The following is a 50,177-nucleotide window of genomic DNA, read 5'->3' on the forward strand; positions in this document are numbered from 1 at the left end:
TGCTCAGCCTGGCCGGCGTCTACCTGCTGCACATGCCGCCCGGATTGGCGCTGCTGCTGGCCGCGATCCTGGCGCCGACCGATCCGGTGCTGGCCTCGGATGTGCAGATCAAGGATGTGGGCGACCACGACCGCACGCGCTTCAGCCTGTCCGGCGAGGGCGGCTTGAATGACGGCACGACCTACCCGTTCGCGATGCTCGGCTTGTGCCTGCTCGGCGTGCCGCAGGCGGCGGCATACGGCAGGCCGGAAGCGCTCTTGCTGGCGCTGTGGGGGATTTTCGCCGGCGCCCTCAGCGGCTGGCTCCTGGGGCGGCTGGTGGTGTCGCTGGCGCTGTACCTGCGCGAGCATTTCCGGCAGGCGCTTGGCATGGAAGAGTTCCTCACGCTCGGCTTGATCGCCCTGTGCTACGGGGTGGCCGATCTGATCCACGGCATCGGCTTTCTGTCGGTATTCGCGGCTGGCGTGGCGATGCGCCACATCGAGCACCATGCCACCGGGAGAGCGCGCCCGGCGCAGGTGATCGGCGCGGTGCCGGTCGGCGAAGAACATAAGATCGCCACCGACCCGTCCAAGGCGCCGGCGTATATGGCAGAAACCGTGCTCGGGTTCAACCAGCAGCTGGAGCATATCGTTGAATTCGTGATGGTCCTGCTGTTGGGAATCATGTTGTCGGGCAGTGGTTTTTCCTGGGAAGGCGCGCTGGTCGCGCTCTTGCTGCTGCTGGTGATCCGGCCGCTGTCGTCCCTGCTGGCACTGGCAGGCGCCCCCGATGTGACGCGCCTGCAATGCGGCTTGATGGCTTGGTTCGGCATTCGCGGCATCGGCTCGCTGTATTACCTGATGTTCGCGCTGCAATACGCATTGCCGCCGCAAATGACGCAGCGCTTGGTGCCGATGGTGCTGACGGTGGTCGCGATTTCCGTGCTGGTGCACGGCATTTCGGCCACACCCATCATGAACCTCTACTACAAGCGACGTTAGAGACGATGCTCACTGAATTGATCGGCTGGCTCAGCGCCGGTGTGTTGGTATTGACGATTTCTCGGCAGGTCTATTCGCAATGGCGCAGCCGCAGTGCGCAGGGCGTGTCCAAGTGGCTATTCATTGGGCAGCTGATGGCATCGCTCGGTTTCACCGTGTACAGCTATCTGGTCGAGAACTGGGTATTCGTGTTCGCCAACTTCTTCATTTTCCTGACCGCCGTGGCGGGGGAGTGCATTTATCTGCGCAACAGGCGCCTCGATGCCAGCAGGAACAACGCGGGCCAGCAGGCACGCCCGGCGAGGCGCTGACCGGCGAGGCGCTTTTTCAAATTTACACGCCGCTGTATTTGTTACCGCGTAAAAAAGGGCACGCGCGCAAGAAAGACCGCCGTGGCGCAAGCGGGTACGTCACTTGCTTGGGTTCCCGCCATCTGCGGGCCAAGGACTGGCCTGCGGCCGCCATCGCGTCATCCATCGTGCGGTCATCCCCGGAGGATTCTGTGTACACGCTCGGAATCAACGCTGCCTACCACGATTGTTCCGCCTGCCTGGTGCGCGACGGCGAAGTCATTGCCGCCGCCGAAGAGGAGCGCTTCACCCGCATCAAGCACGGCAAGCGGCCGGTGCCGTTCTCCACTTGGCAGCTGCCATACCATGCGATCGACTATTGCCTGCGCGAAGCCGGCATTGCGCTGGCCGATGTCGACCATGTCGCCTATTCCTACGACCCGTCGCTGTTGCTCGGCAAGTACAACGCGCAAGCCACCATCACGCTGCCGCTGGAGCCGTCGGCGCACGCGAGCACGGAGCACGAAGACGAATGGCTGTCGCCGTGGGACCCGCTGTTTCTGTCCTCCATCGTCAATGCGCCGCGCCAGCTCGCGTCGGGCGCGCCGCATCACTTGAAAAAGCGCTTTCGCGGGGTGCGCCACGACGGCCCGTACCAGTGGCATTTCGTCGAGCATCACCTGGCGCACGAAGCCAGCGCCTTTCTCGCCGCGCCATTCGACGATTGCGCCGTGCTGACCATGGATGGGCGCGGCGAGCGCGCCACGACCAGCTACGGCCTATACCGGGACCGGCGCTACCGGCGCCTCCGGCAGATCGACCTGCCGCATTCGCTCGGCCTGCTGTACGAATCGGTGACCGACTATCTTGGTTTTCTGCATTCGTCTGACGAATACAAGGTGATGGCGCTGGCGTCCTACGGCAAGCCCATCTATGCCGACCGCTTCCATGAAATCCTGCAATACCGTGGCGAGGGCGCCTATGAAGTCCAGCCGGCCGACTGGGCCGCGCTGTTCGGCCCGGCGCGCGAGCGCGGTGCGCCATTCGCGCAGCTGCACATGGATATCGCCTCCTCGCTGCAGGTAGCGCTGGAAGAGACGGTGCTGAAGATGGCGCACTGGTTGCACGAGGAAACCGGCGCGGCCAACCTGGCGCTGGCCGGCGGCGTTGCGCTCAACTGCGTGATGAATGCGCGCCTGCGCGACCGCGAGCCCTTTTCCCGGGTCTGGGTGCAGCCGGCGGCGGGCGACGCCGGCACGGCGCTGGGCGCGGCGCTGTGGATCGACAGCCGGCAGCGCGCCGGGTCGGCACGCCGCTGGCAGATGGCACACGCCTTCCTGGGGCCGGCCTATGGTGATGACGAGATCGAGCAGGTGCTGCAGCAATCCAAATGGCGCTACCGGCGCGCCGCCGACCTGTCGTCCGAGGTGGCGCAGCTGTTAATGGAAAACAAGGTGATCGGCTGGTTCCAGGGGCGTATGGAGTTCGGTCCGCGCGCGCTCGGCGCCCGTTCGATCCTGGCCTCGCCGCTCGATGCCTCGATGCAGCAGCGCCTGAACCAGATCAAGGACCGCGAGGATTTCCGGCCGGTCGCGCCGGTGGTGCTGGAAGAAGCGGCGGCCGACTGGTTTGTCGGCGGCGGCGTGTCGCCATTCATGGTGTTCGTCTACGACGTGCGGCCCGACCAGGCCGAGCGGATCCCGGCGGTGCGCCATGTCGACGGCACGGCGCGCATCCAGACCATCAACCGCGAGCAGAACGCGCCTTACTACGACCTGCTGCGCGCATTCGCGCAGCGTTCCGGGGTGCCGGTGCTGATTAATACCTCGTTCAACACGCGCGGCGAGCCGGTGGTGTGCACGCCGCGCGACGCGCTCGAATCGTTTTGCACGACCCCGCTCGATGCGCTGGCGATCGGGGATTTTATTGTGGAGAAGAACGGGTAACACGGCAGCGGACATCAGAGAGCACACAGGGCCCATCCATGAAAGAAACCGACAGCAAACGCATCCTGGTTACCGGCGGCGCCGGCTTTCTCGGCTCGCACCTGTGCGACTTCCTGCTGGCGCGGGGCCATGACGTCTTGTGCGTCGATAATTTCCATACCGGCAGCAAGCGCAACATCGCGCACCTGCTGGCCCACCCGCGTTTCGAGCTGCTGCGCCACGACGTGACCTTCCCGCTGTATGTCGAAGTCGACGAAATCTACAACCTGGCCTGTCCCGCCTCGCCCGTGCATTACCAGAACGACCCGGTGCAGACCACCAAGACCAGCGTGCACGGCGCGCTCAACATGCTGGGCCTGGCCAAGCGGCTCAAGGCGAAAATCCTGCAGGCATCCACCAGCGAAGTGTATGGCGATCCGCAGGTGCATCCGCAGGACGAATGCTACTGGGGCCATGTCAATCCGATCGGGGTGCGCTCCTGCTACGACGAGGGCAAGCGCTGCGCCGAAACCCTGTTCATGGATTACCGCCGCCAGCACAAGCTGCCGGTAAAAATTGCACGCATCTTCAATACCTACGGCCCGCGCATGCATCCCAACGATGGACGAGTGGTGTCGAACTTCATCATGCAGGCGCTGGCGGGCCAGCCGCTCACCGTCTATGGCGACGGTGCGCAAACCCGCTCGTTCTGCTACGTCGGCGACCTGATCGACGGTCTGTACCGCCTCATGCAGAGCCCGGATGGCTTTTGCGGGCCGGTCAATCTGGGCAACCCGGTCGAGCACACGATGGCGGAACTGGCCGAACGGGTGATCGCCATGTGTGGGTCCCGCTCGCACATCGTCTTCCAGCCGCTGCCCAGCGACGACCCGGCACGGCGCCGTCCCGACATCGCGCTGGCGCGCAGCGTGCTCGGGTGGGAACCGGCTGTCGCTCTGGCCGACGGGCTGGAGCGCACCATCGCCTATTTCCGCAGTTTGCAAGGCGGCATGCCGGAAGAGGAACTGGCGCTGTCGCCCTACCGCCCGCAAGGCAACTCCGTGCAGGAACACCGATTGCATAGTTGAGCGCACTCATCAACCATTCCAGGTGCCACCATGAACCGACCCAGATTGCCATTTGCCGCCGTACTGATCCTGCTCCTTGCCGCCTGCGGGCGCGAGGGCAACACGCCGAAGGGACCGCCGCGGCCGGCCACTTCGATGCATTACGGCGGCGGCCATGCCATAACGGCGCAGCTTGACCTGGCGGCCCGGCCGGTGCCGCCCCCGCCCGGGCCGATGTAACCCTATCGTTGCAGGAGGATCGCATGAATATTCCCTCCGGACATGCCAGCGGAGGCCTGTCGGGCTATGCCGCGAGCGGACCGCTGACACGGCGCTCGATCTGGAACCGGGCGTCGGACGAGCTGACTTTCGCGCCTCTGGCCGACGACCTGGAGGTGGATGTGGCAATCGTCGGCGGCGGCATCACCGGCATTACCACGGCCGCCCTGCTGGCGCGGGCCGGGCGGCGCGTCGCGGTGCTGGAGGCGGTGCGTGTGGGCTATGGCAGCAGCGGCTATTCAACCGGCAACCTGTATGCGACGGTCGACACCTACCTGCACCACGTGGCCGATAAGTGGGGCTGGGACCGGACGCGGCAGGTCGTGCAATCGCGCCGCATGGCGATCGATTTGATCGAGCAGAATATTTTCGATTACCACATCCGCTGCCAGTTCTTGCGCCAGCCCTGGGTGTTGTACAGCACCGATTCTTCGGCGCACGAGGACGACATGATCGAGCGCGAATACCAGGCGTGCTTGAAATGCGGGCTGGATGCGCGGGTGAGCAATGAGGCGCCGCTGCCGTACAGCATCAACAAGGCGCTGGTGGTGGCGCACCAGGCGCAGTTCCACCCACTGCATTACGTGCGCCAGCTGGCCGCGGCGATCCGCTCCGAGCGCTGCCATATCTACGAAGGCACGCCGGTGGTGGAGATCGACCAGAACCATGCGCTCGTGCGCACCGCGCAACACACCGTCCATGCGCAGCACGTGGTGATGGCGACCCATACGCCGAAAGGGTTCAACACGCTGCAGACCGAGCTGGCGCCGTACCGGGAATATGCGGTGGCGGCCGCGCTCGCCGAAAAGCAGCTGTCCGGCGGCATTTTCTGGAGCGCCGGTGCGGAAAGGACATCCACCCGGCTGGTCGAGATCGACGGCCGGCCGCATGTGCTGCTCATCGGCGAACGGCACAAGAGCGGACAGCGGGAAGACACGGACGCGGCCTGGCGCAAGCTCGAGCAACTCCTGCGCGCGCGCTTTGACGCGCAGGCGGTCGAGTACCGCTGGTCGGCGCAGCATTACCGGCCGGCCGACGGCTTGCCCTACATTGGGCCCAGCATCGGTTCCGGCCACCTGTACCTGGCGACCGGCTTTGCCACGGATGGCCTGACCTATGGCACGCTGGCCGCCATCCTGCTGTCGGAACAGATCGCCGGGCGCAGTACCGAATACGACGAACTGTATTCGCCGCGCCGCTTCACCCCGGTCAAGTCGGTCGGCAAGTTCCTGAAAGAAAACCTGAACGTGGCCGGCTACTACGTGAAGGATTACATCAAGGGCGGCGAAGCGAAGGCGCTGGCCGAGGTGCGCTGCGGCGAAGGCCGGGTGATCGAGATCGATGGCGACAAGCTGGCGGTTTATCGCGACGACGCCGGGGACTTGCATGCCGTATCGCCGGTCTGCACCCACCTGAAATGCATCGTCCACTGGAACCGCGCCGAGCGCAGCTGGGACTGCCCCTGCCATGGCAGCCGTTTCTCGCATGAAGGCGATGTGCTGGAAGGGCCGGCGCTGGCGCCGCTGGAAAGGCGCACCATCGCCGGGCTTGACGGCGCCGCGCCGAAGGCCGGGTAGCGCTGCCCCAGGCCGTGGCACGGAGCTTGCCTCAGCTTCGGCTACGGATTGGATTCTTCCACGATAAGAGATGCATATAGAACAAGTCACGATTGACGCCGATTCGATTGCCCTGGATGGCGCATTGTGGCTGCCGGAAAACCACATCGGCGTGGTCCTGTTTGCCAGCTGCGGTGGCGCCAATCGCGTCAAGCCGCCCAACGATTATGTTGCCAGCGTATTGCGCACGGCGCGCCTCGGCACCCTGTGGATGGAATTGCTCACGCCACAGGAACGGAGCGTGCGCGACCCGGTGGCCGATGTCGGCGTACTGGCCGGACGCATGCACGCCGCCTGCGAGTGGCTGCGGATGCATCAGCTGACCAGAGGTTCGCCGATCGGCCTGTGCGGTGCCGGCCACGCCGCCGCTGCCGCCATGCAGCTGGCCGCCGGGCAGGGCGTGCGCATTGCGGCCATCGTGGCGCGCAGCGGACGCACCGATCTCATGGAAGCGGCAACGCTGACCAGGATCAGCGCGCCGACGCTGCTGATCGTCGGCGGCCTCGACGACGGCGGCATTGCGCTGACCCGGGCGACCTATGCCGCGCTGCGCTGCAAGAAGCGCCTCGAGATCATTCCCGGCGGTACGCACTCCTTCGAGGAGCCGGGCAGCCTGGAAGTCGTCGCCCGCCTGACGCGCAGCTGGTTCCTGCGCTACGCCAGCACCGCCGAGCGCCGCCTGTAGGACGGAACGCCGCGCTTCATGCCGGCTATGCCGGCTGTACCTGCGGCGCGGCGCTGCGCAAGGCTTCGATGATGGCGTGGCGCACCGTGCGCCAGTGCGCCGCGCCGCTGGCGCGCACGTGCTTCTGGTTGATTTCGAGCTCGATGCCGAGGTAGCGCTCGGCGCCGAAACGCTGCCGCAGATAGACAGTGAAGCCGTCCGCGGTGCCGGCATACGGATAGTTCATGCGCGCCTTCAGGGCGGCCGCGTAGGCGTGCAGCGCGACGCGCCAGCGCCGGCACAGCTCGGCTTCCGCGCTGCGGTCGGGGTCGTACAGCAAGCCGATGTCGGCGTCGCGCACCGCACCGTTGAGTTCCGGCGTGAAGCTGTGGCAGGACACGTGGACCACGCGCGCGCCGGCGTCGATGGCTTGCGCGATCATGGTCTCGGCCTTGCGGCGGTAGGGCAGGTAGTAGCGGGTGGCGATCTCGTCGCGCAATTCCCCGGACAGGCCGCGCGTGACTTCCGAAAACGCCTCCGGATGGCCCAGCGAGCGGTTTAGGTCGACCAGCAGGCGGCTGATGGTCGACACCAGCAGCGGCGCGTCCAGCCGTGCCGACATCTCGCGCGCCACGCGCAGCGCCCCGAGGTCGTAGCCGCGATGGGTATGCAGCAGCGCTTGCCGGTCGCGGAAAAAATCGCGGTAGCGGGAAGGGATGCGGTTGCCGGCGTGTTCGCAGGTGATGATGAAATGGTCGGGGTGGCGCATGTCGGATCGGTGGAAACGCTGTCCTGCAACGGCTCTTTCAGCCGGTCTGGCGAGATGCCCGCCTACCCGTTTTCCATGAACATCCGCCCCTCCTGCAGGCAGGCGCACAGTTCGCGGTATGCCGACGCCATCCGCGCGCGCGAACCGGCTGGGCCGACGGCGCGCAGGATGCGCCGCGCCAGCGGCCCTTGCTGCAGCATGACCTGCAGCGGCGCATGCCACAGGCTTTCGTGCACCGGGTCGTCGAGCGCGATCTGCCCCACCAGGTGCGCCCACAATTGGCCGGCGGTGCAGCGCTTTTCGGGGACGCCCAGCAGTTCCAGGTATCCGGCGTGATCGATGACGGCTTGTTCGGCATCGCGGATGCAGGCTTGCAGGATGGCCGCCAGCGCATTGGTCGGGATTTCCTGCTGCGCGATTAAGCCGGCGTCGGAGGCGCGGTACAGCAGGCGCACGGCGGATACGGTGGCGGCGGCAACGGCCAGGTCCGCGCGCGGGCATTCCTGGGTGTCGACCACGCGGATCTCGATGGCGCTGCGGTCGAAGCGCGCAATCGCGCCGCGCGAGTTGAGCCATTCGTATTGCAGCACGCCGTGCGGGTCGTGCCGCTCGATGTCGCGGTACATCGGCGCCAGCAGCCGCTGCTCGTAGGCGCGGCGGCTGGTGATGGTTTCCGGGATCACCAGGCCGGCGATGGACGGGATTTCCCTGGCGTTGTCGCAGTACACGCGCATGCGGTAATCGGCAAAGCCGGTGAGGCGGCCATCGGCGACAGGGGAGCTGGCCGCCAGCGCCGGCAGGATCGGCAGCACCAGCCGCACCGCCGCGTGCAGCTTGGCGAATTCCTGGTCGTCGGCAAACGGCAGGTTGATATGCATGCTCTGCAGGTTGACCCAGCCGTGGCTTTTGGTGTCGAAGATGCGTTCGTAGGCGCGGTAGATTTCCTCGTTCTGGTGCGGCCACAGTGCCGCGTCGGTTGCCGGGTTCATCCACGGATGCATGGCGGTCGGCATCAGGCAGGCGTCAAACCGTTCCAGCCGTTCGTTGATTTCTTGTATCTCGCTCTGGAAGGCGTCCTGCAGCATCGACAGCATGATAATCGGGCGCAGGTTCTTCAGCTCGACGACATGCAGCGCCAGCTCGTTCGACCATCCCAGCAAGCCGCGCCGCACTTCGCCGGTGACGGCGCCGCTGTCGTCGCGCAGCAGGCGGTCGGCGAGCGGCCGCACCGACAGGGTGGTGCGGTCGACGATCATGTATTCCAGTTCGATGCCGTAGCCGGCAAAGGCGTGCAGCAGCGGTGGATCGTCGTCCGGTGTCATGTGACATTCCCCCTTCTCGCTTCGATGCGCTTGCGGAACACGCCCATCACTTCGCGGTACAGCGCATCGCCCAGCACCGCGTCTTCGTTGCCGGCGTCCACGTTCGGGTTGTCGTTGATCTCGATCACGCACACCTGGTTGCCGGTCTGCTTCAGGTCCACGCCGTAGAAGCCGTCGCCGATCAGGTTGGCGGCGGCCACCGCCGTGTTGATCACCTCGTCGGGCGCCTCGCCCACCGACAGCGCCTCGGTGCGTCCCTCGTAGCTGTGCTGCGACTCGTGCTTGATGATTTGCCAGTGGCCGGGCGCCATGTAGTACTTGCAGACGAACAGCGGGCGCCGGTCGAGCACCGCGATGCGCCAGTCGAATTCGGTCGGCAGGAATTCCTGCGCCAGCACCAGTTCCGATTCGCGCAGCAGCTCGCTGACCTTGGAGAGCAGCTGCTGCTCCGATTCGACCTTTACCACGCCCAGCGAAAACGCCGAATCGGGCTGCTTCAGGATGCACGGCAGGCCAAGCGTGGGCACGATCTGGTCGACGTTGCCCTGGTGGACCACCATCGTCTTCGGGATCGGGATGTGGTGGCGCGCCAGCAGTTCGGCCAGGTAAATCTTGTTGGTGCAGCGCAGGATCGAGTCCGGATCGTCGATCACCACCAAGCCGGAGTCGGCCGCCTGGCGCGACAGCTGGTAGGTGTAGTGGTTGACGTTGGTCGTTTCGCGGATGAACAGCGCATCGAAGTCGGCCAGGCGGCATGCATCCTTGCGCGCGATCAGTTCCGCGTGCATGTCGAGCACGCTGGCGGCGTCGACGAACTTGCGCATCGCTTCCGCATTGGACGGGCATTCGGAGCGCTCGGCATCGTACAGGATCGCCAGCGACGGCTTCTTGCTGGCCGGCGTGGTGGAGCGGATCTTTTGCTCGTGCAGGAAATCGATGGCCGCCTGCGCCGCGAATTCCCGGTCATGCTGGGCGATGTCGCGCACGCTGCCGGAATAGATGCCGCACAGGTGCCAGCGCTCGTTGGCGCGCTCGAAGCGGGCGTGCAGCACCGGCGTGCGCAGCATCTTGAACAGCGCGTCGGCCAGCGGCTGGTGGCGCTGGTCGGCATCGCGCCCGAAATAGATGTTCAGGTCGATGAAATCGACGCTGTCGCGCGCAAACGAACAGTCGATCAGGTTGCCGAGTTTTTCGGTGATGTCCTGCACCAGGCTTTCGGATTGCAGCGATTTCATCGCTTCCACGTCCGGCAGCGGCTGGTGGCCGCGCGCCTCCGCCAGCAGCGACACGTAGTAGCCGTCGCTCTGGTAGCGGTAGGTGCGGCAGAGGTTGAAGACTTTGGTGGAGTTGCTGTCCCCGTAGGCCGGGTCCATCAGGTAGGTTTGTGCAGGGATGACGGTGACGCCTGGGATGTCGCTGGGCCAATCTTGCTGCTGACTTACGACGAATAGGATATTCATGGTACTTCCTGTCGCCCCGGTCTGGGGGGGTGAATGATAAGCAGGTTCGCATCGTGCGTGACGATGCCGAGCAGTACCGCATTGACGACACGGTCGATACTCAGCCAGTACTCGTGCGCGCTGGCGTAGGGATTCTTGGCGTACGGGTCGACCACCAGCACCTTGCGGCGTTCGCGGTCATAGCCGGCGATCACCACGAAATGCCCGGACGGCAGGCCGCGCACGTCGTCGGGCTGGTCTTCCGGCCCATATTCGCGCGGCACCCGGTACAGATACGTTGAAGACAATCCGGTAATGATCGGCAAGCCGCGCCGCAGGATGCCGCGGATCAGATAGCGCGACAGGTCGAGCAGGCGCAGCCGGCCGCCGCGGGAAAGGAATTCCAGGTAGCCGGTGGTGGCATGTTGCAGCCGGTAATCCATCTTGATTTCGCGCTGCCGGCGCAGGCGGTCGGCGATGTCGACGCCAGGCGCAAACCAGGACGGGTCGAACACGGTCAGGTTGTAGGTGTAGATCGTGGCCTTGTAGCCCTTGGCGAGGGCGTCGCAGGCGAGGAATACCGCAAACGTGCCGCCATGCTCCAGCCGGCCGGCGCGCGCGATGACCTCGGCGAGTTCTTCGTCTTCGCCCCAGTAGCGGTAGACCGAGTGCAGGCAAGTCGGCCCGCAGGTGGTTTCATCCGGCTGGGGGAGAATTTTGACGGGAAGTTCCAGTACGGGATAGGTCACGGAAACGCTTTGGCAAAAATCGCAGTCATCAATAATTGGTGGCCAGAAAAATCTTCTTTCCTCCGCAGAACCCAGAGCATTTTTGATGCCAGTCGCTTCGGCCGTGCTGCGGGCGGAAACGGGCATGCATGATGTCGCTAATGACTTCACGTGCATGTAAAAGTTTCCAGCGGTTGCCACCTCCCGGTCGGCAGTTTGTCCAGTATTTACCGGTTGCATCTGTCTGCCTCGGGCCAGCCGCTGCCGGGCACGGATGCTGCATAGCCAATAGATTGGGCGGCTTTGCTGCCGCCAGCCGCAGACGATGGCGCGTGCGCTGCATATACGGCCCGCCACTGCGACTTTGCTCAGGAGATGTCATCCATGAAACGTCTATTGACCCTTGCTTTCGGGCTGAGCGCCCAGGCGGCGCTGGCCCAAATGCACCCGCCGCCACAGCCGATGCCGGACACGCCGGCGCAGTCGATTCCGATCTTGCCGGAATCCGGTTCCGATGCATCGGGTAATTCCACGCTTACCGCGCCCGGCTCTTCCGGCGGCGCCGATACGTCGGGCGCCTCCGGTTCCACGGGCGCTTCGTCATCCGGTCCCGGCGCCGACGCCCATGGCAGCAGTGCCGACACGCCCGGCAGCGTGCAGGATGCCAGCGGCTCGTCCGGCATGCAGTCCGAAGCCGGCGCCGAACTGCGCGCTGCGCCGCCGCCAGAGACGCGCCTGCAGCCGCAGACCCAGAACGACGTGACCTATCTGTGCGGCGGCGTGGGCGCCGAAGAAGCCGCCTACATGAAGCAGCAGGCGCGCGGCTACGACCTGATGCTGACCTTCGCCGCGCGCGACGGCTCGTATCTGGCCGATGTCAACGTCGATATCAAGGATGCGCAGGGCAATCCGGTATTGCAGGCCAAGTGCGACGCACCGATGCTGCTGGTGGACGTGCCAAAAAGCGGCACCTACCGCATCCACGCCGATGCCGCCGGCTATGCGCTGGACCGGACCGCGAAGGTGCGCGCCAAGCAAAAAACCGGGCCGCACGTCGCTTCGGTGGTGCTGACCTGGCCGCAGCAGGTGGCCGAGGGACCGGCCTCGCCCGGCACATCCAGCGGCAGCAGCGGCGGCAACAGTAACAGCAGCGGGGACCGCGACAGCGGCGTGCGCTGACGATGGCAGCCAGCGTCGATCCGCGTCCGGACGAGTTCAGCCGAGGCAATCCGGCGGCGGTGCCGCAGGGCGGACCCGCCGAGGGGCGCGCGCCTGCGCCGGCTGCGGCAGGCGAGCGCCCTGCGCGGCGCGGTGTGCAGGCCCGCTCGCCGTTTGCGCCGCGCCGCGCGCCGGAACCGCTGATGTTCAGCGACACACAGTTTTTCCGGCGCACCGTCTTTGTCAGCGGCATGACGATCGCCACGGCGCTCGTGCTGGCGCTGATCTGGAATGCGAGCGAAGTCTTCCTGGTGCTGTTCGCTTCCATCCTGGTGGCGGTGCTGGTGCGCTCGCCCATCAACTGGATTGTGCGGCACACCCGGCTGTCGCCCACCATGGCGCTGGCCTTGTCGGTGCTTACGCTGGGCGCGGTGCTGGGCACGCTGGTGTACATCTTCGCGGTGCCGATGGCCGAGCAGCTGGGGCAGCTGATGTCGCAGCTGCCGCGCGCCATGGCGCGCCTGCGGGAGTCGCTGCGCGAATACCAGTGGGCCAGGCCGCTGCTGCTTGAAATGTCCCACGCCAAACTGGACATGCGCACGCTCGGGCAGGCGCGCGGCCTGATCTCATCCACCGCCTCGGCGCTGATCGGCCTGCTGATCGTGATCTTCATCGGCGTCTATCTCGCCGCGCAGCCGCGCCTGTACCAGCGCGGCTTCATGCACCTGATGCCAAAGCACATGCGCCCGCGCGCCGCCGAAGTGCTCGATGAAATCGGCTCTGTGCTGCGCTGGTGGCTGCTCGGCAGGCTGATCGTCATGCTGCTGGTCGGCTTCGCCGCCGGGGTGGGACTGTGGTGGCTCAATATTCCGCTGGCGGCCACGCTGGGCGTGTTAAGCGGATTGCTCGAATTTATTCCCTATCTGGGACCGATCCTGTCGGCGGTCTCTCCCTTGCTGATTGCCTTCAATGTTGGCCCAGACGATGCGTTCTATGTGCTGATGCTGTATATCGCGATCCAGACGGCGGAGGGCTATCTGATCTCGCCGCTCATCGAGCAGCGCACGGTGTCGCTGCCGCCGGCGCTGGTCATTTTTGCCACCGTGCTGCTGGCGGCGCTGGCCGGGCCGCTGGGCGCGGTGCTGGCTTCGCCGCTGACGGCAGCCGGCATCGTCGCGGTCAGGCTGCTGTACGTGGAAGACGTGGTGGAGCAGGTGGAGAAGTTGAACGCGTGAGAAAGGAGCGGGGCGGAAAGGAGCGGCGGAGTCGGGTGCGCAATGCCGCCGGGCTGACTGCCGCATGGTGGATGCGTGAGGAGGAAGGTGTGACGAAAACTGCGTGACGAAAGCTGTGTGATAAAAACTGCGCGGCGAATGTCCGTTGGACGCGGTGCAGCGCACCGCGTCCGGGAGATGACTGGTCCGGTTACTTGTTCTTGTCTGCCGCGCCTTCGACTTTTTCACCGCCGCGCTGCACATCCTGCCCGAATCCCTTCATGGTGTTGCAGGCAGACAGCCCGTAGGCAGCGATCAGAATACTCAGGATGGAGACGATTTTTTTCATGATTCTTTCCTTTCAAGTTGACGATTAAACTAGCGCGGCGGGGCATGCGGCGGGACGCCGGGCTGCACGCGCGGCGGGATCATCGTCGCGAGATTGGCCACCGTGGTCAGGAGCCGCACGATCGCGTCGATATTCGAGGCGGTGCGCGGCAGCGGCCCGGCAGCTGGATTGCCGCTTTGCACCGTATTTTTCGCCGCGCTGCGCGCCACCCGGCTCGATACCAACGCCAGCACCGTGGCGGCGGCAGCGGCAGTCAGCAGCGGGTGCTCGGCTACCCAGTGCAAGGCCTTGTTGCGCGGGAAGCCGAGACTGGTCAGCGCATAGGAGGCGTGGTGGCCGGCCGGATGAGCGGGGTTGGCGTGCAGTTCCGGCTGGTTCAGCAGCATGCGCCGGTAGTGCTCCCTGCTCACCTGCATGCGCGCCAGAATGGATTGGCGTTCTTCTTCGAGTGAACTCATACGCTTTCCTTGATGACGTCAAGATCGCGCCGAAACTCCGTGCGCAGGGTATTGGCGATCGGCTGCGAGCGGAAATGCTTCAGCGCCAGGTTGAGGCATACGCCGGCGATCCCGCCATACAGCAAGACCACGAACCATGCCGCCAGCGCCCGGAACGGCGAGTCCCAGAAGCTGACGATGATCGCCAGCCCGAGGAAGACGATCGCCAGCAGGGAAAACAGTCCCGCGACCGCGAAGCCGGCGATGCGCAGCGCGATGTTGTGCTCGTGAATCTTCAGCTCGACCCGCAGCAGGTCGAAATAGTCGCTGACCCGGTCGAGCGTGATGAGATAGAGCTGTCTTGATTTGTGGAGTGCCGAAATCATCGCGTCTCCTGGTCCATGGAAAATCAACAGGCGGGCTGCCGCAGGGCCACGCGCAGCCGCGCGCCGCACAGGGGCGGCGACACGCATGCGCCGGGCGCTTGCAGCAGCCCGCCGACGGGCATCAGCGGCGCTTGAACAGCAGGCCGAGCAGCAAGCCGGTGCCGGCCGCCACGGCCAGCGACTGCATCGGCTTGTCCTTGACGTACTCGGTGGTGGTTTCCATGCCGCGGTTGAGCTGGCGGTTGGCTTCGCTTGCCAGCCCCTTGGCCGCATAGCGCATCGAGCTGAACTTCGACATCAGCTGCGTGTGCGCCTGGCTCAGCTCGTCGTCCGACAGGCTGGGCGCGCGCGTCATCAGCGCATCCAGGTCATTCTTCAGGCTCGACAGTTCGCTGCGCAGCGTCGCGCCCATGCGCTGGGCCGAGCCCTTCGCCTCGTTATACATGCCCTTGGCGGCGGTGCCGGTCGTGCTTGCGGTCGAAGAGATCTTGTCGCTGCCGTTGCCGGTAGAGAGATTGGTTGTTTCCATGAGTCGCTCCTGGGTTGAAGTGGACAAAACAAAAGAGAAGAACGATGAAAGAGAGAACAATCACCAGTTGCCATGGCAGCCCTCGCTGCAGCTGCCGCACAGGGACGCCGGGTGACTGCATCGGTCGTTGCAACCACGAAAACATGACGGCACATCATCACGGCGGCCCTCCGTCTGTGGCCTGCCTACAGTGCGCAGCAAGGGACATGCCAACGAACTTGCGGCAGGATTTGCGCGTGAAACGTCGCGTAATGCCTACACATTGGCCAAGTTGTATGTAAGGCGGTGAAAAGGGCGGGAATTCTTTGCAGGAGTTGCATGTAATTCTTGCAACTGGCGTGGCATATCTTCATGTTGGCCGGCGTCATGCTTCTTGCAAAATGTATCCATACGGAAACATAATTGTGCGATATCGCAGTACGCAGACGTCCCCATTTCCGCACGAAAGGCATTCATGTCCACCGGTTTCGGTCCCGAAGAAGCGCGCAATTACATGCATCAACTGCTCAAGGCCATGAATCAGGCCGGCGGCTCGGACTTGTTCATTTCCGCCGATTTTCCGCCCAGCATGAAAGTGCAGGGGGCGATGAAGGCGCTGAGCCAGCAAAAGCTCAACGGCGACATCACGAAGAAACTGGCGCAGGCGCTGATGAACGAGCGACAGCAAAAAGAGTTCGACGCCGAGCTGGAATGCAATTTCGCCATTTCTCTGCCGAATGTGTGCCGCTTCCGCGTCAACGTCTTCGTGCAGCAGCAACAAGTCGGCATGGTGATTCGCACCATCGCGTCCGAAATTCCCAACTTCGTCAAGCTCGGCTTGCCCGAGGTGTTGAAGGACGTGATCATGACCAAGCGCGGCCTGGTGCTGGTCGTCGGCGGCACCGGTTCCGGCAAGTCCACCACGCTGGCGGCGATGATCGACCACCGCAACGAACACTCGGCCGGTCACATCATCACCGTGGAAGACCCGGTCGAGTACGTGCATAAGAACAAGTCCTGCCTCATCACGCACCGCGAGGTCGGCGTCGATACCCACTCCTGGCATCACGCCCTGAAGAACACGCTGCGCCAGGCGCCCGACGTGATCCTGATCGGCGAGATCCGCGATACCGAAACCATGGAGCACGCCATCGCCTTCGCCGAAACCGGCCACCTGTGCCTGGGCACGCTGCACGCCAACAATGCCAACCAGACGCTCGACCGCATCATCAACTTCTTCCCCGAGGAGCGCCGCAACCAGCTGCTGGGCGACTTGTCGTCCAACCTGCGCGCCATCATCTCGCAGCGCCTGGTGCGCACCGAAGACGGCAAGGGCCGCAAGGCCGCCATCGAAATCCTGCTTAACACGCCCACCATCGCCGAGCAAATCCTCAAGAGCCAGTTCCACGCCATCAAGGAAACCATGGCCAAGTCCAAGGAGCTCGGCATGCGTACCTTCGACCAGGCCCTGTTCGAGCTGTACAACGCCGGCCACATCGGCTACGAGGAGGCAATCCGCAACGCCGACTCGGCCAACGAACTGCGGTTGCAGATCAAGCTGAAAGGCGAGCGCGGCCAGCCGGGCGACAAGGGCCATGGCGGATTCAATCTCGCCATCGACGAAGACAAGGGCGAGGAAGAAGAAGCGAAGGGCAAGTAAGGTCGGCACTGCGGATGCCGCACGCCGTGAAAGCGGCTGAACCGGCGAGCCCGCCACCCCTCGGCGTGGTCGGCACACACGCTGTCACGTTCATCCCGAACGTGACGTCGTTGCTGCTCCAGTACGTGGGCTATCTTGCTGGGGCGACAACGGGGGGTATAAACTGGCTGCCATCCGAATTTCCCCAGCCATCCGTCATGAGCCGACAAAAAGAGCTAATCGCTCATCTTCTTGATGCATTTCCTCCAAGAGCTTTCCCTGGAGAGGTAACTTCACACAATTGCGCTGAATGCACGGCGATCCGCGCCACGCTCGGCGGAGCAAGCTGGTGGTCAGTGCCTGGATCGTTCATTCGACAACACTCCAATCATCTTCCTCTGTTAACGCAAGAGGCCTATAAAGCATTCTTGCCTGCATGGATGTGCGAGGCAGTGTCAGATCCAACCGGGGAAACCGCCGCGCTGTTGATGGTAAATCTGAGGGAGGGGACCTTTGCGCCGGATTTTTCACAGCAAGAGTCTTATGCCGTGATTCAAGTCGCAAAGTGGATCGCGGAAAACAATGGCTTTGGCCCGGAAGATCCCGTAAACAGGGAATCCATGGCCAGGATCATGCAAAAGTGGGAAGGCCAGGATGCCTGACATGAAAATGGCCTCGGACGTATCGCGCCGGCCATTAAATCCATGACTTCCAAATTGCAGATCAATACCGACCGCTGCGCCGCCGGCTATCATCAGCGCTGAGCATTCCAGGTCGAGACGGAGGAAGCCGATGTACGAATCAAAGCGTCACCGTCCGATTCCGCGAGTACGTTTCATCCGCCGTCTATTGGGCCACTTTTTTGCAGCAATGTCGCTGCTCGCCATGTCTCTGTTTGTCGGCATGGCAGGTTACGAATATTTCGAACATCTTGCATGGCGTGACGCCTTCATTAACGCGGCCATGCTATTGGGAGGCATGGGGCCGGTGAATGCGCCTGAGTCGGATGGCGGGAAGATATTTGCCGGCCTGTACGCCCTATATGCAGGATTGGTCTTCCTGATTGTATTGGCCATCATCTTCACCCCGGTCATACATAGGGTGCTGCATACCTTCCATTGGGAAGAGAGCGAATAATCTGTTCGCGCCCGGCAACCCGCTACGGGCGCGATGGCCATGGCGTGCCGCACACTGAGCGCAAACGTTAGGACATCTGAAGAAGGAGAAACCGGTATGACGAAAAGCGAACCTCGGCAAGACAAGTCTCCATCCCAGCTCATCGAGGAGAGGATCAAGGAGCTGGCTGACTGGCGAGGCCAAATGCTCGGCCGACTCCGCGCCTTAGTCAAGGAAGCGGACCCGGAAGTCATCGAAGAGTGGAAGTGGCGAGGGGTTCCGGTGTGGTCGCACCACGGATTGATCTGCACGGGTGAAACCTACAAGGAAGTCGTGAAGATGACTTTCGCCAAAGGAGCGTCCCTGAACGATCCTTCTGGCCTCTTCAACGCCAGCCTTGAAGGGAACACAAGGCGTGCCATCGACTTCCGCGAGGGGCAGGAGATAGACGAGGCGGCGTTGAAAGCCTTGGTGCGCGCCGCTGTGGCGTTGAACAAGTCGAAAGCTCGAAACTAATTTCACACGCAATCCCACTGGAGGAAAACACGCATGGCGAGCAATCAAATCCGCTTCGACGACGGCGCAGCCTACGAACGATACATGGGACAGTGGAGCCAGCTGGCGGGTGAAGCCTTTCTCGACTGGCTTGCGCCAGAACCCGGATGGCGATGGCTTGATGTCGGTTGCGGCAATGGCGCCTTTACGGAAATGCTCGTTGAGCGGTGTGCGCCAGTCTCGGTGCAGGGTATAGACCCGTCCGAGGGGCAGCTTGCCTATGCGCGCGCACGACCTGCGTCGCGTGTCGCGCAATTTCATCAGGGCGACGCGATGGCACTGCCTTTTTCTGACGACACGTTCGACGCGGCGATCATGCCGCTGGTGATTTTCTTCGTTCCCGACCCGGGTAAAGGCGTTGCCGAAATGGCGCGCGTGGTCCGCCCGGGCGGCAGTGTCTCGGCCTATGCATGGGACATGTTTGGCGGCGGTTTCCCTTATGACGCGTTGCAGGGTGAAATGCGCGCACTGGGCGTCGCCGTTCCGGTGCCGCCCAGTCCCGACGCGTCGCGGGTAGAAGCCATGCGGGACTTATGGACAGGCGCGGGGCTGGAGGCGGTCGAAACGCGGGAAATCACGGTGCAGCGGACGTTCGCCGATTTCGACGACTACTGGACGACCGCTCTCGGGGGACCAAGCGTCGGTGCCAAGCTCGCAGCGATGACACCCGAGGACCTGACGGTGCTCAAAGCGCGGATGCGCGCGCGTCTGCCGGCAGATGCCAGCGGCCGGATTACCTGCAGTGCGCGCGCGAATGCCGTAAAGGGGCGCGTGCCTAAAGGATGATTCTCCTTGTGGCTCTGGAACATCGATTTACTTGTGAAGATGTTGAACTGCTGCAAAATCGAAGTCATCCGAAGCGGTATAACAACATATTGCAGCAGGCCGCCTGTGCCAGTAGACGACCGCGACCGGCGTGCGCATTGCCTATCCCTCTGCAAGATCAGCAATAACAAGACCCATTGAATTGAAAGGAGAGTTTGGTTATGTCTACAGGAACAGTCCGGCTTCATCGCGTGCTTCGGGCGAGCCCCGAGCGGGTATATCAAGCGTTCTTGAACGCCGAGGCCATGGCCAAGTGGCTCCCGCCATACGGGTTCACGTGCAAGGTCCTCCACATGGATGCCAGCGTGGGCGGCACCTACAGGATGACGTTCACGAATTTCACGACGGGCAAGGGACATTCGTTTGGCGGCGAGTACCGTGAACTCGTGCCGTTCGAGAAAATCCGCTACACGGACAAGTTCGACGACCCCAACCTTCCGGGGGAAATGCAGACGACGATAACCTTCAAGCAAGTGTTGTGCGGAACCGAGCTCAATGTCGTGCAGGAAGGGCTGCCGGAAGTCATTCCCCTCGAGATGTGCTATCTCGGCTGGCAAGAGTCTCTCGCGCAGCTGGCGCAACTGGTCGAGCCCGTAATTCCTGATTAACCCGTCCAGCGTGAGACGGCAAGCGCATCGGCAAGTAAAACACATCCATCGGAGATCCTGCATGAAATACAAAGCCAGCTGCCATTGCGGCAACGTGTCGTTCGAGTTCGACGGAGAGATTGCGGAGGCGCTGGCCTGCAACTGCTCGATCTGCCAGCGGAAAGGCTCGCTGCTCTGGTTTCTGCCGCGCTCCGGGATGAGGCTGCTGACGCCGGAAGACGCAGCGGCCACCTACACGTTCAACAAGCATGTGATCAGGCACCGGTTCTGCCCGACATGCGGCATCCATCCGTACGGCGAAGGCGTCGATGCGCAGGGAAACGAAATGGCGGCGATAAACATCCGGTGCGTTGAAGACATCGATCTTGCCTCGATCCCGGTGCGCCACTTCGACGGGCGCTCGGTCTGACGCCAGCCGGCTTCGCTTCCCTGGCCGCAGTTCATCACGACGACGGACAAAGCAGGTTCGACGCGGCGCTAACCACGTCGGTGACGAGCTGCGCAATCAGCTGGACCCGCGCCGAGCGCCGCACTTCCGGATGAATCACCAGCCACAGGTCGCGCCTGGGCGGCGGCGGGTCCGACGCAATCGGCGCAAGCCCTGCGCTGCCGGCGGCGAGGTAGTGCGGCAGCAGCGCAATGCCCAGGCCGCCCAGCGCCGCCTGGTGCAGCGTCAAGGCGCTGTTGCCCTTGACTGAGTACGGCCGCTGCGCCCGATAGCGGTCCAGCCACTGCTGCTCCGGCGCGTCGCGCAGGCTGTCGTCGAAGCCGATGAAGCGCCAGTCCTGCGGCGCATGCCGCGCCAGATAATCCTCATGGGCGAACAGGCCGTAGCCCAACGCGCCGAGCGGGCGCACCACCAGGCTCGGGTCTTGCGGGCGCCCCACGCGCAGCGCCAGGTCGGCTTCGCGCCGCGTCAGGCTGGCCATCCTGGTTTCTCCTATCAACTCCAGCGTGATCGGGGACCAGCGTTCCTGCAGTGCCGCCAGGCGCGGCGCCAGAAAGGCAGTCGAAAAAGCGGGCAGGGCCGAAATCCGCACCGTGCCCGACAATGCGGCGCCTTCGCTGGCGTCGCGCAGCAGGGCATGGGCGCATTCGTCCATCTGCTCGGCACGCGAAAACAGCTGCTCGCCTTCGACCGTGAGTTGCCAGCCGCGCGGCAGGCGGTCGAACAGCCGCAAGCCAAGCGCCTTTTCCAGTGCGTCCATGCGGCGCACCACCGTCGAGTGCTCCACGTTCAAGGCCCGCCCGGCGAGGCTGAGGCTGCCGGCGCGCACCAGCGCGACAAAGACACGGATATCGTCCCAGTTCATTTCGGCTATCAAATTTTGCACAGATTATGTGCTGATTTTTGGAATTTCTATCAAAAGATGCACATGCTACCTTTGCTTCCATGCTGCCACAACCGGCGGAAACCGTTGAAGGGAGTGAAATTATGGCAAATGCAGCTTCTCCATCCGCATGCATCGTAGTGCGCCCAGGCACGGCCCTCACCGTGCGCAGCGACAGAAACCAGACACTGACGGTAGCCGAGGCCGCCGGCAGGAGCCTGTGGATGACCCGCATGGGCGAGCGCATGGATTACCTGTTCAGGGCCGGAGACAGTGTGGTGCTGCGCCCGGGCGACGACATCACGCTCGGCGTGCACAAGTGGGATGGCGCGGCATGCGTCGTGTTGTGCGCGCTGGCGGAGCCGGCGCCGCGCTTGTCGCGCACGCGGGCGTGGCTGGCGGCCATCCGTGGCGCGCTGCGCCATGCTGCAGCGGGCGCCGCTGCATCCGACACGCCACGATAGCCCACCGAGCCGGAATAGAAATGGACAAGAAAAAATGGACAAGAAAGGGACAAGCATGAACGCCACCGCGATGACGCTGTACTACTCCCCGGGCGCCTGCTCACTCGCGCCGCACATCCTTCTGGAAGAAACGGACGCCGATTACCGCCTGGTGGAAGTGAGCGTGGCGAAAGGGCAGACGCAGGAAGAGGCATTCCTCAAGATGAATCCGAAGGGGCGGGTTCCGGTGCTTACAAGCGACGGCCACACGCTTACCGAAGTGCCGGCCATTTGCTGGTACATCGGCGCAACCGGCAAGGGGCTCATTCCGGAGGATGTGCTGTTGCGCGCGCGCGTGCTGGAATGGTTCAACTGGCTGTCGGGGACGCTGCATGCAGTCGCATTTGGCGGCAAATGGCGGCCGCAGCGTTTCGTCAAGGACGCCGCGCTGTTTGGCGAGGTGCAGGCGCGCGCCGACGACAACCTGCGTGACGGCTTCGCTTACATCGAAGCGCGCATGGCTGGGCGGCAGTGGGCGGTGGGAGAAGAGTACGGTGTGGTCGATCCGTATCTCTTTGTCTTTTACAACTGGGCCAGATCGATCGGCGCCGATGTGCCCCAGGCCTATCCTGCCTGGCACGCGCATGCCAGACGCATCGCTGCACGCGACGCGGTCAGGCGCGCCTGCGAGCAGGAAGGCCTGCGATAAACGAAATCCAGCGGATCCCGGCGCATACAAACGCGCCGGGCGGCTTGTCAGGCGCCGGCATTTTTGGGCGCCTGCGGATGGCCCGCGACCAGCCGCGCCGAATCCGGCGGCAGGCCGTCGCGCGACGCATCGGGCGGCACGGCGTCGAGCTCCGAGCCCACGCCGAGTTCGGGGATCGGGCCATGCGCCGGGCGCGCCTGCGGGTCGTGGTCATGCTCGTGCCCGGGCCGGATCGATGCCGCATTGAGCAGGTCGACCACTTCCTCGTCGCTGGTCTGGTCGAACTTGTCATAGTAGAGGCTGACGGCGCGGAACCAGTCGGGCACCAGCAGGCAGATGCCTTCGTCGACATGCGGCTCGCCGCGCAGGCTCGCCAGGCTGTCGGCCGGCGCTACCGGCACGGCGAAGATCAGGCGCGCGACGCCGGCTTGCGACAGCGCGACCAGCGCGGTCTTGAGGGTGGCGCCGGTGGCGATGCCGTCGTCGACCACGATGACGGTGCGGCCTTCGACTGGCACCGGCGCGCGCGCGCCGCAATAGAGCGCGCGGCGCCGCTCGATCTCGGCCAGCTGGCGTTGCTGCTCCGCCTCGATATAGCCCGGCGGCGGCTTGATCTGCTGCACGATGTCGTCGTTGAGGATGCATTGCGGATGCTGTCCATCCACCACCGCGCCCAGGCCCAGCTCGGCATGGCCGGGCGCGCCGATCTTGCGCACGATGAGCACATCGAGCGGCGCGTCCAGCGCGCGCGCCACTTCATAGCCGACCGGCACGCCGCCGCGCGGCAGGGCCAGCACGACCGGCTCTTCATCCTTCAGGTGCATCAGCGCTGCCGCCAAGTGGCGGCCCGCTTCGTGGCGGTCCCGGAATGTGGTGTAGTCATAGCTCATTTTCATCTTCCTTTCCTGTCTATGCGGCTGGCAGGTGGCGCACAAACCACCCGGCGGCCAGGGCCAGCACCTGCGCGAGCGTGCCCGCTTCTTCGAACAGATGGGTGGCGCCGGGAACGATCGTCAGCTCCTTGTCGCAGTTCAGCTGCGCGAACGCCTGCTTGTTGAGTTCGATCACCTGGGTATCGAGGCCGCCGACGATCAGCAGCGTCGGCGCGCGTACCCGGGCCAGTGCCGGGCCGGCCAAGTCGGGGCGGCCACCGCGCGAGACGACAGCGCCGACATTGACCGTGCGCTCGGCGGCCGCCACCAGCGCCGCGCCGGCACCGGTGCTGGCGCCAAAGTAGCCGATCGGCAGCTGTCCAATGTCGCGCTGCTGCCGCGCCCAGCGCGTGGCATCGAGCAGGCGCGACGCCAGCAGGGGAATGTCGAAGACCTTGGCGCGGTCGTCTTCTTCGTCCGGGCGCAGCAAATCGAGCAGCAGCGTGGCCAGCCCGGCTTGCCGCAGGCCGGAAGCCACATAATTGTTGCGGGGACTGTGGCGGCCGCTGCCGCTGCCGTGCGCAAACAGGACCAGGCCCTGCGGAGCGCCGTTCATGCCAAGCAAGCCTTCCAGGCCGATCGGTTCGATGCGAACCGCTTGCACGTCACCCATGGGAGAACTCATCATGCATACCTCGGCTTTCTCGCGCCAGCCCATCGGAAGCGAGTCCGCCAAGGGTGCTGCCGCGGTTCAACAAATTTCACGCATCACGTTTTCTTTTTGAGTTTTTAATACACGTTATATCCTGGGATTGGCGCTGGCAATGCACAATGGTTCTATCCATTTCGCGGCCGCGATAGCGAACATGAAAGCAAGCCCGGTTCTTGCCTGTAAGCTGGCTCGCGTCATCTGCGATGCCGAGCTGCCGGCGGCGGGGGGGCGACCTTTTTCGATTCCAGGCGAAAGGAATTTCTTCATGCAGATCGTCGACGAGAGGGGCCGCGCCGTATTGCGCCATCCGATGGCATTCGTGATCCGGTCGCTCAAGGCCTTCCGCGCCAACCAGGGCCTGCTGCTGGCCGGCGCCGTGGCCTACTATGCGCTGCTGTCGATCGTGCCGCTCTTGATCGTCACCGTCATCGCGCTATCCCACGTCATCGACCGCGCCGAACTGTTGCAGACGCTCGGCCGCTACCTGGAGTGGCTGATCCCGGGACAGTCGAAGGCCGTGGTGGCGGAACTCGATCATTTTCTTGCTTATCGCGAAGTGATCGGGCGGGTACTACTGGTGACATTGCTGTTCTTCAGTTCGCTGGCATTCACCGTGCTGGAAAACGCCATGTCGGTGATCTTCTTCCATCGCGTGGCGATCAGGCGCCGCCATTTCCTGGTGTCGGCCGTGCTGCCGTACTGCTACATCCTGTTCCTCGGCCTGGGCCTGCTGCTGGTCACGCTGGTGTCGGGCAGCTTGCAGGCGATTGGACAGGAAACTATCGATTTCCTCGGGCACCGCTGGTCGCTGCAGGGCGTCTCCGGCGCGCTGCTTTACCTGCTCGGGCTGGGTGGGGAAATCCTGGTGCTGACCTCGGTGTATGTGGTGATGCCGGTCGGCCGGCTGTCGGTGCGGCGCGCGCTGATCGGCGGCGTGACCGCGGCCCTGCTGTGGGAAGTGACGCGCCATGTGCTGGTGTGGTACTTCGCGACGCTGTCGCAAGTCAGCGTCGTCTACGGATCGCTCACGACCGCGATCGTGGTGCTGCTGACGCTGGAAGTGGCCGCGACCTTGCTCCTGTTCGGCGCCCAGGTCATCGCCGAATACGAGCGTGGCAGCGACGGCCAGCCGCCGCAGGAGGCGGAGCTATGATTCCTTTGTGCACATTTATTGTGGTTAATTCTGTGGATAAGCAGGGATAAGCTTGCCTATCTCCATGATCTGTAAGGAAATTTCCGGGTTGATGAAAATCAGGGCAGGCTTCAAATGATTATTGCGGCGGAAGGGCGGCAAAGTAGCGTGGTTTTACGTTTATTTCTAAAACAGGAATAATGTATTTCCTTTAATCATATTTCTCTCGTTCTCCGCAATAGTTAGACTGTGCTTCATCGATGAGCGCCCAGTGCACATCACCGAATCCGAAATAACCTATTTTGTGGAGAAAGAAAATGAATGCGAAAAATCTGATTGCCGCCCTTGCCGTGATGACCGCTGCCGGTTCCGCCTTTGCCGAAAGCACCTATCCGTATGTCGATTTCACCGGCTTTGTATCGACCAAGACCCGTGCCGAAGTCATCGCCGAGATGACCCCGCAGGCAGCCCAGCCGGTGGCGCAGACCGAATGGGTTGATTTCACCAAGGTTGCGACCGGCAAGACCCGCGCCGAAGTGCGCGCCGAACTGGCGCAAGCCAAGGCGGATGGCCAGCTCGCCCGCAACCAGGAATATGTCGACTTCACCCATGTCGCATCGACCAAGAGCCGGGCGCAGGTGCGCGAAGAAATGCAGGCCGCCAGCAATGGCGCCGCAGCGCGCGGCCTGTAATTGAAGCACCAGCCGCATGACATGCCAGCCGCTTGCTCCGGCTGGCATTTTTTATGGCGTAACTGACACAGTCCGTTCCGATTGTGTGATCGAAGTTCAATCCATCCTTTACCATTCAGCTTTATTTATTTACAGCAGGAAAGCACGAGATGAGGACCAGACCGGTTTCCGTGGCGCGCGCACTGTCGGCAGGCGTCTTCGCCGCGCTTGCGTGCGGCCATGCGCTGGCCGAGCCGATCAGCTTTGACGCCGCCTGGGAGCGCGTGCGTGTGGTATCGGACAAGCTCGGCGCAGCGCAGGCTGCCGTCGAGAGCAGCAACTTGAAAAGCAAGGCCGTGCAGGGCCTGGGCGGCCCGGTGATCAGCCTGTCGGCCGCCGCGCTGGCCTACAACGCCAACCTGTCGGTCGACCTCGATCCGGTCAACCGGCGCCTGACCCAGGTCGAGCAGCACTTGCCCGTGCCGCTGCAAAACCTGCCGATCCCCTTGCCCCTGCCGCAGCTGCCGTCGCGCTACACCTTCAACCAGCACGACACGCTGACCACCTCCACGGTGTCGGCGGTATGGCCGATTTATGCCGGCGGCATCGGCAATGCCACGCGCGGCTTCGTCAAGGCGCAAGGATACGAGGCGCAGGCCGAGCTGTCGCAGGCCGCGCACGAGCTGGCGTCGCAGCTGGCGCAGCGCTACTTCGGCGCCCAGCTCGCGCTCAAGGCCGCCGACCTGCGCCAGGCGGCGTTCAAGGATATCGAGCAGCATGACGCGGCGGCCGAGAAAATGCTCAAGGCCGGCGTCATCTCGCGCGTCGAGCGGCTGCAGGCGCGCACCGCGCTGGAAGAGGCGCGACGCAATGCGGCCAAGGCGAGAAGCGATGCCGACCTGACCTCGGCGGCGCTGGCGCGCATGCTGAAATCGGCCGCGCCAGTCACGCCGGGCACGCCTCTGTTTGCGATTACCCAGCCGCTGGATCCGGTCGACCATTACATCCAGATCGCCCTGCGCAACCATCCCGGGCTGGAGAAGGTCGCCGCCAGAAAGGCGCAGGCGCTGAGCCTGCACGAAGGCGACGAGGCGCTGCGCCGCCCGCAGGTGTTCGCCTTCGGCCAAAGCGAGCTCAAGACATCGGACGCCACCTGGGTGGCCGGCGTGGGCGTGCGCTGGACGCTGTTCGACTCGCTCGACCGCAAGGCGCTGTCGGCGGCCTCCCTGGAAAAGGTGCGGCAGGCCGAGCTGACCGATGCGCAGGCCAGGAGCGACATCGCGCTCCTGGTGGAAAAGAACTGGCGCGCGGCGGAACAGGCTCGCGTGAATTTCGTGTCGCTTGGGCCGTCGGCTGAACTGGCGCAGGAACTGCTCAAGCTGCGCAGCGCCGGCTCGCGCGAGGGCACCAGCACCATGCTGGAGCTGATCGACGCCGAAATCAACCTGTCCAAGGTGCAGACCGAGCGCGCGCAGTCGGCCTACGAATACGTCGTCGCGCTGGCGGGCCTGCTCGAATCCTGCGGCCTGTCCGACGAAATGCCCCAATACATCGCCCGTGCCGATGTCAGAATCGACTGAGGAATCCATGAAAAAAACAAGCGCACTCATTGCGGCTGTGGTTGCCGCCTTGCTCGCCGGCGGCGGCATCTGGTATGCCTCGCGCCCGGCCCCCGACGTGTTCCAGGGGCAGATGGAAGCGCGCGAAACCGACATCGCGCCTAAGGTCCCCGGGCGCATCGCGCAGGTGCTGGTCAAGGAGGGCGACAAGGTCGATGTCGGCACCCAGCTCATCGCCATCGACAGCCCGGAAGTGGCCGCCAAGCTGGAGCAGGCCACCGCGGCGCGCGACGCCGCCCGTGCGGTATCGGCCAAGGCGGAAGCGGGCGCGCGCGCTGAGGAAATCCGCATGGCGCAGGCCAACTGGCAACGTGCGCAAGCCGCCGCCGAGCTGGCGCAGAATTCGCTCAAGCGCGTCGAGGCGCTGGCCAAGGAAGGCTTGGTCGCCGACCAGAAGCGTGATGAAGCGCTGACCAATTACCGTGCCGCGCGCGACCTCGCCGCTGCCGCCCGGGCGCAGTACGACATGGCAAAGTCGGGTGCGCGCACCGAAGACAAGGCCGCCGCCGCCGCCCAGGCGCGCCAGGTGTCGGGCGTGGTGGCCGAAGTGGAAGCGGCCCGGGCCGAAACCGAACTGAAAAGCCCGGTTGCCGGCGAAGTGGTCAAGGTGTTCGCGCGCGCCGGCGAGCTCTCGCCGCAGGGCGTGGCGGTGGTCACCGTGGTCGACCTGAAGGACCAGTGGGCGGTGTTCAACGTACGCGAAGACAAGCTGCAGCGCTTCGCCGAAGGCCGGGAAATCGATGTAGTCATTCCCGCGCTGGGCAGCCGCAAGGCCAGAATGAAGGTCTACTACATCGCGGCCCTGCCGGATTTCGCCACCTGGCGCGCCACCCATGCGAACCAGGGCTTCGATGCGCGCACCTTCGAAGTGCGGGCGCGGCCTGCCGCGCCGATCGAGGGCGTGCGGCCGGGCATGAGCGTCATCGTCCAGTAAGCGCGATGCACGCGCATATTTTCCGGGCCAGCCTGCGGCGCGAGTGGCAGCTGCTGTGCCGCCGCCCCTGGGACATCGCCATGATTTCCTGGGTGCCGCTGCTGTCGGTCGCGCTGATCTGGTGGATATTTTCGGCGGGGATTCCGACCAGGCTGCCGATCGGCGTGTGGAATGCCGACCACTCGGCGCTGTCGCGCCAGCTGGTGCGCTTCCTCGACGCCGCACCCGGCCTGCAGGTGGTCGCCCAGTACGATGATGAATTGCAGGTCGAGCACGCCATGCGCGCCGGGAAGGTGTATGGCGTGGTCGAAATCCCGCGCGAGTTCGCGCGCGACGTCAAGCGCGGCCATGCGGCGCAGGTCACGCTGCTGCACAACGCGCAGTTCAGCTCGCATTCCGGCATCATCCAGCGCGACGTGCGCACTGCCGTCGGCACGCTGTCAGCCGGCATCGAGATCGCCGCCCGCAACAAGCGCGGCGAGCCGGTGCGCGCGGCGAAGCTGGCGGCCGAGCCGATCCGCACAAGCCTGGCCAACCTGTTCAATCCTTCGCTCGACTACCTGCAATTTCTTGGCATGGCGCTGATCCCGGCGCTGCTGCATATCTTTGCGATGACGGCCGGCGCATGGTCGGTCGGCGCCGAATTGCGCGACGCGACCATCGGCGACTGGCGCAACGCCAGCATGCAAGGGCAGGCGGGAACGTCGTTCTTTGCCGCTCTGCTCGGCAAGCTTTGCGTGCCTTTCCTTTCCCTGAGCCTGGTCGGCGTGTCCGGCCTGCTCGCCGTGATCATCGCCGGCGGCATGCATCCGGCCGGTTCGCTCGTTTTCACGCTGCTGGCGCTGCTGGCGATGCTGGCACTGTCGATCGCGCTCGGCGCTGCGGTGGCGGCGGCAACGCGCTCGCTGCGCACCGCCTTGTCGGTGACCGGCATCGTGACCGCGCCGGCCTTCGCCTTCAGCGGTGCGGCGTTCCCGCTTTCCGCGATGCCGGCCGGTGCCCGCCTGTGGGCCGACAGCCTGCCGTTCACCCACTATCTGCGGGTGCAGGTCGAACAGTTGCAGATGGGCGCGCCGCTGCGGTATTCGCTGCCGGTGCTGGTGTGGATGCCGGTGGTGGCGCTGGCGCTGCTGGCGCTGGCCGCCCGCGCACTGACGCGGGCGGCGCAGCAGCCGGATTCCTGGGGGGCGCGATGAACCGCGGCGTTTTCATCCGGGCATGGATCGATACCATGAAGGCGGTGGTGCGCGACAAGGGCGCGCTGCTGTTTCTGGTGGTGGCGCCCTTGTTCTACGGCTTCTTTTATCCATGGCCGTTTTCCACGCAAGTGGTCACGCGCGTGCCGGTGGCCATCGTCGATCTCGACCAGTCCGGCCTGTCGCGCCAGATCACGCGCTTCGCGCAAGCCAGTCCGCGCCTCGAGGTAGCGCTGGTGACAGGTGACGAGCGGGCGGCACAGCAGGCACTGTGGAAGGGCGAGATCGAAGGCTATGCGATCCTGCCCAAGGATTTGAAGCGCAACGTACTGCGCGGTGAGGCCGCGGTGGTGCCGGTCGAGGGCGATGGCGCTTACCTGCTGCTGAACAAGACGGTGCTGACCGGATTCGCCGAAGCGGTCGGCACCATCTCGGCCGGCATCGAAATCAGGAAGCTGCAAAGCAAGGGGCAGGGTACGCGCCAGGCAGCCAACAGCCGCAGTCCGCTCAATACGCAAATGGTGGCGCTGTTCAACCCGGATGAAGGCTATGGCAACTATGCAGTGCCAGCGGTGGCGATCATCATCATCCAGCAGACGCTGCTGATGGGCGTGGCGCTGCTGGTCGGCACCTGGGCCGAGACTGCCGCGCACCGCGCAGGCACGCGCGTCTGGCTCGGCCGTATCGCCGCCTTTTCCACCTTCGGCGTATTCATGGGATTGCTGTACCTTGGCTGGATTTTCGCCGTGCACGAGTATCCGCGCGCCGCCAATGTTTGGGGCGCGGTGCTGCTGCTGTTGCTGTTCATTCCCGCCGTGGCCGCGCTCGGCGCGCTGGCCGGCATCGTCTTCGCCAACCGCGAGCGCGCCATCCAGGTCTTGCTGTTCACTTCGATCCCGATGGCCTTTCTGTCCGGATTTTCCTGGCCGGGCGAGGCGTTGCCTTATCCACTGCAACTGCTGCGCTGGCTTATTCCAAGTACCGCCGGCATTCAGGCATCGCTGCGCCTGAACCAGATGGGCGCAAGCATTGCGGATGTATCCGGCTACCTGGCCCTGCTTGCCGCGCTCGGCGCACTGGGGGGCACCGTGCTGTGCATCAAGGGCAGGACGCGCTAATACGGCGGGAAATTCGGCCTACGGCCAGCGCTGTGATTTTTCGCGAAGATTATTTTTCTGACAATGGCTTTTGCCGGAAGCTGCCTATGCTTATCTAAAGGTCAGGCAGCGGCAGGCATCAGAAGGCGTAAGCGCAGATCCTGGATTATCTGCCGGTGCTGGTGACGAAAAACGTAAAGCAGATTTATCGGCAGCATTGAAGCAATGCCTTCCGGGTGCGTGTTATTCAAATGGTGAATGCCTGCCATTCGAAGAATAAAGCGGACTGAGCGCCGGCCCGGACGTATGATTACCCCTGTCTCCTCCAACTCTCCTTGAATTGGATTGAACCCGCTGCCGCAAGGACAGCGGGTTTTTTTTCGCCCGCGCCAGCCCTGCGCGACTGGTGATTCATTGTGTCGCATCAAACGCCGCCCGGTCAGAACCCGTACGTTAACAATCAGCCGGCGGCTTCGCCCATGACCATACCATTCCCTCGAACTGCCCCTCGGGCGGCAACCTGGAATCCCGCGATGGAACAGCCGAAACAAGCAAAGGAAAAAGTCAGAGAGTACCTGGAGCGACGCCAGAATGAACGTCGACAAAACACGCGTGCGCCGTTGCATGATCCTGAACAAATCCGCAAGGAAATTGGCTGGGATCTCGTAGAGCGCAGGCAACGCGACCGCAGGACGCGCTAGCGCGGATTTTGTTTCAGGAAAAGGCGCACGAAGTCGAGCGACGACACGATGCCCTGCATCGCTTCGTTTTCCATCACGATCACATGGTGAATCTTGTTCTCGATCATCAGCTCGGCGACTTCCGTGATCGGGGTGGCCGGCGTGACTTCCACCGGGCGGTACGTGCAGATTTCCCATGCCTTCACGGCTTTCGGATCCTTGCCCACCGCATGGAGCTTTACCAGGTCGGTGGCGGTGACGATGCCGAGAATGGCGCCGTCGCCATCGTACACAGGCGCCGAAGAGATATGCTTGGCCTTCATGAGGGTTTCAACCATTTCCACGGTGTCATCCATGCTGACCGGAATGACAATGGTGTGCATGATCGAGGAAATCGGTTCGTTCATGATGACGGCCTGTGCTGATTGAACGTTCAGGGAAAACATACGCGCCCTTCATCCTCGTGTCTTGATCTCGTTCAAACCGGCCAGGGCGTCTTCTACGGAACTGCTTGTATTCACGGGAGAAATTTCTCTCACTCACGAGTACGTTGCCCCGCCGGGTATTGATTTTCCTGCCTTGACGCATGTGGAAGCGACAGATGTAATAGCAGGCAGAATGCATGCAAGGAGGCAGCGACGCGCGCTTTCTGGACCAGCCGGAAAAATGATCCCTTGCCCCGCATTTGTTAGGAGCCCGCCATGCAAAGCAACTCGCCGCAGCCGGCACGCGATCCTTCGCTGTTCCTGCCGCGTGCGCGCCTGCAGGACTTGATCGATGCATTGCGCAGCGCCGGCTACTGCTGCGTCGGACCGACTCTCAAGGATGGTGCGATCGTGTTCGATACCTTGCACTCCGCGGCGCAGCTACCGGCCGGCGTGCAGGATGCGCAGGAGCCGGGCAGGTACCGCACCCGTGCCACTGGCGGCGCGCGGCAGTTTGCATGGGCGAACGGACCGCAGGCATTGAAGCCGCTGCTGTTTGCGCCGCGCGAGGTGCTGTGGCGGGCTAGGCGGCGCGCCGATGGCAGTCTCGCGTTCGACGCCGGGCTGCCACAGGAAAAGCCGCTGGCGGTATTCGGCGTGCGTTCCTGCGACCTTGCCGCGCTGGCGATCCAGGACCAGCACTTCCTGCAGCAGGCACACGGCGCTTGTGCCGATCCCTATTATGCGAAGCGCCGCGAGGGCTTGTTCCTGGTCGCGGTCCATTGCAGCCATCCGGCCTCGACCTGCTTTTGCGTCTCCACTGGCGACGGGCCGCGCGCCGCAGGCGGATTCGATCTCGCGCTCGACGAGCTCGATGACGGCTTCGTGCTGGAGTGCGGCACTGATCGGGCACGGGCGCTCATCGCCGGGATGCGGCTGGCGCCGGCGGCGGCCGGGCAGGTCGACGATGCGATGCGGCAGTCGCAGCGGGCGCAACAAGGCATGACGCGCAGCCTGCCTGGTCGCAATTTGCGCGACGCGCTCTTCGCGAATCTGGAGCACGCGCGATGGAACGAAGTCGCCGAGCGCTGCCTGTCCTGCGGCAATTGCACTTCGGTCTGCCCGACCTGCTTCTGTCATGGCGAGCGCGATCAGCAGCAGCTCGATGGCGCGCAGTCGGAGCATATGCGGGAATGGGATTCCTGTTTTACCAAGGGGCACAGCTACATCCACGGGCTGACCGTGCGCCCGGATACCAGGACCCGATACCGCCAGTGGCTGACCCACAAGCTCGGCAGCTGGCACGACCAGTTCGGACGCAGCGGCTGCGTCGGCTGCGGACGTTGCATTGCCTGGTGCCCGGTCGGGATCGACATCACCGAGGAAACGGCGGCCATCTGCGGAGGCCAGCCATGAATCCCTATTTGCCGCTGGAGGCGCAGATCATCGCGCGGGTGCAGGAATCGAAAAGCGTGTTCACGCTGCGCCTGCAGCTGACCGACGAGGCCGCGCGTCAAGGCTATCGTTTCGAGCCCGGCCAGTTCAACATGCTCTACCTGTATGGCGCGGGCGAGGTGCCGATCTCGATCGTGTCCGACCCGCAGGATGCGGCTGTGCTGGAGCATACCGTTCGCGTGGTGGGGCGTGTCACGCGCACCCTGGCCGAGCTGCAGCCGGGCGATCGCATCGGCTTGCGCGGCCCTTATGGGCGGGGCTGGCCGCTACTTCAGGCCGAGGGGCACGACGTACTGATCATCACTGGCGGCCTGGGCTGCGCGCCGGTGGTTTCGGTCATCAACTATGTGCTAAGACGCCGCAGGGCGTTCGGCCGGCTGACCATCATCCAGGGCGTCAAGCATGCGGAGGACCTGCTGTGGCGCGACCGCTATGCGTATTGGGCGACGTTGCCGGATACGCAGGTGCTGCTGGCGGCCGACCACGGCGGCCCGCTCTGGCCCTGGCATGTCGGCGTCGTCACCGAGGTGTTCGATGATGCGCGCATCGCCCCGGAGCGGACCGTGGCAATGATGTGCGGCCCGGAAGGCATGATGCGCGCCGCCGTGAAGAACCTGGCTGGACGAGGCGTTGCGCCAGAGCGCATCTACGTCAACATGGAGCGCAACATGCAGTGCGCGGTCGGCCATTGCGGCCATTGCCAGTACGGCGGCGCGTTCGTGTGCCGCCAGGGGCCGGTGTTCGCCTATCCGCAGGTCAGGGCGCTGTTCGACGTGCGGGGATTCTGATGGAACCGAAACCGCGCATCGCCGTACACAAGTTCGCCTCCTGCGACGGCTGCCAGCTCGCCTTCCTCAACCTCGGCCAGACCCTGGTGCAGCTGGCCGGTCTCGTGGACATCGTGCATTTCGCCGAAGCCGGGCCGCTCGCCTTCGACGAACACGTCGACGTCGCCTTCGTCGAAGGCAGTGTCTCCACGGCCCATGACGAACAGCGCATCCTGCAGGTGCGCGCCAACTGCACGATGCTGGTGACGATCGGCGCCTGCGCCACCGCGGGCGGCGTGCAGGCGCTGCGCAGCATGGCGGACGCGAAGGCGTGGGTCAAAGATATCTATGCCAGCCCTGAATACATCGACTCGCTGGCGACGTCCACGCCGATTTCCGACCACGTGAAAGTGGATCTGGAATTGTGGGGCTGTCCGGTCAATGGCCGCCAGGTGATTGGTGCGCTGCGCTCGCTGTTGTCCGGCTTCGTGCCGCCTGAAGAGGAAGACAAGGTTTGTCTCGAATGCAAGCGGCGCCAGAACGTGTGCGTGATGGTCGCGCATGACATTCCCTGCATGGGGCCGGTCACGCGCACCGGCTGCGGCGCGCTGTGCCCGTCGTTCGGGCGCGACTGCTACGGCTGCTACGGCCCGGCGGAAAACCTCAACACGGCATCGCTGTCGCACCGCCTCGAGGGCATCGGCCTGGTGCGCGAGGAAATCGCGCGGCGCTACCTGTTCATCAACAACGGCGCGCCGGAATTTCGCCAGGCCGGCCTGGCGGCGAGGGAGAAGACGGATGACTGACAAGCGCGAGGTAAGCATCCGCGTGCCGGTGCTGGCGCGGGTGGAAGGCGAGGGCGCGCTGGAGATCGATATCCGCAACGGCAGCATCGCTGATCTCAAGCTGCGCATCTTCGAGCCGCCCCGCTTCTTCGAGAAATTCCTGGAAGGCCGCGCCTGCCACGAAGTGCCGGACATGGTGGCGCGCATCTGCGGCATTTGTCCGGTCGCCTACCAGATGAGCGCGGTGCATGCGCTGGAGAGCATCTTTGGCGTCGATCCCGGCCCATGGGTGCGCGCGATGCGCCGGGTGATGTATTGCGGCGAATGGATAGAAAGCCATTGCCTGCACATCCACCTGCTGGCCGCGCCCGATTTCCTCGGCTACGGCAGCGTCATTGAGATGGCGCGCGACTATCCGGATGAAGTGCGGCGCGGCCTGGCGCTGCAGGCCCTGGGCAACGACCTGATCCGCATGCTGGGCGCGCGCTCGGTGCATCCGGTCGGCGTGCGTGTCGGCGGCTTTCACAAGGCGCCGGACATGGAGGCGGTGGCGGCGCTGCGCGAACGCATCCGCGCATCCTTGCCCGATGCCGAGGCGCTGCTGGCATGGAGCGCCGGCTTGCCGATGAAAGGCGGCGACCAGCAATTCGCTTGCGTCGCGTTGCGCCATTCGTCGGAATATCCGATGAATGACGGGCGCATCGTGTCCGACCAGGGGCTGGATATCGGCGCGGCGGAATATGACAGGTTTTTTGTGGAAAGGCATGTCCCGCATTCCACCGCCTTGCACGGCCTGCTGCACGGCCGGCCTTACCTGGTGGGGCCGCTGGCGCGCATGAACCTGAACCATGACAGGCTGCCGCCACCGGTGGCGCAGGCCATGCGCGCCACGCCGGTGCGTTTTCCCAGCCACAATCCTTATCACAGTGTTGTCGCGCGCGCGGTGGAAGTCTATTACGCGTTATGGGAAGCGCTGCGCATACTCGATGAATATGCGCCGCCGGAGAAGCCGTTTGCCGAGGTCAGGCCGCAGGCGGGCGTCGGCGTCGGCTGCACCGAGGCGCCGCGCGGACTGCTCTGGCATCGTTATGAAACGCATGCCGACGGCAGCATCAGGGCCGCCCGCATCGTGCCGCCCACGAGCCAGAACCAGGCGCGCATCGAGCAGGACTTGCGGCTGTCGCTGGAATCGTTCGGGCTGGAGCGCGACGACGACGAATTGCGGCGGATCGGGGAGCAGGTGATCCGGAACTACGATCCATGCATTTCGTGCGCGACCCATTTCCTGAAACTGGACGTGCGCCGCCCATGAGCCCGATAAGCCCGATAAGCCCGATAAGCCCGATAAGCCCGATCCGAATTATCGGTATCGGTTCCCCGTTCGGCGACGACGGTATCGGATGGATCGCCATCGAGGCGATCGAGCACAGCGGCATGTTGAGCCGCTTCCCTGCCGAGGCGGTGGCGACCTTCCGCTGCAGCCAGCCTGCAACCGATTTGCTGCCGATGCTGACAGGCGCAACAGCAGCTTTGCTCATCGACGGCATGAAAAGTGGCGTGCCGCCCGGCGCCCTGCGTAAAATCGATCCGGGCGAGCTGCGTGCAGAGGCGGGAAAAATCTCGAGCCACGGCTTGAGCGTGGCAGAAAATCTGGCGCTCGCGCGCGTACTCGGCATGCTGCCTGAGAAGCTGATGATTTACGGTATTGAGATTGGGGACGCCGGGGGAGATCCCGGCCTCAGCTCTGACGTGCGCGGCGCGATTCCACCGTTGCTGGGCGAAATCGACGTCGCTCTTTGCACACTGTTTCAAGAAAGTGGCTGACCTAGCTATCCACGTACCCGCTCTTCGCGCCGTTGGGCGCTGGTAATGGCCTGGACGAAGCCTTGCATTTCTTCCGCCAGGATTTCCAGCAAGTCGTCGAGCGTCACGATGCCGATCAGCACGGCGTCATCCGTCGTCACCGGCACACGCCGTACGCCGCTCTGGCGCATCAGGTGCAATACGTCGTTCAGCGATGCATCGGGGCGTGCGGTGACGACCTCGCTGCTCATGATGTCGCCGACGCGCAGGCTTTGCGGGTCGAAATCGCGCGCCACGGCGACGATGGCGATGTCGCGGTCGGTCACCATGCCGGCCACGACGCGGCCAAGATCGGCTTGCCTGATCACGACCAGGCTGCCGACATGCTGGTCGCGCATCAGCTCGGCGGCTTCCTTCACGCTCATGTCTTCGGTCGCAAAGACAACCTCCCGGTTACAGATCTCGCCTATGTCCATTTTTTCATGCATTCCTTCCTCCGTAGTCCACGATGAACGAACCAAGTGTGTGCCTGGCGGCCTGGCCAGGATTGAGATAACTCAAGGCTGCCGTGTTCGATCTCGACGCCCGCCTGCCCGATGGCGAAAATGAGGGAAGACGCTTTCTTGCAGGATTCCAGGACCCGATCATGAGCAAAGAACGCTTTTCCAATTTCGAGTTTGACTTGTCGGCTGGCCGGCACGCCGACAGCGGCCGGTGGGTGCCATACCTTGAGATCCGGGATTACTCGGAAGATCATGAAGCCGGCGAAGTGATTTTCCCCAGGCAGCCGATCGCGGAAGACGATGTGTTCGATTCGGAGCAGGCCGCCATCGATGAAGCCCGGCGCTTTGCGATGGCCCATGTTTCATCCGGGGAGTTCTAGAATATGCTTCGCAAGCGCTAAAGTTTGCGTTAGCCGTGCCGTAGACAGGGATGTAGTTCCCAAGGTCGTTTTGAGCCCTCCGGTGCAAGCCGTCGAGGGCTCTCTTATTTTTAAGCCGGCTGATAGCCGCGCTTTTCACGCATCCGGGCAATGGCTTGGACCAGCGCCATGCCGGCTTCGAAGGAATCGACGTGCGTGATTCTCTTTCCCCGGAGATTGTTTTCCTTGCGCGCCCAGGAGCGCGTCACGGTCCATTGATCGAACAAGTCCCGGTCCAGCGCGATGCTGTAAGTTCGCGTTGCTGATGTGAAGTCCAGGCGGACAGGATGGGGAATGGAGCGGGTGACGGAGTCCGTTGGGTCGATCATTTGCGCATTCGTTTCCTGGAAAATCTTTTCTGTCTGCTGATCCGCGCCGGCGGCGCGAAAGGCGGATGCCTTTTATTGCAATTCCAAAAACAAAAAGCCCGGCCATGAGACCGGGCTTTTTGCTTGAATCTTGGGGTGGCCGATGGGACTCGAACCCACGACGACAGGAATCACAATCCTGGACTCTACCAACTGAGCTACGGCCACCATTGAAAGACATCGCCTGGCTCAACACCAAGCAAGCCCGTAATTATACAAACTTCGCTGCAAACTGGCAAATCCCATGTGATTAGTCAGATGCGGCAACTTTCGCCACCGGCGGATGCAGGTTGAGCAGCTTGGCAAACGCGCTCGAAAGCGCGGTTTCGCTGCCAGTGGTAAATCCTTGCACCGTGCCGTTGCCCTCCGTACGCAGCAGGCCGCGTTCCGCCAGCCGCCGCGCTAGTTGCCGCGCCACCGGTTCGCCGGTATCGACGATCGCAACGGACCGGGAAGTCGCACGGCCGACGATTTCCTCGAGCAGCGGCAGCACGAACGGATAGTGCGTGCAGCCCAGCACCAGCGTATCGGCGCCTTGTTCGAGCAGCGGCGCGACATAACGCTGCAGCAGTGCTGCTGTGGCGGCCGAATGCAGCTCGCCTTTTTCGACCTGGTCCGCCAATCCTTTGCAGGGCTGGGGCAGGAACCGGACATTGGTCGCGGCCGAAATTTGTTCGCGCAGCAGATTGAACTTGGCGCTGGCAAGCGTGCGCTCGGTGGCCAGCACGCCGACCGTGCCGCTCTTCGAGAGTGCGGCGGCCGGTTTTAAGCCCGGTTCGACGCCGACCACGGGCAGGGCGGAGTAGCGCTCGCGCAGCGCCTTGATGGCGGCGGCGGTGGCAGTATTGCATGCCACCACCAGGGCCTTCATCCGGTACTGCATCAGGAATTCAGCGATCGCCAGCGAACGCGCGACGATTTCGCTCTCGCTCCTGCCCCCGTAGGGCGCATAGCCGGAGTCGGCAAAGTACAGCAACTGCTCGCATGGCAGGCTGGCGCGGATGTATTTGAGCACCGACAGCCCGCCGATGCCGGAATCGAACACGCCGATCGGCGCATCGGAAGCTGGCTGTGAATGTGACTGAATTGCGACCATGTCGCGCGGTTATCCCACAAAAAAATCGGAATGCGAGGTCCGGCCTCCGTACGGCGCCGCCAGCACATGCTGCAGTTCGGCCACCTGGCCGCGATGCAGCAGTGCCAGCTCGCGCAGCAGCTCCGCGCCCTTGGGCAGCAAATACACTTCGACGCAGCGCTTGTCGTCCCGGCCCGGTCGGCGCGCCACCAGGCCAGCCTTCTCGCAGCGCGAGGTCAGCGCGACGACGCCGTGGTGGTGCGCCTGCAAGCGTTCGGCCAGCTCGGCAATGGTTGCCCATTCCCTGCCGGGGTAGCCCTTGATCTGCAATAGCAGCAAGTACTGCAGCGGCGTGATGCCGTGCGCCTGCGAGATTTCCTCGCTAAATCGCAGAAAGCGCCGCAAGCGGTAACGAAAATCTGCCAGGGCTTCGTAATCCAGTTTTGAAAGCGAATCGGTGGGGGCGGCGCTGGGCATCAGGGGTCGGGGGAATCTGAATGAACTCAGAACGCGATGATATACGATCGTGTGGCCTTGCAAGGTAATTTATGGCGTTCCCCGGTGAGGGAGGCATCGGCTTGAGATCGCGGCGCATGCATCGCGATATGGACTTTTTCCATTTTGTATCATAGAGTGATATAAATTATCGCCCAAGCTGACATCCGGGCAGTCGTGTGGCGGCACGCGAGCCGCCTCAATACAGTGGCCAATCGGCGGACAAGGAGAAGATCAAATGAGCCTGCTCAAATACGCGAAAATGCCGTTCTCGTTCCAGGACGGATGGGATCAGATCAGCGCCGTGCAGCCTTCGGTGTTGAAGACGTTCTTCCTGCTGGTGCTGCCGCTTTCGCTGCTGCCGCCGGCCATGCTGCTGTATGCGGGCGGCCATCACGCGCTGGCGTACCGCCTGGACGCGGACATCGCGCATTGGCTGGAGATGGCGCAGGTGTTCCTGGCGGCGGAGCTGATTACCGTGCCGCTGATGGGCCTGGTGATCAAGCAGGTCGCATCCACGCGCCATATTTGTGCCGATTTCAAGGATACCTACCGGCTTGCCGCGATTACTGCCGTGCCGCTGTGGCTGTCCAGTCTGGGACTGATAATCCCGCAAATGTGGCCGATGATCGGCGTGATCGTGCTAGGACTGGGGATCGCGGCCAGCGTGCTGTACCGTGGCTGCTATTTTGTACTGAAGATGCGCGATCCGATGGATGCGCAGTTGCTGAGCTGCGAGGCGTTTGCCTTCGGTGCGATGGTGTGGGCGTTGCTGTGCGGCTTTGTGCTGCTGAACCTGATGAATTGATGAAGAGAGTTGCGGGAGAGTAGAGGAGACACCCCGGGCCGCGACCCGCATGCGGTGGGGTAAATAAAAAAGAAAGGGCACGCGTTTGCGTGCCCTTTTCTCATTTCTTAGCCGTTCAGGCGGGCGTCACGGAAATCATCTTGCCAGCCGCAATGCGCTCCTGCCACTCCTTCGGACCGGTGTTGTGCACCGAGACGCCGTTGGCATCGACGGCCACCGTCACCGGCATGTCCTTGACCTCGAATTCGTAGATCGCTTCCATGCCGAGGTCGGCAAAACCAACCACTTTCGCGCTCTTGATCGCCTTCGACACCAGGTAAGCGGAGCCGCCAACGGCCATCAGGTAGGCCGATTTGTGCTTCTTGATCGACTCGATCGCGACCGGGCCACGCTCGGCCTTGCCGATCATCGAGATCAGGCCGGTCTTTTCCAGCATCATGTCGGTGAACTTGTCCATGCGGGTCGCGGTCGTCGGGCCTGCCGGGCCGACTACTTCATCACGCACCGGATCGACCGGGCCGACGTAGTAGATCACGCGGTTGGTGAAGTCGACCGGCAACTGTTCTCCCTTGGCGAGCATGTCCTGGATGCGCTTGTGCGCGGCATCGCGGCCAGTCAGCATCTTGCCGTTCAACAGCAGGGTCTGTCCCGGCTTCCACGAAGCGACTTCTTCACGGGTCAGGGTGTTGAGGTCGATGCGCTTGGACTTTTCGGTGTCCGGCGTCCAGTGCACATTCGGCCACTCGGACAGTGACGGCGGTTCGATGTAGGCCGGACCGGAGCCGTCGAGCACGAAGTGGCCGTGGCGGGTCGCCGCGCAGTTCGGGATCATCGCGACCGGCTTGGATGCGGCGTGCGTCGGGTACATGTTGATCTTCACGTCCAGCACCGTGGTCAGGCCACCCAGGCCTTGCGCGCCGATGCCGAGTGCATTGATGCGGTCGCACAGCTCGATACGCAGTTCTTCCAGCTTGTTCTGCGGTCCTCGCTTCTTCAGCTCGTACATATCGATGTCGTCCATCAGCGACTGCTTGGCCATCAGCATGGCTTTTTCGGCGGTGCCGCCGATGCCGATGCCGAGCATGCCCGGCGGGCACCAGCCGGCGCCCATGGTCGGCACGGTCTTCATCACCCAGTCGATCAGCGAGTCGGATGGGTTCAGCATCACGAACTTGGTCTTGTTTTCCGAGCCGCCGCCCTTGGCCGCGACTTGCACGTCCACCTTATTGCCCGGCACCAGTTCCATATGGATCACAGCCGGGGTGTTGTCCCTGGTGTTCTTGCGCTCGAACTGCGGATCTGCTACGACGGAAGCGCGCAGCACGTTGTCCGGGTTGTTGTAGCCGCGGCGCACGCCTTCGTTGACCGCATCTTCGATCGAACCCTTGAAGCCCTCGAAGCGCACGTCCATGCCGATCTTCAGGAACACGTTGACGATGCCGGTGTCCTGGCAGATCGGGCGCTTGCCTTCGGCGCACATGCGCGAGTTGGTCAGGATCTGCGCGATCGCATCCTTGGCCGCCGGGCTTTGCTCCACTTCATAAGCGCGCGCCAGGTGCTGGATGTAGTCCACCGGATGGTAGTAGCTGATGTACTGCAGCGCCGCGGCGATCGATTCGATCAGGTCTTCTTGCTTGATGATAGTCATGATGATTGCTGAGGGTCAGTGAGGTTGCTTGGAGTGTTGATCGGGGGCGGCCATGAGGCGGTCGCACATTGCGATCGCCATTGCCGAGAGCAGGAACACGGCGTGGATGCCGGTCTGTGCGACGATGGTCTTGACGTCGTACGCGCTGGCATTGATGAAGGTCTTGAGCAGATGGATCGACGAAATGCCGATGATCGCCGTGGCGAGCTTCACCTTCAGCACGGAGGCATTCACGTGCGACAGCCATTCCGGCTGGTCGGGATGCTGTTCGAGGTTCATGCGCGACACGAAGGTTTCGTAGCCGCCCACGATCACCATGATCAGCAGGTTGGAAATCATCACCACGTCGATCAGGCCGAGCACGACCAGCATGATCGTGGTTTCGTTCAGTTTCGTCGGACGGGTTGCGCCGTCCACCGCTACCGCATCGAGGATATGCTGCAGCGCGGCCTGGTTGCCGAGCGCTGCGCCGATCAAGTCCGACAGTTCGACCCAGAAGTGGTAGACGTATACGCACTGCGCAAGAATCAGCCCGAGATACAGCGGCAACTGCAGCCAGCGGCTCATGAAAATAAAGTTGGGCAGCGGCCGGATGGGCCGGGTGAGGCCGGTGTCGCGCGGAGTAATGTTATCGCTGTTACTCATGCTGAATTTTGAATTACAGGAGGGAAATGAGACCCTCGCATTTTACACGCCCCGGCAACTTCGCTGCCCGGTTTCTTGCGATGCAACATCGACAACAATGCTGAGATATCTCAACTGTACCGGGATAGGAGCGCCTATAACCAATCGCCTGGGCGGGGCGCGGAAGGCTGGCTGGCTTGCATCTGCCCGTTCACTCATTGCGTATTCTCCCGTCCGAATTTTTTACCGCGCCGTGCTTGCATGAAAAGCATGTAAGGCGCTAGTAAGAGTACCTGTTTAACTTTGCATCATCTAATTCGCACCGGGAGATAACCATGTCAGACATCGAAACCTTAAAACAAGAAAATCGCGTATTCGAACCGCCGGCGGAGTTCGTGAAGAACGCGAACATTTCCGGCATGGAGGCCTACAAGGCAATGTGCGCTGCAGCAGAGCGCGACTACGAGGGATTCTGGGCCCAGCTTGCACGCGACAACATTCAGTGGCAAAAGCCATTCACCAAGACGCTCAACGAAGCCGACGCGCCGTTCTACAAGTGGTTTGAAGACGGTCAGCTGAACGTTTCCTACAACTGCCTCGACCGCAACCTCGCCAACGGCAACGCTGGCAAGACCGCGATCATCTTCGAAGCGGATGGTGGCCAGGTCACCCGCGTCACTTACAAGGAATTGCACGACAAGGTGTGCCAGTTCGCCAACGGCCTGAAGTCACTCGGCGTCAAGAAGGGCGATCGTGTGGTGGTTTACATGCCGATGTCGATCGAAGGCATCGTCGCGATGCAGGCCTGCGCCCGTATTGGCGCTACCCACTCGGTGGTGTTCGGCGGCTTCTCCGCCAAGTCGCTGCAGGAGCGTATCATCGACGCCGGCGCGGTTGCCGTCATCACTGCCGACGAGCAGGTGCGCGGCGGCAAGCAGCTGCCGCTGAAAGCCATTGTCGACGAGGCGATCGGCTTGGGTGGCTGCGAGCATCTCAAGCACGTCGTGATTTACCAGCGTACCGGTGCCAACATCAAGCTGGTCGAAGGTCGCGACCTGTGGATGCACGACGTCGTCGCCGGCAAGGCAACCACCTGCGAGCCGGAATGGGTCGATGCCGAGCACCCGCTGTTCATCCTCTATACCTCCGGCTCGACCGGCAAGCCGAAGGGCGTGCAGCATTCTTCCGGCGGCTACCTGCTTTGGGCGATGCTGACGATGAAGTGGACCTTCGACATCAAGCCGACCGACGTCTTCTGGTGCACCGCCGACATCGGCTGGGTTACCGGTCACACCTACATCACCTATGGTCCGCTGGCCGTGGGCGCAACCCAGATCGTGTTTGAAGGCGTGCCGACCTACCCGAATGCCGGTCGTTTCTGGGACATGATCCAGAAGCACAAGGCCACGATTTTCTACACTGCGCCGACCGCGATCCGTTCGCTGATCAAGGCTTCCGAAGCGGACGCCGACGTGCATCCGAAGAAGTATGATTTGTCGTCGCTGCGTCTGCTGGGTTCCGTCGGTGAGCCGATCAACCCGGAAGCCTGGATGTGGTACTACAAGAATGTCGGTCGCGAGAATTGCCCGATCGCCGACACGTTCTGGCAAACCGAAACCGGTGGTCACATGATCACTCCGTTGCCGGGCGCAACGCCGATGGTGCCGGGTTCCTGCACGCTGCCGCTGCCTGGCATCATGGCCGCCGTGGTGGACGAGACCGGCCACGACCTGCCGAACGGGCAGGGCGGCATTCTGGTTGTCAAACGTCCGTGGCCGGCCATGATCCGTACCATCTGGGGCGATCCGGAACGATTCAAGAAGAGCTACTTCCCGGAAGAGCTCGGTGGCAAGATCTATCTCGCCGGTGACGGTGCAGTGCGTAACGAACAGACCGGCTACTTCACCATTACCGGCCGCATTGACGACGTGCTGAACGTTTCCGGTCACCGCATGGGCACGATGGAAATCGAGTCCGCGCTGGTCGCCAACCCGATCGTGGCCGAAGCCGCCGTGGTCGGAAAGCCGGACGAAACCACCGGGGAGTCGATCTGCGCCTTCGTCGTGTTGAAGCGCGCTCGTCCAACTGGCGAGGAAGCCAAGCAAATCGCCAAGGAACTGCGTGACTGGGTCGCGAAGGAAATCGGCCCGATCGCCAAGCCCAAGGAAATTCGCTTCGGCGACAACCTGCCCAAGACCCGTTCCGGCAAGATCATGCGCCGCCTGCTGCGCGTGCTGGCCAAGGGTGAGCAGATCACGCAAGACGTATCGACGCTCGAGAATCCCGCTATCCTGGAGCAGTTGAAGCAGGCGCAATAAGAAGCCCGCGAGAACGAGGAGGCAAGAAGAGCCGGCGCGGCCACAAGCTGCGCCGGCTTCTTTATTAAGGGAAATTTTTGGCGTTGCCGATGAAAAGTTGCAATAAATCGGCGGAGTTTTGTTATAATTTGCGGCTTCGCGAAAGCGAACCCGAATCCAGGAGAGGTGGATGAGTGGTTTAAGTCGCACGCCTGGAAAGCGTGTATAGGTTAATAGCCTATCGGGGGTTCGAATCCCCCCCTCTCCGCCACTATACTAAAACCATTAAAAATCAATGGTTTGCAAGGAAAAAAGAGGGTGCTAACCACACCCTTTTTCCACACCCCTCAGCAGCACCCTCCCCACGTAACATCTTTAACCCTCCACGGGTTTAAATCCCTGTCCGTATTGTTCCGCACTGAGGAGGTCGATCATGGCATCCATTGACATGCGCGGAAAGCGCTACCGCGCCCGTATCCATCTTGCGGACTATCCGCTGGTCACCAAGACCTTTGAGACGCATGATGCGGCCTCGGCATGGGCTGCGGAGGAGGAAGCGCGAATTCTTGCGTTACGTCCCTGTAAGGCGACCAAAGAAGAAAAAATAACAAGTGCTTTCAGGAAGTCCGACTGGTCCCGGTTCAAGCATCCCGACTACACATCTCCAGAGCCCGACGATTCAACTCCTCTGCTAAGGGAGGCGCTCTCAAGATATGCACTGGAGATCTCCACGATGAAAAAGGGGCGGGACCAGGAGATTGTCCGTATAAAAACGTGGATGAAGAGTCCTCTTGCTTCTTTCACATTGGCCCAGATACGAGGCAAGCACTTGGCACAATATCGGGATAGCAGGCTTGCTTTGGGGCTAAGTGGAAACACTGTGCGGCTCGAACTTGCTTTGATTTCCCACGTTTACCGCATTGCCCAAACAGATTGGGGATTTGAAACCCTGCAAAACCCAGTTAAGGCTATGAGGAAACCGAAACCTCCCCGTGGACGTGATAGGAGGCTTCTTCCTAGAGAGGAAAAGCTCCTCTTGGAGTACTGCGATAGCATGGGCCTTGTAACGCTGAAAGCGATCATTGTCTTGGCTATCGAGACCGCAATGAGACGAAGCGAGTTGGGGGCGCTGCGGTGGATGGACGTGGACCTAGAAGAGCGGATGGTGTATCTCCTTGAAACCAAAAACGGAGAAAAGAGGGTGGTCCCGCTTTCCACCCGAGCTGTGGCTGCTTTCAAGACCATTCCCAATACATCAGGCACTTTAGTTGTCGGCTGGCACTATGACGTAATCACGGGGCAGTTCAGCTTGGCATGTAAGAGATGCAGTATTGAGGGGCTGCGCTTTCATGATCTGAGGCACGAGGCAACGTCCAGATTGTTTGAGAAAGGATTCAACATGGTCGAGATTGCGACTATCACGGGGCACAAAAGCTTGTCCATGCTGAAGCGATACACGCACCTGAAGCCATCTAACCTTTTGGGCAGGCTTGGTTAAGACGGGCGAGGAGAGATGCACGGGTTAAGGAGGCTTTCATCAGTGCTATGCATGTCTATACTATTGTTCTTAAACAACAAAAAATTAATCATGCATAAAGAATCTACTTTGAAAATCGCCCTCTACCACCTTGATATGACTGTGGCCGTTAGATGGTTTTCCATTGGTGCTGCTATTGGCATAGCAGGTTGGATATGGGGAACCTCTTCGATTCCTGTTTGGGCATTAATCATTGCAACGGGCTTCGGATGGACATTGCTCATACTGTTGCTCACAGAGGTTCTCTTGTCCTTCATTGCATTTCACTCAAAGCGGCGAGTGGGGCACCTCGCCCATGGGGATTTTATGAATTTCTTTAGGTTGGTTCACCCAGGGCTATTGCGGGCGGGAACTGTATTTTTGGGAGTGGTAGTTATTGCAGTTTTCTGCTGGGTCGTGACTGACAGTGGCAAAGCAATTGGGACTGCACTGTATGGCTCATTACTAGCCGTTGCCTTGCTGTGGTGTTGGGGCGGATTGGCTTGGATAGATTCTGAACTGCGAAAAGTTCGCCAAGCAATCCCACACGTAATTCATCGCGCCGAACACATCATCATCATCAGCCCTGAGTTAAAGAAAAAGAATACAAGGAGGCTCGTAATCGCCTCAATAGTCACATTCGTTGGGATTTGTGGAATGATCTATTCCGAACAGAAAATGCCTAGTGATTTTTCCTTCGTTTTTGAGACGGCGAAATGGGCGTTTGGCATGACCGCATCGACCATCATCGCACTTTCAGGGCTTCCTGGTATTGCATATGGACGTTTAACATCTCGACATTTAAAAATAATAGATCTCATATGGGTGCTGGCATCGGCAGTCGCAGTGATATTTTCAGTCGTTCAGGTCACCCAACTTTACGCCGACGCTCATAGGGCGACTATCGCCAGAAATGTTGAAAATGCACGTGCGAAGGCCAAAGACTATATCGGTGGCCTTATCCATTCATGGAACGGGCCGTACTCCATCTATTGATGAAGTACAGGGTGTTCACTAACTGCGACTCCTTGGGAAAATCAAGGAAATAAGCCTGAGTGGAAAAACAATGGCATATTATTGAATCGTTGTTTCTCCTCCTAAACACTCTCAAAAGACATTAAATACTTCCGCATGAGAGTTTCCTTGATTTTGTTGTGAACCGACGCAAGATGTCCTAGCGAAAGTCCGCGTTTTTCATGTAAATCACTTGATGACAAGATGGCGCAGTCATGGAATCGCTATGGCAAGTTGTTCCGACCATAAACGACTGACTTCCTATTAGTGTTCGCGCTCATTCAAGGTGTCTTAATCTTCCTACTATCAAACATTACCCTTGCTTAAGTTGGCAAATTGATCCGGCAGTGCTTCGTAACCGAAGGTTGCGCGGTCGCAGATGCTGCCTTGGTATAGGAGAAGTCAAGTTCATAAGCGAACGTGCTGACAACTACCGACGTGGATGGCTTGAATCCGAATGTAAAAAGCAGGCGCTTGACGCTGCCTGCGACGACTTTCGATTGCGGAAAGGTGTTCATCGCCACTGCGTATTGGTCGCGGAAGGGATAGTTACTGCTGCCAGTTTCACGGGGATTGAAGGCGAAAGCTACTGTCCCGGTAGAGCTGTTGTCGGGGATCGGCATGGTCTCAGTGGTACCCTCTGAGGTAAAGGTGACCATTTTCGCCGCACTGTCTATTGTGACTGAGCATTGGCCATTACCGGAAGGATTGATTCCTGCGTAAGTGCCGTCCACGCAGGCCAAGTTCGTCAGGGCCGCCAGTCCGGTTTGCCCTGCCCATGTTTTCGGACACTGCCGAAGTTGCTGCGAGGTGCGCGTCGTGCCGGGTTGCGTCCCCAGTTCATTTATTGCCAGCGTACCGTCAAGCACGATTTCTCCTCCCTGATCCAGCGGCACCCGAACATTGGAAAATTCCATGTTGGAGCCGTTGACCCCCACATTCATGCCGGGGCAGCTGTCGTTGCAGGCAATGGCACCAGTGAACAGAGAGGAGGTAACAGTCGGGTCAGCGGCATGGACCCGGACTTCCCAGCCAAGAATTCCCATTAGCGTAACGCCGATGAAGACACTCTTTCCGGCAGTGGGGTCGTATTGCCCGGCGATAAGATTTCCGGGGCCTGCAGCCTGCAGGCGGGGAAGCAGCGCGGTCCAGCTGTACATATCGAAATTCGGAACTGGATCATGGACCGGATAATCGTTCGGCGCAAACGACGTAGGAAAGGTATTTGGTTTGGCCGCGCCACTGAAAGTCAGTGTTCCCCAGTTGCCTGCGGACGGAGATCTCCAAATGGTTGGAAATACCGCGATCGGATAGTCATGCTGGAATGTACCCACGGTTGCCGTGATCGTGGTTTTTTGTGGCACTTCCAATGCGCCCACAGCTGGTGGCGTATAGGTAGTGCTGTCACCCTGCGCGTTGCTGAACGAGCCGAACTTCGGATTGATGGTCCAGTTCGTTGGGGCGGTCGATGCTTGCGACGCTCGATTGATGGAAAAGATGCCCGAGTGGCCTCCGCTGTAGGTGGCGTTGCCTGTTGCTGCATAGCTGCTGGAGAGAGAGAAATCAACGCCGCGTTCACTTGCTGCACTACTATCCGCTGCAGATAATTGGCTTTCTGATCCGCCGCCGCAACCACTGATACAGCAAACAGCAGCAACTATCACAAGCGATAAAACAGATGACGGAATTGCGTGATGCGCCAAGATCATGGTTCCTCTCTCTTCGGTGTCGCGGTATGTAGCTTAAGGTCTCTATGCGGGTGATGTGCTAATGACTTCCAGAAAAAATGTGATTCAATTGCTAAGTTATTAGCATGGCAATTTAACCATACAAGAAAGGCTTATGAGGATTTTATTTTTCGTAGCAAAACAGCCCGCAGCCGAATCAGTCAAGATTTTTGGGGGCAGATTTAGGGGCATTTCTCGCTTGTAAATGGTGAAAGTCGCTTATCAATAAGCGTTTCGAGGCCTGATTTGACTCCCCCCTCTGCTATGACCTCGCGATCACTCAATTTGCATGGACAATGAGGGCCAGTCAACAGTCATGAAATCCGCCGAGCTTTGTGAAAAGTATCAAGATGCTCTTAGTAAAAAAGACTTTTCGGCAATCCAGACTTTATTTACATCAGATGCAGTGATCAAAGCTCCGATTTCGGGAGCTGTTACTGTTGAGTGTTTTCATGCCTACCTGTTTTGTAACACGAAAAAGACCATGGCGAAGTTTCCCAACGTCCTTAAATCACGCTACAAATTCGCATCTATCACCATGCAGTTCAGCTATACGCTGTTCATAGCAACCGGAGATGCAATTGGCCTCGATGGCGTCGTTGCATTCGAGGTTGATGAAAGCGTCGGGAAGTTCAAGAGAATGACCGTCATCTATGATGCTTCCGATCTACGGCGCTTCATGGATAACGCAGGTGTTGCGGGGCCGATTACTAGTTTGTCGTTGTGAAAGGGGCGCTTGATGAGGGGGGGGGCTCTGGTGCCCGAGCCCAAATTGCTCTAAACGCTTTTTCGCTTTCTCATGATCGATCCAATCCTGGGTAGCTGCTGACTGCAGCTGTCGAGCCTTTGAAATCCAGTTGTACGTAATGGCCTAAGGGGGGAGGCGAGCCTTCCTCCAAAAGATCATAAAACCCACGTGGCTTGTAGCCTTGTGGTTTTTTGTCAGTGTGAATAGCCTTGTAAGCCCAATAGGCTCCGTCAAGTTTTGGCTGGAAGAGGGGGGTATTTCGATTGCTGGCGGTGAAATATTGCTGCGCTACTGATTTGCCATTTGTCTGTGGCTGGTGCGGCAGAGCCTTCAATATCAAAATGACATTGAATATATTCTTCTATGCAGCGTTTTGCGGTTTTTTCTAAAAACCTCTTGCGCAGTGGATGGCGGCTTGCTATAGTTC

Annotated in this window: 56 protein-coding genes and 2 tRNA genes (1 of these 58 cut by a window edge); 37 read left to right on the forward strand and 21 right to left on the reverse strand. The window is 62.0% G+C overall.

The genetic code is table 11. The annotated features are described in order from the left end of the window. The 7 genes from TSA66_RS11865 to TSA66_RS11890 all read left to right on the forward strand — a co-directional run. Positions 1–983 carry the 3' portion of a cation:proton antiporter gene (locus tag TSA66_RS11865; protein WP_052452653.1) on the forward strand. Its footprint begins 268 nt before the window's first position, so the window shows 983 of its 1,251 coding nt (coding positions 269–1,251); its start codon lies beyond the left edge, outside the window; its stop codon occupies positions 981–983. Positions 984–988: 5 nt separating this feature from the next. Then, a complete protein-coding gene (locus TSA66_RS11870) occupies positions 989–1,294 on the forward strand; it encodes a membrane protein (RefSeq protein WP_040040184.1) in 306 nt (101 codons plus the stop codon). Between the two features lie 191 nt (positions 1,295–1,485). Then, entirely contained in the window at positions 1,486–3,219 is a 1,734-nt protein-coding gene (locus TSA66_RS11875; protein WP_040040185.1) for a carbamoyltransferase family protein, read from the forward strand. A gap of 38 nt (positions 3,220–3,257) precedes the next feature. Next, positions 3,258–4,286: a UDP-glucuronic acid decarboxylase family protein gene (locus TSA66_RS11880; RefSeq protein WP_084199526.1), complete on the forward strand. Its 1,029-nt coding sequence runs from the start codon at positions 3,258–3,260 to the stop codon at positions 4,284–4,286. A 30-nt stretch (positions 4,287–4,316) separates the two neighbouring features. Beyond that, on the forward strand, positions 4,317–4,505 hold the full coding sequence (locus TSA66_RS26870) for a hypothetical protein (RefSeq protein ID WP_157691664.1): 189 nt from the start codon (positions 4,317–4,319) through the stop codon (positions 4,503–4,505). A 23-nt stretch (positions 4,506–4,528) separates the two neighbouring features. Beyond that, a complete protein-coding gene (locus TSA66_RS11885; RefSeq protein WP_052452264.1) occupies positions 4,529–6,121 on the forward strand; it encodes an FAD-dependent oxidoreductase in 1,593 nt (530 codons plus the stop codon). Positions 6,122–6,191: 70 nt separating this feature from the next. Then, the gene (locus TSA66_RS11890; protein WP_040040186.1) at positions 6,192–6,845 is read left to right on the forward strand and encodes a dienelactone hydrolase family protein; all 654 of its coding nucleotides are present in this window, start codon (positions 6,192–6,194) and stop codon (positions 6,843–6,845) included. Positions 6,846–6,870: 25 nt separating this feature from the next. On the opposite strand, the gene TSA66_RS11895 is transcribed toward TSA66_RS11890, so the two are convergent. The 4 genes from TSA66_RS11895 to TSA66_RS11910 all read right to left on the reverse strand — a co-directional run bounded on the left by TSA66_RS11895 (position 6,871) and on the right by TSA66_RS11910 (position 11,103). Then, complete coding sequence (locus TSA66_RS11895; protein ID WP_040040187.1) at positions 6,871–7,593, reverse strand: N-formylglutamate amidohydrolase; 723 nt, start codon at positions 7,591–7,593, stop codon at positions 6,871–6,873. Positions 7,594–7,655: 62 nt separating this feature from the next. Then, entirely contained in the window at positions 7,656–8,915 is a 1,260-nt protein-coding gene (locus TSA66_RS11900; protein WP_040040188.1) for a carboxylate-amine ligase, read from the reverse strand. Next, positions 8,912–10,375, reverse strand: a complete 1,464-nt coding sequence (locus tag TSA66_RS11905) for a RimK family protein (protein ID WP_040040189.1) — start codon at positions 10,373–10,375, stop codon at positions 8,912–8,914. The genes TSA66_RS11900 and TSA66_RS11905 overlap by 4 nt, the downstream gene beginning before the upstream one ends. Next, entirely contained in the window at positions 10,372–11,103 is a 732-nt protein-coding gene (locus TSA66_RS11910) for a cysteine peptidase family C39 domain-containing protein (RefSeq protein WP_084199971.1), read from the reverse strand. Before TSA66_RS11910 ends, TSA66_RS11905 begins: the two co-directional genes overlap by 4 nt. 363 nt (positions 11,104–11,466) lie before the next feature. Between TSA66_RS11910 and TSA66_RS25540 the strand changes: the two genes are divergently transcribed. Together TSA66_RS25540 and TSA66_RS11925 are read left to right on the forward strand one after the other, a co-directional pair. Beyond that, positions 11,467–12,261: a hypothetical protein gene (locus TSA66_RS25540; protein WP_157691665.1), complete on the forward strand. Its 795-nt coding sequence runs from the start codon at positions 11,467–11,469 to the stop codon at positions 12,259–12,261. 2 nt (positions 12,262–12,263) lie between these two features. After that, positions 12,264–13,475 (forward strand): AI-2E family transporter, encoded by a 1,212-nt coding sequence (locus tag TSA66_RS11925; RefSeq protein WP_084199528.1) that lies wholly within the window; start codon positions 12,264–12,266, stop codon positions 13,473–13,475. A 190-nt stretch (positions 13,476–13,665) separates the two neighbouring features. Here TSA66_RS11925 and TSA66_RS26195 read toward each other — a convergent pair whose 3' ends face one another. From TSA66_RS26195 to TSA66_RS11945, 4 genes are all read right to left on the reverse strand, one after another. Beyond that, positions 13,666–13,803, reverse strand: coding sequence for an entericidin A/B family lipoprotein (locus tag TSA66_RS26195; RefSeq protein WP_040040191.1), 138 nt, complete (start codon positions 13,801–13,803; stop codon positions 13,666–13,668). 29 nt (positions 13,804–13,832) lie between these two features. Then, positions 13,833–14,261 (reverse strand): hypothetical protein, encoded by a 429-nt coding sequence (locus TSA66_RS11935; RefSeq protein ID WP_040040192.1) that lies wholly within the window; start codon positions 14,259–14,261, stop codon positions 13,833–13,835. Then, positions 14,258–14,626 carry a phage holin family protein gene (locus TSA66_RS11940; RefSeq protein ID WP_040040193.1) on the reverse strand — a complete coding sequence of 123 codons (369 nt, stop codon included), beginning with the start codon at positions 14,624–14,626 and terminating at the stop codon, positions 14,258–14,260. Before TSA66_RS11940 ends, TSA66_RS11935 begins: the two co-directional genes overlap by 4 nt. Positions 14,627–14,747: 121 nt before the next feature. After that, entirely contained in the window at positions 14,748–15,155 is a 408-nt protein-coding gene (locus TSA66_RS11945) for a DUF883 family protein (protein ID WP_040040194.1), read from the reverse strand. 454 nt (positions 15,156–15,609) lie between these two features. Between TSA66_RS11945 and TSA66_RS11950 the strand changes: the two genes are divergently transcribed. The 7 genes from TSA66_RS11950 (at position 15,610) to TSA66_RS11980 (ending at position 20,286) form a co-directional block, all read left to right on the forward strand. Then, positions 15,610–16,794: a PilT/PilU family type 4a pilus ATPase gene (locus tag TSA66_RS11950; protein WP_040040195.1), complete on the forward strand. Its 1,185-nt coding sequence runs from the start codon at positions 15,610–15,612 to the stop codon at positions 16,792–16,794. A 197-nt stretch (positions 16,795–16,991) separates the two neighbouring features. Next, the gene (locus TSA66_RS11955; RefSeq protein WP_157691666.1) at positions 16,992–17,435 is read left to right on the forward strand and encodes a hypothetical protein; all 444 of its coding nucleotides are present in this window, start codon (positions 16,992–16,994) and stop codon (positions 17,433–17,435) included. Between the two features lie 130 nt (positions 17,436–17,565). Beyond that, positions 17,566–17,910, forward strand: a complete 345-nt coding sequence (locus tag TSA66_RS11960) for a hypothetical protein (RefSeq protein WP_040040197.1) — start codon at positions 17,566–17,568, stop codon at positions 17,908–17,910. A 96-nt stretch (positions 17,911–18,006) separates the two neighbouring features. Beyond that, a complete protein-coding gene (locus TSA66_RS11965; protein WP_040040198.1) occupies positions 18,007–18,405 on the forward strand; it encodes a DUF1801 domain-containing protein in 399 nt (132 codons plus the stop codon). A 33-nt stretch (positions 18,406–18,438) separates the two neighbouring features. Beyond that, positions 18,439–19,230 carry a class I SAM-dependent methyltransferase gene (locus TSA66_RS11970; RefSeq protein ID WP_040040199.1) on the forward strand — a complete coding sequence of 264 codons (792 nt, stop codon included), beginning with the start codon at positions 18,439–18,441 and terminating at the stop codon, positions 19,228–19,230. Between the two features lie 200 nt (positions 19,231–19,430). After that, positions 19,431–19,877: an SRPBCC family protein gene (locus tag TSA66_RS11975; protein WP_040040200.1), complete on the forward strand. Its 447-nt coding sequence runs from the start codon at positions 19,431–19,433 to the stop codon at positions 19,875–19,877. A 61-nt stretch (positions 19,878–19,938) separates the two neighbouring features. After that, positions 19,939–20,286, forward strand: a complete 348-nt coding sequence (locus tag TSA66_RS11980) for a GFA family protein (RefSeq protein ID WP_040040201.1) — start codon at positions 19,939–19,941, stop codon at positions 20,284–20,286. A gap of 34 nt (positions 20,287–20,320) precedes the next feature. Here TSA66_RS11980 and TSA66_RS11985 read toward each other — a convergent pair whose 3' ends face one another. Then, positions 20,321–21,190, reverse strand: a complete 870-nt coding sequence (locus TSA66_RS11985) for a LysR family transcriptional regulator (protein WP_052452266.1) — start codon at positions 21,188–21,190, stop codon at positions 20,321–20,323. Between the two features lie 122 nt (positions 21,191–21,312). Between TSA66_RS11985 and TSA66_RS11990 the strand changes: the two genes are divergently transcribed. Next, the gene (locus TSA66_RS11990; protein WP_040040203.1) at positions 21,313–21,672 is read left to right on the forward strand and encodes a DUF2917 domain-containing protein; all 360 of its coding nucleotides are present in this window, start codon (positions 21,313–21,315) and stop codon (positions 21,670–21,672) included. Positions 21,673–21,727: 55 nt separating this feature from the next. Further along, positions 21,728–22,360, forward strand: a complete 633-nt coding sequence (locus tag TSA66_RS11995; RefSeq protein WP_040042492.1) for a glutathione S-transferase family protein — start codon at positions 21,728–21,730, stop codon at positions 22,358–22,360. A 47-nt stretch (positions 22,361–22,407) separates the two neighbouring features. On the opposite strand, the gene TSA66_RS12000 is transcribed toward TSA66_RS11995, so the two are convergent. Both TSA66_RS12000 and TSA66_RS12005 read right to left on the reverse strand, forming a co-directional pair. Further along, positions 22,408–23,256: a phosphoribosyltransferase gene (locus TSA66_RS12000; RefSeq protein ID WP_094299006.1), complete on the reverse strand. Its 849-nt coding sequence runs from the start codon at positions 23,254–23,256 to the stop codon at positions 22,408–22,410. Between the two features lie 13 nt (positions 23,257–23,269). Then, positions 23,270–23,917 (reverse strand): dienelactone hydrolase family protein, encoded by a 648-nt coding sequence (locus TSA66_RS12005; protein WP_198358929.1) that lies wholly within the window; start codon positions 23,915–23,917, stop codon positions 23,270–23,272. Between the two features lie 292 nt (positions 23,918–24,209). Here TSA66_RS12005 and TSA66_RS12010 point away from each other — a divergent pair, with 292 nt between their 5' ends. The 7 genes from TSA66_RS12010 (at position 24,210) to TSA66_RS26875 (ending at position 31,294) form a co-directional block, all read left to right on the forward strand. Then, positions 24,210–25,097, forward strand: coding sequence for a YihY/virulence factor BrkB family protein (locus TSA66_RS12010; RefSeq protein WP_040042495.1), 888 nt, complete (start codon positions 24,210–24,212; stop codon positions 25,095–25,097). Positions 25,098–25,393: 296 nt separating this feature from the next. Beyond that, on the forward strand, positions 25,394–25,768 hold the full coding sequence (locus TSA66_RS12015; protein WP_040040204.1) for a DUF4148 domain-containing protein: 375 nt from the start codon (positions 25,394–25,396) through the stop codon (positions 25,766–25,768). 149 nt (positions 25,769–25,917) lie between these two features. Continuing rightward, the gene (locus tag TSA66_RS12020) at positions 25,918–27,327 is read left to right on the forward strand and encodes a TolC family protein (RefSeq protein WP_040040205.1); all 1,410 of its coding nucleotides are present in this window, start codon (positions 25,918–25,920) and stop codon (positions 27,325–27,327) included. A 7-nt stretch (positions 27,328–27,334) separates the two neighbouring features. Next, on the forward strand, positions 27,335–28,300 hold the full coding sequence (locus tag TSA66_RS12025) for an HlyD family secretion protein (protein ID WP_232429458.1): 966 nt from the start codon (positions 27,335–27,337) through the stop codon (positions 28,298–28,300). Between the two features lie 5 nt (positions 28,301–28,305). After that, positions 28,306–29,496, forward strand: a complete 1,191-nt coding sequence (locus tag TSA66_RS12030; RefSeq protein ID WP_040040207.1) for an ABC transporter permease — start codon at positions 28,306–28,308, stop codon at positions 29,494–29,496. Continuing rightward, positions 29,493–30,614: an ABC transporter permease gene (locus TSA66_RS12035; protein ID WP_040040208.1), complete on the forward strand. Its 1,122-nt coding sequence runs from the start codon at positions 29,493–29,495 to the stop codon at positions 30,612–30,614. The genes TSA66_RS12030 and TSA66_RS12035 overlap by 4 nt, the downstream gene beginning before the upstream one ends. A gap of 512 nt (positions 30,615–31,126) precedes the next feature. Beyond that, positions 31,127–31,294, forward strand: a complete 168-nt coding sequence (locus TSA66_RS26875; protein ID WP_157691667.1) for a hypothetical protein — start codon at positions 31,127–31,129, stop codon at positions 31,292–31,294. On the opposite strand, the gene TSA66_RS12040 is transcribed toward TSA66_RS26875, so the two are convergent. Continuing rightward, positions 31,291–31,680, reverse strand: coding sequence for a CBS domain-containing protein (locus tag TSA66_RS12040; RefSeq protein WP_040042496.1), 390 nt, complete (start codon positions 31,678–31,680; stop codon positions 31,291–31,293). The genes TSA66_RS26875 and TSA66_RS12040 overlap by 4 nt on opposite strands. 294 nt (positions 31,681–31,974) lie before the next feature. Between TSA66_RS12040 and TSA66_RS12045 the strand changes: the two genes are divergently transcribed. Genes TSA66_RS12045 through TSA66_RS12065 form a run of 5 tightly spaced genes read left to right on the forward strand, consistent with a single transcriptional unit; the run spans position 31,975 to position 36,529 of the window. Next, positions 31,975–33,114 (forward strand): 4Fe-4S dicluster domain-containing protein, encoded by a 1,140-nt coding sequence (locus TSA66_RS12045; protein WP_052452269.1) that lies wholly within the window; start codon positions 31,975–31,977, stop codon positions 33,112–33,114. Beyond that, positions 33,111–33,941 carry an FAD/NAD(P)-binding protein gene (locus TSA66_RS12050; RefSeq protein WP_040040209.1) on the forward strand — a complete coding sequence of 277 codons (831 nt, stop codon included), beginning with the start codon at positions 33,111–33,113 and terminating at the stop codon, positions 33,939–33,941. Before TSA66_RS12045 ends, TSA66_RS12050 begins: the two co-directional genes overlap by 4 nt. Further along, positions 33,941–34,726 (forward strand): NADH-quinone oxidoreductase subunit B family protein, encoded by a 786-nt coding sequence (locus tag TSA66_RS12055; RefSeq protein ID WP_040040210.1) that lies wholly within the window; start codon positions 33,941–33,943, stop codon positions 34,724–34,726. Before TSA66_RS12050 ends, TSA66_RS12055 begins: the two co-directional genes overlap by 1 nt. After that, a complete protein-coding gene (locus tag TSA66_RS12060; RefSeq protein ID WP_040040211.1) occupies positions 34,719–36,017 on the forward strand; it encodes a Ni/Fe hydrogenase subunit alpha in 1,299 nt (432 codons plus the stop codon). The genes TSA66_RS12055 and TSA66_RS12060 overlap by 8 nt, the downstream gene beginning before the upstream one ends. Then, entirely contained in the window at positions 35,966–36,529 is a 564-nt protein-coding gene (locus TSA66_RS12065) for a hydrogenase maturation protease (RefSeq protein WP_084199536.1), read from the forward strand. Before TSA66_RS12060 ends, TSA66_RS12065 begins: the two co-directional genes overlap by 52 nt. Positions 36,530–36,534: 5 nt before the next feature. Here the strand turns inward: TSA66_RS12065 and TSA66_RS12070 are convergent, their stop codons facing one another. Continuing rightward, the gene (locus TSA66_RS12070) at positions 36,535–36,996 is read right to left on the reverse strand and encodes a CBS domain-containing protein (RefSeq protein WP_052452271.1); all 462 of its coding nucleotides are present in this window, start codon (positions 36,994–36,996) and stop codon (positions 36,535–36,537) included. A gap of 158 nt (positions 36,997–37,154) precedes the next feature. Here TSA66_RS12070 and TSA66_RS12075 point away from each other — a divergent pair, with 158 nt between their 5' ends. Further along, complete coding sequence (locus TSA66_RS12075; protein ID WP_157691668.1) at positions 37,155–37,391, forward strand: hypothetical protein; 237 nt, start codon at positions 37,155–37,157, stop codon at positions 37,389–37,391. 110 nt (positions 37,392–37,501) lie between these two features. Here the strand turns inward: TSA66_RS12075 and TSA66_RS12080 are convergent, their stop codons facing one another. The 4 genes from TSA66_RS12080 to TSA66_RS12095 form a co-directional block, all read right to left on the reverse strand. Next, the gene (locus TSA66_RS12080; protein WP_052452272.1) at positions 37,502–37,759 is read right to left on the reverse strand and encodes a WGR domain-containing protein; all 258 of its coding nucleotides are present in this window, start codon (positions 37,757–37,759) and stop codon (positions 37,502–37,504) included. Between the two features lie 131 nt (positions 37,760–37,890). After that, positions 37,891–37,966 (reverse strand) — tRNA-His (locus TSA66_RS12085). Positions 37,967–38,048: 82 nt separating this feature from the next. Next, positions 38,049–38,894 (reverse strand): glutamate racemase, encoded by an 846-nt coding sequence (gene murI / locus TSA66_RS12090; RefSeq protein ID WP_040040213.1) that lies wholly within the window; start codon positions 38,892–38,894, stop codon positions 38,049–38,051. A gap of 9 nt (positions 38,895–38,903) precedes the next feature. After that, a complete protein-coding gene (locus TSA66_RS12095) occupies positions 38,904–39,350 on the reverse strand; it encodes a MarR family transcriptional regulator (RefSeq protein ID WP_052452273.1) in 447 nt (148 codons plus the stop codon). A gap of 256 nt (positions 39,351–39,606) precedes the next feature. Here TSA66_RS12095 and TSA66_RS12100 point away from each other — a divergent pair, with 256 nt between their 5' ends. Next, positions 39,607–40,176, forward strand: coding sequence for a YIP1 family protein (locus TSA66_RS12100; protein ID WP_040040214.1), 570 nt, complete (start codon positions 39,607–39,609; stop codon positions 40,174–40,176). A gap of 115 nt (positions 40,177–40,291) precedes the next feature. On the opposite strand, the gene TSA66_RS12105 is transcribed toward TSA66_RS12100, so the two are convergent. Further along, positions 40,292–41,824, reverse strand: a complete 1,533-nt coding sequence (locus tag TSA66_RS12105; protein ID WP_040040215.1) for a fumarate hydratase — start codon at positions 41,822–41,824, stop codon at positions 40,292–40,294. Between the two features lie 15 nt (positions 41,825–41,839). Further along, the gene (locus TSA66_RS12110; RefSeq protein WP_040040216.1) at positions 41,840–42,469 is read right to left on the reverse strand and encodes a YqhA family protein; all 630 of its coding nucleotides are present in this window, start codon (positions 42,467–42,469) and stop codon (positions 41,840–41,842) included. Positions 42,470–42,783: 314 nt separating this feature from the next. Between TSA66_RS12110 and acs the strand changes: the two genes are divergently transcribed. The 4 genes from acs (at position 42,784) to TSA66_RS12130 (ending at position 47,257) form a co-directional block, all read left to right on the forward strand. Next, a complete protein-coding gene (gene acs / locus TSA66_RS12115; RefSeq protein WP_040040217.1) occupies positions 42,784–44,766 on the forward strand; it encodes an acetate--CoA ligase in 1,983 nt (660 codons plus the stop codon). Between the two features lie 159 nt (positions 44,767–44,925). After that, positions 44,926–45,016, forward strand: a tRNA-Ser gene (locus TSA66_RS12120). A gap of 162 nt (positions 45,017–45,178) precedes the next feature. Continuing rightward, positions 45,179–46,243 carry a site-specific integrase gene (locus tag TSA66_RS12125; RefSeq protein ID WP_040040218.1) on the forward strand — a complete coding sequence of 355 codons (1,065 nt, stop codon included), beginning with the start codon at positions 45,179–45,181 and terminating at the stop codon, positions 46,241–46,243. A gap of 51 nt (positions 46,244–46,294) precedes the next feature. Next, positions 46,295–47,257 carry a hypothetical protein gene (locus TSA66_RS12130; RefSeq protein ID WP_040040219.1) on the forward strand — a complete coding sequence of 321 codons (963 nt, stop codon included), beginning with the start codon at positions 46,295–46,297 and terminating at the stop codon, positions 47,255–47,257. Between the two features lie 341 nt (positions 47,258–47,598). Here the strand turns inward: TSA66_RS12130 and TSA66_RS26880 are convergent, their stop codons facing one another. Further along, positions 47,599–48,984 carry a hypothetical protein gene (locus TSA66_RS26880; RefSeq protein ID WP_157691669.1) on the reverse strand — a complete coding sequence of 462 codons (1,386 nt, stop codon included), beginning with the start codon at positions 48,982–48,984 and terminating at the stop codon, positions 47,599–47,601. A gap of 334 nt (positions 48,985–49,318) precedes the next feature. Here TSA66_RS26880 and TSA66_RS12140 point away from each other — a divergent pair, with 334 nt between their 5' ends. Further along, positions 49,319–49,729: a hypothetical protein gene (locus TSA66_RS12140; RefSeq protein WP_157691670.1), complete on the forward strand. Its 411-nt coding sequence runs from the start codon at positions 49,319–49,321 to the stop codon at positions 49,727–49,729. 251 nt (positions 49,730–49,980) lie between these two features. On the opposite strand, the gene TSA66_RS27710 is transcribed toward TSA66_RS12140, so the two are convergent. After that, on the reverse strand, positions 49,981–50,177 hold a 197-nt coding region (locus TSA66_RS27710; RefSeq protein ID WP_232429459.1), incomplete at its 5' end, for a hypothetical protein.

The organism is Noviherbaspirillum autotrophicum (genome assembly GCF_000818395.1).
In the GTDB taxonomy this organism is placed as follows: Bacteria; Pseudomonadota; Gammaproteobacteria; order Burkholderiales; family Burkholderiaceae_D; genus Noviherbaspirillum; species Noviherbaspirillum autotrophicum.

Bases quoted from the DNA above. Each gene is read 5' to 3' on its own strand.
- TSA66_RS11905 (WP_040040189.1), bottom strand. From the start codon at position 10,375: ATGAATATCCTATTCGTCGTAAGTCAGCAGCAAGATTGGCCCAGCGAC.
- acs (WP_040040217.1), top strand. From the start codon at position 42,784: ATGTCAGACATCGAAACCTTAAAACAAGAAAATCGCGTATTCGAACCG.
- TSA66_RS11885 (WP_052452264.1), top strand. From the start codon at position 4,529: ATGAATATTCCCTCCGGACATGCCAGCGGAGGCCTGTCGGGCTATGCC.
- TSA66_RS12075 (WP_157691668.1), top strand. From the start codon at position 37,155: ATGAGCAAAGAACGCTTTTCCAATTTCGAGTTTGACTTGTCGGCTGGC.
- TSA66_RS11880 (WP_084199526.1), top strand. From the start codon at position 3,258: ATGAAAGAAACCGACAGCAAACGCATCCTGGTTACCGGCGGCGCCGGC.
- TSA66_RS12070 (WP_052452271.1), bottom strand. From the start codon at position 36,996: ATGCATGAAAAAATGGACATAGGCGAGATCTGTAACCGGGAGGTTGTC.
- TSA66_RS12105 (WP_040040215.1), bottom strand. From the start codon at position 41,824: ATGACTATCATCAAGCAAGAAGACCTGATCGAATCGATCGCCGCGGCG.
- TSA66_RS11950 (WP_040040195.1), top strand. From the start codon at position 15,610: ATGTCCACCGGTTTCGGTCCCGAAGAAGCGCGCAATTACATGCATCAA.
- TSA66_RS12045 (WP_052452269.1), top strand. From the start codon at position 31,975: ATGCAAAGCAACTCGCCGCAGCCGGCACGCGATCCTTCGCTGTTCCTG.
- TSA66_RS12100 (WP_040040214.1), top strand. From the start codon at position 39,607: ATGAGCCTGCTCAAATACGCGAAAATGCCGTTCTCGTTCCAGGACGGA.
- TSA66_RS26870 (WP_157691664.1), top strand. From the start codon at position 4,317: ATGAACCGACCCAGATTGCCATTTGCCGCCGTACTGATCCTGCTCCTT.
- TSA66_RS11975 (WP_040040200.1), top strand. From the start codon at position 19,431: ATGTCTACAGGAACAGTCCGGCTTCATCGCGTGCTTCGGGCGAGCCCC.
- TSA66_RS11990 (WP_040040203.1), top strand. From the start codon at position 21,313: ATGGCAAATGCAGCTTCTCCATCCGCATGCATCGTAGTGCGCCCAGGC.
- TSA66_RS11945 (WP_040040194.1), bottom strand. From the start codon at position 15,155: ATGGAAACAACCAATCTCTCTACCGGCAACGGCAGCGACAAGATCTCT.
- TSA66_RS12030 (WP_040040207.1), top strand. From the start codon at position 28,306: ATGCACGCGCATATTTTCCGGGCCAGCCTGCGGCGCGAGTGGCAGCTG.
- TSA66_RS12080 (WP_052452272.1), bottom strand. From the start codon at position 37,759: ATGATCGACCCAACGGACTCCGTCACCCGCTCCATTCCCCATCCTGTC.
- TSA66_RS11940 (WP_040040193.1), bottom strand. From the start codon at position 14,626: ATGATTTCGGCACTCCACAAATCAAGACAGCTCTATCTCATCACGCTC.
- TSA66_RS12130 (WP_040040219.1), top strand. From the start codon at position 46,295: ATGTCTATACTATTGTTCTTAAACAACAAAAAATTAATCATGCATAAA.
- TSA66_RS11960 (WP_040040197.1), top strand. From the start codon at position 17,566: ATGTACGAATCAAAGCGTCACCGTCCGATTCCGCGAGTACGTTTCATC.
- TSA66_RS26880 (WP_157691669.1), bottom strand. From the start codon at position 48,984: ATGATCTTGGCGCATCACGCAATTCCGTCATCTGTTTTATCGCTTGTG.
- TSA66_RS25540 (WP_157691665.1), top strand. From the start codon at position 11,467: ATGAAACGTCTATTGACCCTTGCTTTCGGGCTGAGCGCCCAGGCGGCG.
- TSA66_RS12040 (WP_040042496.1), bottom strand. From the start codon at position 31,680: ATGAACGAACCGATTTCCTCGATCATGCACACCATTGTCATTCCGGTC.
- TSA66_RS12060 (WP_040040211.1), top strand. From the start codon at position 34,719: ATGACTGACAAGCGCGAGGTAAGCATCCGCGTGCCGGTGCTGGCGCGG.
- TSA66_RS11970 (WP_040040199.1), top strand. From the start codon at position 18,439: ATGGCGAGCAATCAAATCCGCTTCGACGACGGCGCAGCCTACGAACGA.
- TSA66_RS12035 (WP_040040208.1), top strand. From the start codon at position 29,493: ATGAACCGCGGCGTTTTCATCCGGGCATGGATCGATACCATGAAGGCG.
- TSA66_RS12095 (WP_052452273.1), bottom strand. From the start codon at position 39,350: ATGCCCAGCGCCGCCCCCACCGATTCGCTTTCAAAACTGGATTACGAA.
- TSA66_RS12010 (WP_040042495.1), top strand. From the start codon at position 24,210: ATGCAGATCGTCGACGAGAGGGGCCGCGCCGTATTGCGCCATCCGATG.
- TSA66_RS12050 (WP_040040209.1), top strand. From the start codon at position 33,111: ATGAATCCCTATTTGCCGCTGGAGGCGCAGATCATCGCGCGGGTGCAG.
- TSA66_RS11965 (WP_040040198.1), top strand. From the start codon at position 18,007: ATGACGAAAAGCGAACCTCGGCAAGACAAGTCTCCATCCCAGCTCATC.
- TSA66_RS11985 (WP_052452266.1), bottom strand. From the start codon at position 21,190: ATGAACTGGGACGATATCCGTGTCTTTGTCGCGCTGGTGCGCGCCGGC.
- TSA66_RS12025 (WP_232429458.1), top strand. From the start codon at position 27,335: ATGAAAAAAACAAGCGCACTCATTGCGGCTGTGGTTGCCGCCTTGCTC.
- TSA66_RS11925 (WP_084199528.1), top strand. From the start codon at position 12,264: ATGGCAGCCAGCGTCGATCCGCGTCCGGACGAGTTCAGCCGAGGCAAT.
- TSA66_RS11895 (WP_040040187.1), bottom strand. From the start codon at position 7,593: ATGCGCCACCCCGACCATTTCATCATCACCTGCGAACACGCCGGCAAC.
- TSA66_RS11955 (WP_157691666.1), top strand. From the start codon at position 16,992: ATGAGCCGACAAAAAGAGCTAATCGCTCATCTTCTTGATGCATTTCCT.
- TSA66_RS11900 (WP_040040188.1), bottom strand. From the start codon at position 8,915: ATGACACCGGACGACGATCCACCGCTGCTGCACGCCTTTGCCGGCTAC.
- TSA66_RS12055 (WP_040040210.1), top strand. From the start codon at position 33,941: ATGGAACCGAAACCGCGCATCGCCGTACACAAGTTCGCCTCCTGCGAC.
- TSA66_RS12125 (WP_040040218.1), top strand. From the start codon at position 45,179: ATGGCATCCATTGACATGCGCGGAAAGCGCTACCGCGCCCGTATCCAT.
- TSA66_RS26875 (WP_157691667.1), top strand. From the start codon at position 31,127: ATGGAACAGCCGAAACAAGCAAAGGAAAAAGTCAGAGAGTACCTGGAG.
- TSA66_RS12015 (WP_040040204.1), top strand. From the start codon at position 25,394: ATGAATGCGAAAAATCTGATTGCCGCCCTTGCCGTGATGACCGCTGCC.
- TSA66_RS12005 (WP_198358929.1), bottom strand. From the start codon at position 23,917: ATGAGTTCTCCCATGGGTGACGTGCAAGCGGTTCGCATCGAACCGATC.
- TSA66_RS12000 (WP_094299006.1), bottom strand. From the start codon at position 23,256: ATGAAAATGAGCTATGACTACACCACATTCCGGGACCGCCACGAAGCG.
- TSA66_RS11995 (WP_040042492.1), top strand. From the start codon at position 21,728: ATGAACGCCACCGCGATGACGCTGTACTACTCCCCGGGCGCCTGCTCA.
- murI (WP_040040213.1), bottom strand. From the start codon at position 38,894: ATGGTCGCAATTCAGTCACATTCACAGCCAGCTTCCGATGCGCCGATC.
- TSA66_RS11870 (WP_040040184.1), top strand. From the start codon at position 989: ATGCTCACTGAATTGATCGGCTGGCTCAGCGCCGGTGTGTTGGTATTG.
- TSA66_RS12065 (WP_084199536.1), top strand. From the start codon at position 35,966: ATGCATTTCGTGCGCGACCCATTTCCTGAAACTGGACGTGCGCCGCCC.
- TSA66_RS12020 (WP_040040205.1), top strand. From the start codon at position 25,918: ATGAGGACCAGACCGGTTTCCGTGGCGCGCGCACTGTCGGCAGGCGTC.
- TSA66_RS11980 (WP_040040201.1), top strand. From the start codon at position 19,939: ATGAAATACAAAGCCAGCTGCCATTGCGGCAACGTGTCGTTCGAGTTC.
- TSA66_RS26195 (WP_040040191.1), bottom strand. From the start codon at position 13,803: ATGAAAAAAATCGTCTCCATCCTGAGTATTCTGATCGCTGCCTACGGG.
- TSA66_RS11935 (WP_040040192.1), bottom strand. From the start codon at position 14,261: ATGAGTTCACTCGAAGAAGAACGCCAATCCATTCTGGCGCGCATGCAG.
- TSA66_RS12140 (WP_157691670.1), top strand. From the start codon at position 49,319: ATGAAATCCGCCGAGCTTTGTGAAAAGTATCAAGATGCTCTTAGTAAA.
- TSA66_RS11890 (WP_040040186.1), top strand. From the start codon at position 6,192: ATGCATATAGAACAAGTCACGATTGACGCCGATTCGATTGCCCTGGAT.
- TSA66_RS12110 (WP_040040216.1), bottom strand. From the start codon at position 42,469: ATGAGTAACAGCGATAACATTACTCCGCGCGACACCGGCCTCACCCGG.